Raw genomic sequence first — 57,671 nt, 5'->3', positions numbered from 1 at the left:
AACTCGATCCGCATGGTCGAGGTCGCCCTGGACGCCGGAGCCCCCGCCGCCCACCTGGTCGACTTCGCCTCCGAGATCGACGAGGCCTGGCTGGAAGGCGTCACCACGGTCGGCCTGACCTCCGGGGCCTCGGTGCCCGACGTCCTCGTCGACGGCGTGCTGGAGTGGCTCGCCGCGCGGGGTTACGCGGACGTGGAGACGGTCAAGACGGCCGAGGAGTCGATCACCTTCTCGCTGCCCAAGGAGCTCCGCCGCGACCTGCGCGCCGAGGCCGCCGCCCTCGCCCAGCAGTAGCGCTCCGCACGGGTTCAACAGGGCGTTCCCGCACATCCCGCCCGCTCGGGACGTGCGGGACGCCCGCTGCCCTTACCGTGGTGCCCATGGAGATCTTCGGCGTGGACATCGGCGGTTCAGGGATCAAGGGCGCTCCCGTGGACCTGGATCGTGGGGACTTGGCGCAGGAGCGCCACAAGGTGCTGACACCGCATCCCGCGGTACCCGACGGCGTGGCCGACTGCGTGGCCGAGGTCGTCGGCCATTTCAACTGGTCCGGACCGGTCGGCATCACCTTTCCCGGCGTGGTCACCGACGGCGTCACCCGTACCGCCGCCAATGTCGACAAGGGCTGGGTCGACCTGGACGCCCGCGCGCTCCTCTCCGAGCGGCTCGGCTGTCCCGTGACGATCCTCAACGACGCGGACGCGGCGGGCGTCGCCGAGATGACCTTCGGCGCGGGCAAGGGCCGCAAGGGCACCGTCATCACGCTCACCTTCGGCACCGGCATCGGCTCCGCCGTCTTCACCGACGGCCGGCTCGTGCCCAACACCGAGCTGGGCCACCTGGAGCTGAACGGCCACGACGCGGAGAAGCACGCGTCGACCAAGGCCAAGGAAGACAACGACCTGAACTGGGAACACTGGGCGCACCGGGTACAGAAGTACCTCGCCCACGTGGAGATGCTGTTCTCGCCCGAGCTGTTCATCATCGGCGGCGGAGTGAGCCGCAAGGCGGAGAAGTTCCTGCCGCTCATCAAGCACGTACGGGCGGAGATGGTCCCGGCCCAGCTGCAGAACAACGCCGGCATCGTCGGCGCGGCCATGGTGGCCCGCGCGGCGGGGAAGTAGCGGCCCGACCTCGCCGTGGCGGAGGGCCCCGGGCCGTCACGGGCCCGGGCCGTCCGCCGCGAGCAGGGCCTCGCTCCTACGCCTTCTATCCGTGGGGAGCGCGGCGGGTCCCAGGTCTTCCTACGCCTGAGGAGTGCGGCGGGCCTGACCCTGTCCGACGGCGCCACCCCGCACCCCCGGGGCGGGACGCGCCGTCTCCGGACGGGAGCGCCTGCCCGGACGAGGCCGGCCCTCCGGCTGCCCGTCGGCGCCCACGTTCCGGTCCCCGGCCTGTGGTCCGGCCTGCTGTCCGGCTCCGCCCGGCCGCAGCGCCCGGGCGGCGAGCAGCAGCTGCCGCTGCCGCATCTGCCGGACCTTGCGCACGGTCGCGATCACCCCGGCCACCAGCGTGCCCCCGTACAGCCAGCCGGCGTGCACCGCCAGCGCGGTGACGACCGCCATCAGGTGCCCGCCCAGCCCGCCGTCGCCCCCGGCGACCGGCAGCACACCGACGGCGAACGCGATCGGCACGCTGATCGGAGCGGTCACCAGGTCGGCGGGCCGCACCCAGAGCGCCGTCAACGCGCTGACCGGCACGAACAGCACCCCGTAGACGAGCGCGGACGCGTCGAACAGCAACCACACCAGGCAGGCCAGCACGAACATCGCGGCGGCTGCGAAGAGTCCCGCGCCGATACCGGTCAGCCGGGGGTTCGGGAATCTGCGCAGCGCCGACACCACGGGAGGCACGTTCCGCCGGGCGCCGGGCGTGCCGACCACGCGGTAGACGGCCGAACTCTCGGCGAGAGGGGCGCCGCCGCCCTGAGGGGCCGGGGCCGCCGAGGGCTCCTGGGGCTGCCTGCGCTGCGGGGGACGAGTCCTGTGCTGCTCCACCTGGACAACGTAGGTCGCGGAACAGGGTGAATCAGGCGTTGGACACGCGCTTTGGCCGAGCTTGGGGCTGCGTTCGACGTCACACGGCCGAATGAGGACCCTGTTCGGCGCCCGAGTCCGGGGGGAGGGGCGCCGCCGCTTGGCTCCGGACCCGTGACGGCACGGTCGGCCCCGCCCGTAAACTGGAGAATCGGTCCACTGCCGGGCCCGCCCGGCACGCCCCGCCCCTCCGCCCCGTCCTCACTCCAGGAAGTCGCCAACGTGTCGCTCACGATCGGAATCGTCGGTCTGCCGAATGTCGGCAAGTCGACCCTGTTCAACGCCCTGACCAAGAACGACGTACTGGCGGCCAACTACCCGTTCGCCACCATCGAGCCGAACGTCGGCGTCGTCGGCGTGCCCGACCCCCGGCTGAACACGCTCGCGGGGATCTTCAACTCGCAGAAGATCCTCCCCGCCACGGTCGACTTCGTGGACATCGCCGGGATCGTGCGCGGCGCGAGCGAGGGCGAGGGCCTGGGCAACAAGTTCCTCGCGAACATCCGTGAGTCCGACGCGATCTGCCAGGTCATCCGCGCCTTCAAGGACGAGAACGTCGTCCACGTCGACGGCAAGGTCTCGCCCAAGGACGACATCGAGACGATCAACACCGAGCTGATCCTCGCCGACCTCCAGTCCGTCGAGAAGGCCGTCCCGCGCCTCACCAAGGAGTCCCGCCTCCAGAAGGAGAAGGTCGCCGTCCTGGCCGCGGTCGAGGAGGCCCAGAAGATCCTGGAGTCCGGCCAGACCCTCTTCGCCGCCGGCATCACCGCCGCCACCGAGAAGGGCCGCCTCCTCCACGAGCTGCACCTCCTCACCACCAAGCCGTTCCTCTACGTCTTCAACGTCGACGAGGACGAGCTGGTCGACGAGGACTTCAAGAACGAGCAGCGCGCCCTGGTCGCCCCGGCCGAGGCCATCTTCCTCAACGCCAAGATCGAGTCCGAGCTCATCGAGCTGGACGACGAGGAGGCCCTGGAACTCCTCCAGTCCATGGGCCAGGAGGAGCCCGGCCTCGCCACCCTCGGCCGCGTCGGCTTCGACACCCTGGGCCTCCAGACCTACCTCACGGCAGGCCCCAAGGAGACCCGCGCCTGGACGATCAAGAAGGGCGCCACCGCCCCCGAAGCGGCCGGTGTGATCCACACCGACTTCCAGAAGGGCTTCATCAAGGCGGAGATCATCTCCTTCGCCGACCTCGTCGAGACCGGCTCCGTCGCCGAAGCCCGCGCGAAGGGCAAGGCCCGCATGGAGGGCAAGGAGTACGTCATGCAGGACGGGGACGTGGTGGAGTTCCGGTTCAATGTGTGAGCGGATGGAATAACACCACGTCGCTGATGTGGCAAACATGCAGATCAGAAGGGGCTGGGCTCTTGAGGGCCCAGCCCCTTCGTCCGTACCGTGCTGGTGTGGTGCGGGATTTCCTGACGATCGGTCATCTCCGCTGGGCTGCGAGGACGGAACCGCTGCGACAACCTGATCGCTTGCGTCAGCTCCTGCGTTCCGGCTTCGCCGGCAGCGGATAGCTAGGCTGCCCGCGGCTGCTGAGCCGCCAGCGATCAGGGATGCGGGTAGCTGAGTGAGCAGGCCCTCGATGGGGATCAGGTGTCGCAAACGTGAGAGCGGCGCCCGACGTGGACGACCCACACGACGAGCTCTCCCTCGTCGATCGTGTAGACGACCCGGTAGTCGCCGACCCGCAGTCGACGGCGTTCTGGCTGTGACACGAGCGCGGTGGTGTTGAAGCCGATCGGACCACCACTACTGACCGTGGGCACCCGAACCCGGCCGTGCACCCGGGAGCGCCCTGGGCGCACGGCCTACCTCCGGTCCGGAGGCGGCCCCGTCAGAACTCCAGCACGATCCGCCCCCGTACGCCCCCGGCCGACAGGGCGCGGTGGGCGTCGGCCGCGCGGTGGGCGGGGAGGGTGTACGCGACGCGCGGGGTCAGGACCTTCTCGTCGGCGAGCTGCCGCAGGTGTTCGAGGGCCTCGTGGTTCAGCGCGTGCTGGAAGACGAGGACCGGGTGGAAGGTGATGCCGCGTTCGGGCTCGCCCTGGTAGCGGCGGACCGTCACGATCCGGCCCCCGTCCCGTACGGCGGGGAGGGCGGCCCGGTCGAAGTGCGCACCGTCCACGAGCCCGTCGGCCCCTTCGGGCAGGTGGCGGCGTACCTCCTCGGGGAAGCCCTCGCCGCGGGGGAGGACGAGGTCGGCGCCCAGGCCGCGGACGAGTTCCTCGTCCTTCGGCGCCGCGTCGGCGACGACCCGCAGGCCCCTGGCCTTGGCCAGTTCGATGGTGTAGCCGCCCAGCGCTCCGGCCGCCCCGGTCACCACGACGGTTCCGCCGTCGGGCAGGTCGAGCGATTCCAGCGCCGCCCAGGCGGTCAGCGCGTTCATCGGGAGGGCCGACGCCTCGGCGTCGCTCGCTCCCATGGGCACCCGTACGACGGACTCGGCAGGGACGACGATCCGCTCGGCGTAGGCGCCGTGCAGGCCCGCCGGCACCACGATGGCCATCACGCGGTCTCCGACGCGCAGGTCGGTCCGTACGCCCTCGCCGATCTGGTCGACCACCCCGGCGGCGTCCATGCCGGGCACGAGGGGCGGGCCCGGTTCGCGGCGGCCCGCGCCGCTGATCAGCAGAGTGTCCGTCGGGTTGACCGCGGCGGCGCTCACCCGTACCCGAATCTGGCCCGGACCCGCTTCGGGGTCCGGGAGTTCCATGACCTCCAGCACCTCGGGTCCGCCGTATCGCTGTGCTCCCACACTCTTCATGAGGCGGTGCAACACGGGTCTGAGTCGCGCTATTCCGCCGGGCTCCTCCGGTACCTCTTCGGTCAACTCGCCTACGAGGAAGCGGATTCGCGGTCGTCCGGGCCGAGGGCCGCGGTGACCGCCGCGGTGAGAGGGCGTCCGGCGAGGACGTGGCGGACGGCGTCGAGGGGGATCGGACGCTCGTAGTAGTCCTCGAAGTGCGACTGGACGGCCTCGGGGGAACGGTCGGTGAGGAGGTGGAAGAGGTAGGCGGAGCCGTCCGGGTCGTCGACGCCCGGCGGGAAGTCGATGTCCGAGCCGGTCCGCCACTCCGTGTCGCCGGTCGTCCGCCACAGGCAGGTGGTGACCCGGGGGACGTCGACGCCCTCTTCGAAGAAGGCGGGTTCGTCCAGGAGGGGGCTCAGCGCGGCGGGCACCTCGTCGATGACGCCGGGCCAGACCTCCTCGTCGTCCGTGGCGTACGGGCTCATCCTCGACTCGTGGTCGAAGCCGCGTATGAGCACGCCGGCCGGGGTGAAGAGGACGGAGAAGTCGTCCCCCGAGCCGTTGTCCATCAGGGCCGCCTCCTCCCCGGGGGCCCAGTCGGCGTCGAAGGTGTAGCAGCAGTACTCCGGGTCGTCGCCGATCGTGGCGTCCAGCACCGCCAACGCGCGCAGGTGGGAGCGGAGTTCGTCGGGGCCGGGAAGGCGGGCGGCGGTCTCGTGCAGGGTGCTCATGGCGCCATACAAGCAGCACCCACTGACATCGCGGTGCGAGTCCCGCCCCCGCCCTGGCCCGGAGAGCGCCCCGCCCCCGAACTCCGGTCCGGTCGGCGGGTTGCCCCTACCGCACCCCCAGCTCCGCGATCCCCGCCGGTTTCGCCGGGTCCGCCGAGACCACCGTCACCCGCACCTCGCGGGCGGCCCGGCCCGGGACGTACGGGTGCCAGGAACGGCCGTCCGCCGAGGTCTCCACGGTGTGCGAGGCGGGCGGTACGTCGCTCCAGACCGGGGTCACCGCGGTGATCCGCAGCGTGCGGTCCAGCCGGACCGTGAGGGTGCCGGTGGCCCCGTCGGGGGACCAGGCGGTGGCGGGGGAGCCGTCGACGGCGGCCTCGGCGTAGAGCCCGGGGGACTCCGAGTCGGCGGTGGCCGGGCGGCAGCGGGCGGCGTCGTCGGTGGGGGCCAGGTCGGGGCGGCGGGTGGGCAGGACCAGGGTGGAGGCCAGGCGTTTCGGCCCCGCCGGGGTGTGCACGGTGAACGGGTCGCCCGACACCAGACGGACCGTGGTGGTGCGGGGCCCGAGGGCGATGTCGTAGGTGCGTCCCCGGTGGCGCAGCCCCTTCAGCGTGACGCCCGAGCCCAGTTGCGGGGGCAGCACGGGGTCGAGCCGGATGCCGTCCTCGCGGAGCCGCAGCCCGGTCAGGCCGTGGGTGAAGACCTGGAGGAAGCCGCCCTTGCCGGTGAGGAAGTCCTCGGCTGGGAACCCGGACAGCGGGTCCGAGGCGCCCGCCTTCGCGCCGCGCGCCTCGGAGAAGAGACCGAACGGGCCGCGCATGAAGGGGCGTACGGAGCGCTGGAGGTACGTGTACGTGGCGCACCCGGGCTCCCCGATGGCGGCGGCGTCGATGGCGTGCACCGAGTCCGTCATGGCGGGGCCGTCCGGATCGGTGCGGGCGGCGTAGAAGTCGAGGGTCGCGGCGGCGGCGCCCGGCTCCATCGGCCACTCCAGCGGGTACATCAGCAGTACCGTGTCGGCCTGCTTGATCGTCGAGCCGTTGTACCCCGCGTACTGGAGGTAGATCCCGCGCGCGGCGTCGTACGGGATGCGCAGCCCGTCCGCGACCCGCTGCCAGGCTGCGGGCGCGGGGTGGCCGAGGAGCGCCGCGGCGCGTGCGGCGTCGCGCAGCGCGGTCGCGGCGACCGCGTTGGTGAAGACCCCGTCGGTGACGCCGTTGCTGTACTCGTCGGGACCGGCGACGTTCACGACCGACCAGCTGCCGTCCGCGTTCGGCGTGGCCCGCGACGCCCAGAAGTCGGCGATCCCGCTCAGCAGCGGCCAGCCGCGCTCGGCCAGCCAGGTGCGGTCGCCGGTGGCCAGCCAGTACTGCCACACCGCCAGCGCGACATCGCCCTGGAGGTGGTTCTGGGTGAGGCAGTGCGGCGGGTCCCAGCTCTGGCACTCGGAGTCCAGGCGGCCCCGGCTCGCGCTGGTCCACGGGTAGAACAGGCCGTCGTACCCCAGCTTCGCGGCGTTGGCGCGGGCCGCGTCCCGGGTGCGGTAGCGGTACTCCACCACGGTGCGGGCGAGTTCGGGACGGGTGGCGAGCAGCCCCGGGTACATCCACGTCTCGGCGTCCCAGAAGATCATGCCCGCGTAGTTGTCGCTGGTCGCGCCGGCCGGGGCGATGCTGTCCGAGGCGCCGGTACGGGTCGCGGCGAGCAGTCCGTACTGGGCCGCCCGCAGCCACCGCTGGAGGTCCGGACGGCCCGGCACCAGCACGTCGGAGGACCATTCGCGGTGCCAGATCGCCGCGCTGTCGGCCAGCACCCGCGCCCAGCCGCGCCCGGCCGCCCGACCCGATGCCGCGCGGGCCGAGGCGAGCGGGGTGCGCGAGGTGAGGGCGGTGTCGACGCCGACGTACTTCTCGACGGTGTACGACCGCCCCGCGCGCACCCGCAGTTCCCGGACGAGCCCCGGGGCTCCGCCCTGGTCCCGGGCCGGGCGCAGGCTCTGGACGACCGCGCCGTCCACGTCCGTGCCGTGCGTGCGGAAGGTCCCGTCGTCCGCGACCGTCATCCGCCGCGCACCCCGCGCGTCGAGCCGCCCGGTGACCGTCGCCGTGCCGGTCCACCGGGGCGTCAGCGTGAGCCGTACGGCACCGGCGTGGACGTCCGAGCGGTCCGTGAGGACCTCGTACACCAGGTCGGTGGCCCTGCCGGCCGCGGTGGTCCACCGCAGTGAGGTGCGGACCAGCCCGCAGGCGAGGAAGAGGGTCTGGCGGTAGTGCGAGATCCGGCCGGAGGGGGTGTCCGGGCCGAAGGTCTCCGGGCCGACGCGGACGTCGAGCGGGGTCCAGGCCGGCAGCGCGGCGAGGACTTCCCGCCCCTCGGTGGTGCCGGGCTCGGCCCCGTACAGGCCGGTGACGAACGCCCCGTCGTAGCGCGGGGTGTAGAGCGGCCAGCCGGTCTTCTCCGGGCGCTCGGCGTAGCCGGTTCCGGCCGGGGGGACGCGGTGGCCGAGGTAGCCGTTGCCGACGTACGGGTCGTACCCCTCGGCCTCGCCGTACCGGGTGGAGGTCAGCTCCCACGCTGTGTCGGACGCGGGTGGGGCGGCGGCCGGGGACGCCTCCGCCGTGCAGGAGGGCGGGGCGGGGGAGGGCCCGGAGTCGTGGGCGGCCACCTGGCCCGGCGTCACGATCACGGTCAGGAGAGCGGTGGCCAGGCAGCCGGCGAGGGAGGTGCGCGCAGGGGTCACCGTACGAAAATAGGGACGCGAGCGGCGGGCGCCCGGCGCGGCACGGCCGGTCACGCGCAGGGCAGGCGGACGGCCGACGGGGCTGCCGCCGGATGGCGCAGCGGCGCCCGGGACCCCGCTGGTCGCGGAAGGCGCGCGCGGATTCTTCCGTCGGGCGCGGCACCTGAGGGGTGGGCGGTCGGCGCGCCCTCAGGCGGCCATCCCCGTCTTGAGCCCCGCCCCGCACACCGGGACCACGATGCTGCCGTCCGTCCACCCGCCGACCGCCGCCCAGCAGGCCACGGCCGTGGTCTCCGCGTAGAGCCCGCGGCGGGCCAGGTCCCGCTGGGCCCGGCGGATCTGCTCCTCCGTCACCGTGCGGAAGGTGCCGCCGGACTCGCGTACGGCGAGCAGGATCTGCGCCGCGCGCGGCGGGTCCGCGATGGCGATGCCCTCGGCGAGCGTCGGCGCGGGGGCCGCGGGCTGCCGCGGGGAGGCCGCCCCGGCGTGGAAGGCGGCGGCGAGCGGGGAGACCGCCTCGGCCTGGACGGCGATCAGGGCGGGGCGCCGGTCGATGAGCCCCTGCGCGAGGAGTTCGGCGGTGGCGAGGGCGGCGCCGAGCAGCAGGGTGCCGTTGCCGACCGGGACGGCCAGGGCGTCGGGGAGCCGGCCGCCGAGGTCCTCCCAGAGTTCGTACACGTAGGTCTTGGTGCCGTGCAGGAAGTACGGGTTGAAGACGTGCGAGGCGTAGAAGGTGCCCGGCTCGTCGGCGGCGGCGCGGGCCGCCAGCGCGGTGGCCGTACGGTCGCCGGGGACGATCTCCAGCCGGGCGCCGTGGGCCCGGATCTGCTCGGTCTTCTTGGCCGAGGTGCCCTCGGGGACGTACACCGTGCACGGCAGCCCGGCGCGGGCGCAGTAGGCGGCGACGGAGGTGCCCGCGTTGCCGCTGCTGTCGGCGACGACCCGGGCCGGGCCGAGGCGCCGTGCGAGCTCCGCCAGCATCACCGCGCCGCGGTCCTTGAAGGAGAGCGTCGGCATGAGGTGGTCGAGCTTCGCCGAGACGGTGGGGGTGAGCTCGACCACCGGGGTACGCCCCTCCCCGAGCGAGAGCGCGGGACCGGCGAGCGGCAGCGCCTCCCGGTAGCGCCACAGGGAGTTGACGCGCCCGGCGAGGGCGTCCCGGTCGAGCGGCGCCGCCGGGGTGAAGTCGAGGTCCCACGGGCCGCGGCACTCCGGGCAGCACCAGGGCGCGGTGGCGGCGTCGGCCGTGGTCCCGTCCCGCGGGCAGCGGTACGGCGGCAGGGGGTCGGTCACCGGGGAGGTCATGGGACCAGCCTGCCAGGCGCCGGGGCGGCGCGGGCGGCGGGATCAGGTGCGGCCCGCGCACTCCCCGCACACGGCGGGCGCGGTCCCGGGTGCCCGTCCGTGCGGACCGGTTGCCCGGGAGGCACGTGTCACTTCCTTCGGCCTCCGGCGCTTGCGGAGGGCACGAAGTGGGCAGAGAACGGCCGGAAGAGCTGTGGTGATGCCGTTCGGACCATGCGTGGAGCACCCCCGAATCATCACTTTGAGTGAAACTCTGGCCATTGCTTGTCTTGCGCCACTCACGGTTGCGACTCTGTTGCGGTCTGTCAACTTGTTGGGAGTGGCCAGTGACTTTCGGTGAGCAGCCCGCCTATCTGCGCGTGGCGAGCGATCTGCGGGAGAAGATCGTCAAGGGAGCGCTGCCGCCCCATACCCGCCTTCCGTCCCAGGCGCGCATCCGTGAGGAGTACGGCGTCTCGGACACCGTCGCGCTGGAGGCGCGGAAGGTCCTCATGGCCGAGGGGCTGGTGGAGGGGCGCTCCGGCTCCGGCACGTACGTCCGGGCGCGTCCGGTGCCGCGCAGGATCGCCCGGTCCGGCTACCGGCCCGGGGTGGGGTCCAGCCCGTTCCGCCAGGAGCAGAGCGCGGAGGGCGTGCGCGGCACCTGGGAGTCCAGGAGCGAGCAGGAGGAGGCCGGTCCGGAGATCGCCGCGCGCCTCGGCATCGAGCCGGGCGAGCGCGTCATGCGCACCCGGTACGTCTTCCGGGACGCGGGTGAGCCGATGATGCTCTCGACCTCCTGGGAACCGCTCTCGGTCACCGGGCGGACCCCGGTGATGCTCCCCGAGGAGGGGCCGCTGGGCGGCTGCGGGGTGGTCGACCGGATGGCGGCGATCGACATCGTGGTGGACAACGTGACCGAAGAGGTCGGCGCCCGGCCGGGACTGGCGGACGAACTCGGCGACCTCGGCGGGGTGCCGGGCCACGTCGTCATGGTCATCGCGCGCACCTACTTCGCGGGCGGGCAGGCGGTCGAGACCGCCGACGTGGTCGTTCCCGCCGACCGCTACCGCGTCGCCTACCACCTGCCGGTCAAATAGGACGGCCCCTGGCCCCCGGTCGGCCCGGCCCACCGGTCCTCCGGCCTCCCGGCCTCCCGGCCCACCGGGTCTCCTGGCCTCCCGGCCCACCGGGTCTCCTGGCCTCCCGGCCCACCCGCCCACCCGCCCCCCGGCCCATCCGGCGGGCCGGGCGGGCGGGTGCCGACCGGTGGGCGGTGCGGCGTGTCCGGGGCCGGTGACACAGACTTAACCCCCCGTCACCTGCCGTAACTCCCGGGCAATGCCCGGCGCCCGCGGCCCGTCATGTTCGGCTCCTACCTTCCGGTCCGTCGCCGCATCAACGGACCGAGGACGGGACCCTCATGACGGACATCGCACCACCCACCACGGTGGAGACCCCGCACCCTTCGCCGCAGCCTTCCGGGCCCGAGGGCGCGTCCGGCTCCGGCGGACCGGCCCGCAGCTACGCGGCGCTCGCCGCCGACGAGAGCCGCGAGGACTACTCGCTGCGCTACGCCCCGCACGCGTTCCGCCGCTGGTCGCCCGGGACGGTCGCGGGCACCGCGCTCGGCGGCATCGCCTATCTCGCGGACTTCGCGATCGGCGCCTCGATCGTCTTCACCTACGGTTTCACCAGCGGTTTCGCGTCGATCCTGACCGCCGCCACGATCATCTTCCTCACCGGCATCCCCATCGCCCGGGCCTGTGCGACGTACGGCCTGGACATGGACCTGGTGACCCGGGGCGCCGGTTTCGGCTACTTCGGCTCGACGCTGACCTCGCTCATCTACGCGTCGTTCACCTTCATCTTCTTCGCGCTCGAAGGCTCGATCATGGCGCAGGCCATGCACCAGGCGATCGGGCTGCCGGTCCAGATCGGCTATCTGCTCACCACGCTGATCGTGATCCCGATCGTGTTCCGGGGCATGGGCGCGCTCGCCAAGGTGCAGGCGTGGACCCAGCCCGTGTGGATCGTCGGCATGGTCCTGCCGTTCCTGGTGCTCGCCTTCGAGGCCCCGGACGCCTGGGGCTCGTTCAGCTCCTTCGGCGGTACGGAGGGCGCCGGTTCCGGCTTCTCCTGGCTCGGGTTCGGGCTCGGCACCGGGGTGGCGCTCTCGCTGATCGCGCAGATCGGCGAGCAGGCGGACTACCTCCGCTTCATGCCCGCGAAGACCGAGGCCAACAAGCGCCGCTGGAACCTCGCGGTGCTCGCCGCCGGGCCCGGCTGGGTGATCATCGGCGCCGCGAAGCAGCTCGGCGGCGCGTTCCTCGCCTTCGTCGCGCTGGAGGCGGTCGGCAAGACGCACGCGCTGGAGCCGATCGCCCCGCAGATCGAGGCGCTCAAGCCCTGGCTCGGCGGGTTCGCGCTGCCGGCCGCGGCCGTCTTCGTCATCGTCTCGCAGGTCAAGATCAACGTGACGAACGCCTACAGCGGCTCGCTCTCCTGGTCGAACTTCTTCTCCCGGATCACCCACCGGCACCCCGGGCGGGTCTGGTACATCTTCCTCAACCTCGCCATCGCGCTGACGCTGATGGAGATGGACATGTTCGCGGCCCTCAACAAGCTGCTGGGCTTCTACTCCAACGTCGGCATCGCCTGGATCGCCGCCGTCGCCGCCGACCTCGTCATCAACAAGCGGATCGGGCTCAGCCCGCCGTACATCGAGTTCAAGCGCGCCTACCTCCACGCGGTGAACCCGGCGGGCTTCGGCGCCATGGTGATCGCCTCGACCGTCTCGATCCTGGCATTTTTCGGCCTCTTCGGGGAGTACGCGGAAGCCTTCTCCACCTTCATCGCGGCGGGGCTCGCCGTGACGCTCTGCCCGCTGATCGCCTGGGCGACGAAGGGCAAGTACTACCTGGCCCGGCCCAATCCGGTGAACGGCCCCGACGTGGCGGTCGAGGACATCACCGCCACCCACACCTGCGCGGTCTGCGCGACGGCCTACGAACTGCCGGACATCGCCGACTGCCCCGCCCACGCGGGCCCCGTCTGCTCGCTCTGCTGCTCGCTGGACGCCACCTGCGGCGACGTCTGCCGGAAGGCGCCCGCGGCCGGACCGGTGCTGATGCCCCTGCCCACGGTGCGGACGGCCGGTGCCGCGGAGGCGGGGAGGGGGTGACCGGGGCCGGGGCGACCGGCGCCCGGGCGGCGCGGTAGGGTCCCGTTCTCCGCTTCGGGGGCGCATCCGGACGGATGCGCCCCGTGTATGGCCGGTTCCGTATCCCTTTGTGCGATTCCGCATTCGCTGAGTGAAGGTCAGGCGTACGCTCCGGCATATGCGCACAGCGATTTCCTGGGGATCGTCCTATGAGATGTGCAGACCGGTGGGGAGAGGGGCAGCATGCTCGGGAGGAGCACGATGAGTGACAGCGCAGCTGTCCTCCCGTGGCTGGTGATACGGCAGGACGTCAACGGCAGTACGTACCGGGTCGGCCGATACGCCACACAAGAAGAGGCTCAGAAGGTCGCGGACAGGTTCGACACCCGGGAGCACCAGCAGCTCTACTGGGTCGAACGCGCGGGTGGGCCCGCCCGCCCCTGACCGAAGACCCGCGCCACCGGCGGCCGGGCACCCTCCCTGACCAGGGGGTGCCCGGCCGTCGTCGTACGCCCCGCCGGTGCCCGGGCCCCCGGCGCGCGGACCTCCCGCTCCCGCGCCGGTGTGCGCCCCCTCGGGCCGCCCCGGGCGGAGGCCCGGGCGGCCCTCGGCTCGGAACGCGCCGCCACGCGAAGGTAGGGTCCGGCTGACCGGCCTGACCGCCAGGCCGGGGAACGAAGGCGGAGCGATGCCGGCCCTGATCGACACGGTGGCGTGGGTACGAGTGGAGAGCGGCAGGATTCTCTGCGCGCGGTCGAAGGGGAAGGACATCTTCTACATCCCCGGCGGCAAGCGGGAGGCGGGGGAGAGCGACCTCCAGACCCTGCTGCGGGAGGTGGAGGAGGAGCTGGCGGTGGCCCTCGACCCCGCGACCGTCGTGCACGCGGGGGTCTACGAAGCACAGGCGCACGGGCACGCGGACGGCGTGGTGGTGCGGATGAGCTGCTACTACGGCGACTACCGGGGCACCCCGGTGGCGAGCAACGAGATCGACGAGGTGGCCTGGTTCACCTACGCGGACCGGCCGCTCGTCGCCCCGGTCGACCAGGTGCTCTTCGACGACCTCCACGCGGCCGGCGTGCTGGCCTGAGACGGCCCTCGGGGACCCGTGCACCCATATGACCCATGGGGTGCGGTCTGTCGTGATACATGACGAATTCCGGGTATGTCCCACAGTGGCCCTTCGCAGGGTGAATCCGCTGTCGGCTCCGGGAAGTGATCGGCGTGATCGATACCGAAGGCGGCAGCGCCGAGTGGTCCTTCCCGGCGGAGCCGGGCTCCGTGCGGGGCGCGCGGAACGCGGTCCGCGAGACGCTGCGCGCCTGGGACCTCGGCCTGCCGGTCATCGACGTCACGGTGCTGCTCGTCAGCGAGCTGGTGACCAACTCGCTCCGCCACGCCACCGGGCCCATCGGCGTGCGCCTGGTAAGGCCCGGCGGCGCCCCCGTCGAAGTGGCCGGCGCCTCGGCCGACGGCCACGGGCTGCTGGTGGAGGTCTCCGATCCGCTTCCGGATCTTCCCACCCGCCGCCGGGCCGGCCCCGACGACGAAGGGGGCCGCGGGCTCCAGCTGGTGGCCTGCTCGGCGCGCCGCTGGGGGACGCGCAAAGGAAAGAGTGGCAAGACGGTGTGGTTCGAGCTGCCTCTGTCTGGTTAGGAGTGGAGGGGGACGCACAGCGATCACCTGAGGTCGGGGCCGCCGACGAGAAGGACTGAGACCTTGCTGTGATCGTGAACGCCGTGTCGGGAGTGGCCGTAGTGCTGAATACTGCGCACAGGACCGGTCCGGTGTGTGAGCTGGAGGGGACGGTCGCGTGAGCGAGATACCTGGGACAGCGGGCGACATCGTGTGGCAGAGCAGCCCGCCTGGCTCGATATATGAGTACATCAGGGTTGCCTCCTTCTCGATCGGCCCGGACGGCCTGATCGAGCAGTGGAGCGGGAGGGCCGCCGATCTCTTCGGCATGGGCCCGCACGAGGTGATCGGGTGCGATCCCGTGGAGGCGTTCATGCCTCCCGAGCTGCGCCGGGGCGGCCACCGGCGGATCCGCGAGATCCTGGACGGCAAGGAGTGGACGGGCCTCGTCCCCTTCCGGATACCGGGGGAGCAGGCCGTCCGCGGGCTCGCCGAGGTCTACGTCATGCCCAGCGTGACCGCCGCCGGGGAGCGGGCCGCCCTCTGCATCGTGGTGGACGTGCGGGCGCTGCGCGGCATCGAGACGGACCTCGCCGCCTCACAGGCAATTTTCGGCCAATCCCCCTTCGGGTTCGTCCTGTTCGGCAAGGACCTCTCGGTGGTCCGTGCGAACGAACGATTCGCCGACGTCTTCGGCGGCATGGCCGCCGACCACCGGGGGCGCAGGGCCGAGGACTACCTGACCCGCCCCGAGGCGGACCGGCTGACGGAGACCCTGCGAAGAGTGCTGGCGACCGGCGAGTCCGTCACCGACCTCCGGCTCATCGGCACGGTCCCCGGCGACACGGACCGCCGCCACTGGTCGATGAACCTCTACCGGGTGCACAGCGGATCGGGACGGCCCACCGGGGTCGCCGGACTCGCCACCGACGTCACCAGCCGCCACGTCGCCGCACGCGAGGCGGCCAGCGCCCGGCGCAACCTCCGGCTGCTGAACGAGGCCAGCGCCCGCATCGGCAACTCCCTCGACCTGGAGACCACCGCCCGCGAGCTGCTGGACGTCGCCGTCCCCGGCTTCTGCGACCTCGCCACCGTCGACCTCTTCCCCGCCGTGCTCACCGGCGCCGAGGCCCCGCCCGCCGGTGGCCCCGCGCCGGAGCCCCGGGCCGCCTCACCGGAACTGCGCCGGGTCGCCCAGGCCAGCGCGGTCTCCGACCCCCACCCCCACGCACCCGGCCCGCCGGGCGTTCCGGTGCCCGCCGCGCGGTCCGGCGAGCACCCCGGGGCCGACGGGGGAGCCGCGCCGGAGGCGGGGGAGCCCGCCCTCGGAGCCGTACACCGCTACCCGCACGCCTCGGCCTGCGCCTCCGCCCTGCGCACCGGCCGCGTCCACGAGGCGCCCGGCGACGGCCTCGGGTTCGTCCGGTCCACGCTCGCGGTGCCGATGGTCGCCCACGACACCGTGGTCGGGCTCGTCCGCTTCTCCCGTACGAAGGGCAGCGAACCCTTCGGCGAACGCGACCGGGACCTGGCCGGTGAACTCGCCGCCCGCGCCGCCGTCTGCATCGACAACGCCCGCCTCTACCGGCGCGAACACGAACGCGCCCTGATCCTCCAGCGCAGCCTGCTCCCACCCGGCGCCCCCGAGGCGGCGGGCCTGGACATCGCCTGCCGCTACCTCCCCGGCAACGCGACGACCGAGGTCGGCGGCGACTGGTTCGACGTCATCGAACTGCCCGGCCACCGCACCGCGCTCGTCGTCGGCGACGTGATGGGGCGCGGGCTGCGCGCCGCCGTCGCCATGGGCGAACTCCGCACCGCCGTACGGACGCTCGCCCTGCTGGACCTGGAACCCGCCGAGGTGCTCTCCGCGTTGGACGAGGTCGCCCGCGGCCTCGGCACCCCGGGCGGCGGCGACCGGGCCGAGGGCGGCGGTACCCAGTGGCCCTCGCGCGCCCTGCAGAAGTCGCGCGAGGCGGACCTGTCCGAGGTGTACCTCGCGACCTGCGTGTACGCGGTCTACGACCCGGTCACCCGGCGCTGCACCTTCGCCAACGCGGGCCACCTGCCGCCCGCCGTCGTCGAGCCCGGCCAGGAGGCCCGGCTCCTCGACGTACCGCCGGGGATGCCGCTCGGCGTCGGCGGCGAACCCTTCGAGGAGGTGGAGGTCGAACTCGCCGAGGGCGCCCTGCTCACCCTCTACACCGACGGCCTCGTGGAGTCGCGCGACCATCCGCTCGACGAAGGCCTCGACGTGCTCCGTACCGCCCTGACCGGGCCGCGGATGCGGCTGGAGGCCGCCTGCGACCACGTACTGGCCGCCCTGGACACCCGGCACGGCGAGGACGACATCGCCCTGCTGATGGCCCGCATCCAGGGGCTGCCGGAGGAAGCGGTCGGCGACTGGACCCTGCCCCGGGAGCCGCGCTCGGTCGGCCGGGCCCGCGAACTCGCCCGCCGGCGGCTGAACGAGTGGAACCTCGACGACCTCGTGGACACCACCGAACTCCTGGTCAGCGAGCTCGTCACCAACGCGTTGCGCTACGGCGAGGGAGAGATCCGGCTCCGGCTGCTGCGCGACCGCACCCTGGTGTGCGAGGTGTGGGACGCGGGGCTGATCCAGCCGCGCCGCCGCCGCGCCCGTGACACCGACGAGGGCGGCCGGGGGCTGCAACTCGTCGGGCTGCTCAGCGCGGCCTGGGGCTCGCGGCGCACCCCGCGCGGCAAGACCGTCTGGTTCGAACTCGCGCTGCCGGACGGGCAGTCGGCCGCCGACCTCACGGTCGAACAACTGCTCAGCATGTACTGAGCACGTACTGACACGATCCACGCGGGGGACGAAAGGGGCGGGCCGGCACGAGGCCGCCCCGCCCCTTTCGTCGCTCCTCGTTCAGGACGGGGACTTCAGCGCGGCGAGGCGCGCCTCGACCTCCGCGCTGTCGCCCAGGGCGTCCAGCTGCTCGAACTGCGCGTCGAGCGAGGAAGCGGCCAGCTCCTGCTTGCCCACCGCCCTCGCCTCCTCGCGCCGGACCTTCTCCTCGAAGCGGTTCAGCTCGCTCGTCGGGTCGAGCACGTCGATCGACTTCACCGCGTCCATCATCCGGTTCTGGGCCTGGGCGGACTTGGCGCGGGCCACCAGCTCGTCCCGCTTCGCCTTCAACTCGCCCAGCTTGGCCTTCATCTGGTCGAGCCCCGCCTTGAGCTTGTCCACCACCTCGGTCTGCGAGGCGATCGTCGGCTCGGCCGTCCGCGCCTCCTTCTCCGACTGGAGCTGGCGGCCCAGCGCGACCTTGGCGAGGTTGTCGAACTTGTCCGCCTCCGCCGCCGAGCCCGCGGTCCGCAGCTCGTCCGCCTTGCGGCTGGCCGCGAGCGCCTTGCCGCCCCACTCCTTCGCCGCCGCCACGTCCTCCGCGTGGTCCTGCTCCATCAGCCGCAGGTTGCCGATGGTGGCGGCGACCGCCTGCTCGGCCTCCGCGATGTTGTTGGTGTAGTCGCGGATCAGCTGGTCCAGCATCTTCTGCGGGTCCTCGGCCTGATCGATGAGCGCGTTGATGTTCGCCTTCGCGAGCTGGGTGACACGGCCGAGAATCGTCTGCTTCGACATGGGAGCTCCTCTCCTGGAACGGGACGGCGGGTGGGGACGGAAGCCGGGGACGGCGTGCGGGGGAGGCGGAACACGGAGGGACCTGTGCGGCCGTACGGGGACGGCGCCCGGTCAGAAGCGGCCACCACCGCCTCTGCGGCCCCGCGTGCCTCCGCCGCCGAAGCTGCCGGGCCCCGCGCCGCCGAAGCCGCCCCCACCGAACCCACCGCCCCCGCCGAAGCCGCCGCCGAACCCGCGGCCACCGCCCCGCCCGCCGCCGCCGAGGAGTCCGCCGAGGAGGATGCCGCCCAGTACGGCCCCGCCCATCCCGCCGCCCCCGCCGCGCGTCCCGCCCGGACCGGAACGGCTGTCGAAGGCGCGTACGTCCTGCTCGGCGAGGGCCTGGGCCTGCCCGGCCAGCGCGTCGGCCCGCTGCGCCTCGGCCAGCGCGCGCTGCGGATCGCCGCCCGCGGCGAGCTGCCCGGCCTGCTCCGCGTGGCGCTGGGCCTCCGCGAGCCGGGTGCGGGCCTGGCTGCCGACCGCGCCCCGGTGCGTGGTGATGTAGTCGGCGGCGGCCGAGATCGCCGAGCGGGCGGTGAGCATCGCCTGGTCCAGCAGCGGCCGGGCCCGGGTGTTGCCCTGGTCCCGCTCGCGCGCCCCGGCCAGCGACTCGTCGAGCGCCGCGTCCGCCTCCTCCAGGCGGCGCAGCGCGTCGATGGGGTCGTACGGTCCGCCCGCCACCTCGCCGCGCACGTCCTCCAGCACCGCTTCCGCCCGGCCGATCCGCCCCTGGAGGTCGGCCGTCGACACGCCCTGCGCGGTGCCGCGCAGCAGCCCGTGCGCGTCCGCGAGGTCCGCCTCCATCTCGGTGAGCGCGGCGGGGATGCGGGAGGCGGCCTCGGCGAGTTCGGCGGCCCGCCGCTCCACGGCGTCCACCAGGGTCGCTGCCTGGCGCACCGCGCTCTCCGCCGCCCGTACGAACACGGCGGCCCGGGAGTTGTCGCCGCCGTCCACGGCCTGGCGGGCCTGGTTGAGGGAGGAGGTGGCGAAGACCAGGCGTTCCTTGGCCTGTTCGACGTCGTCCGCGACGGGGGCGGCGGCCGAGGGCGCGTACCGGGTACGCATCGCGTCCAGCGTCGAACCCGCCGTCGCCGCCCGGCCCGCGAGGTCGCGGAAGGTCGCCTCCACCTCGGACAGTGCCTGCGGGGCGTTCTGCTCCAGGTCCCGCAGCCGGTCGAAGTCGGCGGACACCGCGTCGAGTTGCTCGTCGGCGGCGGTGCAGCGGCTGATGATCTCCGCCAGCATCCGGCGCTGGGTCGGCTCGTCCTCCGGGATGGCGTCGTCGAGCTGCTGGCGCAGCCGGAAGGACGCGGTCAGCTCGCTCTTGGCACGTGTCACCGCCGCCGCGAACGGTGCCGCCGCCTCATCGCCGAACTGGGCCGAGGCGAAGCCCAGTTCCTCCTCGCTGGTGCGCACCGCGTCGTCCGTCTCCACCAGCAGCTCCCTGGCGCGGGCGTCCAGCTCGGGCAGCGGAGTGGGCGGTTCGCCGGCCGCCGCACCGGGTGCCGCGGTGCCCCAGCCGGTGGCGGCCGGAGTCGTACGGGTCTTCGCCCGCCGCTTGCGCCGTGCGAAGGCGTACGCCGCGACCGCGACGACCGCGGCCAGCAGGACCACCGGGAGCAGGAAGTCACCGGCGTCGGTGCCGCCCGAACCGCTCGACCCGGGATCGGAAGGGCCGGGGGAGAGGGACGGCGAGGGCACCGGCTGCCCCGCGAGCACGGCGGAGTAACCGTTCGCCGCGCCGATCGCCGCACCCGCCCAGTCGTTCACCCGCAGTGCCGGGACGACGGCGGTGCTCGCCACGTCCCTCAGCTGGGCGTCGGTGAGCCGGGACGCCTCGTCCACGGAGTACGCGTACTGCCGGTCGTGGGTGGCGACGGCCAGCAGCACGTCGTCCTGTCCCAGCCCGTTGCGGGTGGCGGTCTCGTCGGCCCAGCTCTGCGAGGAGCGGCCGGAGAAGTCGCGTACGTACACGACGAACAGCTGCACCCGCCGCTCGTCGAAGAGGGAGTCGAGGGCCGCCTCCACCTCGCCGGTACGGTCCCCGAGCGCCCCGGTCCGGTCGGTGATCTGCCCGTCCCGGGAGAGCGTGACGGGGTTGTCGGCCCGCGCCGGAGCGGCGGTCCCGGCGGCCAGCCAGCAGGCCGCGAACAGCACGCCGAGCAGGGCCCGGCACGGGCGGGAGCTGCGGACACGGGTCGCGGGTGGCGTCACATCCAGGAGGCTATGGCCACCTTTGCGCCCTCGCGACCCGAGCATCCGGCGGGGGCGCGGGGTCGAGGAAGGGGCCGGTCCGAGGCGGGGGCCGGTCCGAGGCGGGGGCCGGTCCGATCGGGGGACGGGACGTGACGCGATCGCGCCGTGGCACGGGGCGAAACGCTTTCGGACATGCCGACGGCGCGGCCGGAGTGTGGGCTTCGGCCGCGCCGGGGCGTGGTTCGGTGGAGGCCGGCGGCGGGTCAGGACCGCCGTCCGCACCGGGTGGGGAGCCGGTCAGGGACTCCCCCGTTCAGGGCCGCGACGGCGGTTCTTCCGGGCCGCCGCGGCAGGTATCAGCCCGCGAGGCGCGGGAGTTCGCGGGTGCGGCCGAGCGAGCCCAGCCACTTCGCGGAGTCGCGGGCGGTGCGCTCGAACGTCTCCAGGTTCACCGCGATCAGGCCGAAGGTCGGCTTGAACGAGCCCCACTCGTAGTTGTCGAGCGCGCTCCACGCCAGGTAGCCCTGGATGTTGAGGCCGTCCTCCATGGCGGCGGCGACCTCGTTCAGCGCACCGGCGTAGTAGTCGGCGCGGCGGGTGTCGTCGTCGGTGGCGATGCCGTTCTCGGTCACGATCAGCGCGACCTCGGGGCCGACCAGCTCGGCGGTGTGGCGCAGCGCGTGGCCGACCGCGGTGGGGTAGTACTCCCACTGCGTGAGGGTGCGCTCGACGTCGGCGGGCGCCGGGATCGGGCCGTCGGCGCCGATCTTCGTACGGGTGTAGGACTGCACGCCGATCCAGTCGTCGCCGCGGGACGCCTCGATGAAGACGTCCTCGCGCGGCTGGCGGTAGGCGGCGGTGACCTCTTCGGCGCCCGGCTCGGCCTGGTAGACCTGGTTGGCGACGGACCAGCCGACCTTGATGGCCGGGTCGATCGCGCGGACCTCCTTCACGGCCGCGTGGTGCGCGGCGATGACGGCGACGGTGGTCTCGTCGTCGGGGAAGGGCAGACCCGCCGGCGGGAAGCCGATCTCGCCGCGCTTGGCGAGGCCCGCCATCACGGCGATCATGTTCGGCTCGTTGATGGTGCAGACGTGGCTGACGTCCGAGGCGATGACCGGGGCGCAGGCGGAGACGTACCGGGCGAACAGCTCGACGGCGCCCTCGGCCGTCCAGCCGCCGCGCGCCTCGAACCACTGCGGCACGGTGAAGTGGTGCAGGGTGATCATCGGGCGCAGGCCGCGGGCGACGGCGCCTTCCACCATGCGGCGGTAGTGCGCCAGTTCGGCGCGGGAGAAGTGGCCCTCGGCCGGCTCGATGCGCGCCCACTCGATGGAGAACCGGTAGTCGGTGAAGCCGAGGGAGGCCAGCAGGTCCATGTCCTCGTCCCAGCGGTGGTAGCTGTCGCACGCGTCGAGGCTGGGCTCCTGGATGTGGGTGCCGGTGGAGTGCTCCTTGACCCACCAGTCGCTGTTGGTGTTGTTGCCCTCGATCTGGTGGGCGGCGGTGGAGGCGCCCCACAGGAAGCCTTCGGGGAACGGGACCGGGGTGTGCGTCATCGCGGAGTGTCCTTCTGGTGCGTGAGGGGGCGGGCTCGCGGCTCTCCGTGCGCGGCCCGTGCGGGTGGTGCGGGTGGTGCTTGTGGTGCTTGTGGTGCTTGTGGTGCTTGTGGTGCGGAGTCGTACGGGTGGTGCGTGGTCGTGCAGGTGTCAGGGGGGTCCGCGCCGGGCGGGGCACGGACCGGGGCGGCCTGCCCGGCGGGCGGGCCCTACTTCATGCCGGCGGTGGCGATGCCCTGGGTGAAGTGGCGCTGCAGGGCGATGAAGAGGATCAGCACCGGCAGGACGACGAGGAAGGCACCGGCCATCAGCACGCCGTTCGATCCGCCGGCCTTGTTCGGGTCGGTGGCGAAGGTCGCGAGCGCGACCGGCAGCGTGTACTTGTCCGGGTCGTTGGTCGCGATCAGCGGCCAGACGAAGTTGTTCCACGACCCGAGGAAGGTGAAGATCGACAGGGTCGCGAGGGCGGGCTTCACCAGCGGCATCACGATGCGCCAGAAGATGTACCACTCTCCGGCGCCGTCCATCCGGGCCGCTTCCAGCAGCTCGTCCGGGATCGCCTGCATGAACTGCCGCATCAGGAAGACCCCGAAGGCTCCCGCCGCGAACGGCAGCACCAGACCGGCGTACGAGTCGATCAGGCCGAGCTTGCTCATCAGGACGAAGAGCGGCAGCAGCATCAGGTTGCCCGGCACCATCAGCGCGCCCAGCACCAGACCGAAGATCTTGTTCTGGCCGGCGAACTTCAGCTTGGCCAGCGCGTAGCCGAGCATCGAGCAGAACACCAGATTGCAGACGGTGACCAGCACCGCCACGATCACGGAGTTCATGAAGTACAGCGGCAGGTTCAGCTTGTCGAGCAGCTCGCGGAAGTTGTCCAGCGTCCAGGTGGACGGGACCCAGACCGGCGGGCTGGCCGAGAGGTCGGCCGTGGTCTTGAAGGAGGAGAGCGCCATCCAGAGGAACGGCGCGGACATGACCAGCAGTCCGGCCGAGAGCAGCACGTAGACGAGGACGCGGCCGGGACGGAAGCCCGAGCGCGGCTTCCCCGCCTGCGACGCGGAGCCCCTGGACGCGGAGCCCTTCGACGGGCGCTGCTCCTTCGACGGCGCCGTCCGCAGCGTGCCGGGTGCGTTGGTGGCGCTCATTTGGTGTTGTCCTTCAGCAGTCGGAGCTGGAGCACCGTGATGGCCATGATCACCACGAACAGGACGTACGCCATGGCACTGGCGTAACCCATGTGGAAGAAGTTGAAGCCTTCGCGGTACATGTTCAGCGAGACGGTGAGGGTCGAGTCGGAGGGCCCGCCCTGGGTCATCACGAACGGCTCCTCGAAGACGTTGAGGTAGCCGATGGTGGTGATGACCGTGGCGTAGAGCATCGTCGGCCGCAGCAGCGGGACGGTGATGTTCCTGAACTCCGCCCAGACGCCCGCGCCGTCGAGGCGCGCGGCCTCCCGGACCTCGGTCGGGATGGCCTGGAGGCCGGCGATGAAGAGCACCATGACCGTACCGACGTTCCGCCAGACCGCCATGGCGATCATCGACGGCATGGCGAGCGCCTCGGACCCGAGGAAGTCCGGCCCGGTCAGGCCGACTTCGGAGAACAGGCCCGAGATCAGGCCGTCGCTCGGGTCGAGCACGAACCGCCACACCACGGCGACCGCGACGATGGTGGTGACCACCGGGGCGTAGAAGCCCACCCGGAAGAACGTCCGGGCGCGGTCGATGCCGTTGTTCAGCAGCACGGCGACGACCAGGCCGATCACGATGGTCAGCGGCACGCCGACGACCACGAAGTACCCGGTGTTGAGGAGCGACCGCAGGAACTTGTCGTCACCGAAGAGGTTGACGTAGTTCTCGAAGCCGATGAACTTCGCGTCCAGCGGGTGCGTCACGTTGCGCAGCCCGAAGTCGGTGAAGCTCATCACCAGGGTGGCGAGGATCGGGAAGGCCATGAAGACGAGGAACAGGACGAGGAACGGGGTGGAGAAGAGCCATCCCGCCGCGTTCTGCCTCCCCAGCGGCTTCCTGCGGACCTGACGGCCCTGCGATGCGCCGGGCCCGGCGGCGGGCGACTTCGCGGTCGCCCGCCCCTGCGGTCCCTTGGCCGTCTGCGCGGCCTTTCCGGTCACGGTGCTCATGGCTCCTACTTCACGAGGCTTTCGATCTGGGACTGCGCGGTCTTCAGCGCGTCCTCGGCCGAAGCCTTGCCCTGGGTCACCTTGGCGATGGCCTGGTCGACCTTGTCGGTGATCTCCGTCAGGTTCGAGAGCGTCGGGGACGCCTTGGCGGTGTCCATCTGCTTCTTGAAGACCTGGAGGTCGGCGTCGTCGGCGAGGGTGCCGGAGGTCCACGCGTTCGTGTTCGCGGGCAGGTCCTTGGTGCGCTGGTACCAGTCGGCCTGGCCCTCGGTGCCGGTGAGGTACTTGATGAACTCGGTGGCCGCGGCCTTGTGCTCGCTGTCCTTGGAGATCACCAGGGAGGAGCCGCCCGCCATCGAGGTGGAGGACGCGTCGGCCGGCACGTTCGCCACGGCCCACTTGCCCTTCAGCTGCGGCTGGCCCTCGTCGAGGAGGGTCACGTGCCACGGACCGCCGAAGAACATCGGGACGCGGCCGTTGCCGAAGTCCTTCACCACGTCGTAGCCGGGCTGCACCGACTTGTTGGAGAGGCCCTTGTCGAAGTAGGAGCCGTACTCCTTCAGCGCCTTGACGGCGGCCGGGCTGTCGATGACGACCTTGCCCTTGTCGTCGATGATGTCGCCGCCGGCCGAGTACAGGAACGGGTAGAAGTTCTGCACCGTGTCCAGGCCGCTGGGCTGGATGGAGAGGCCCCACTTGGTGCCCGCGTCCTTCTGGTACGCGGTGGCGAGGGCCTGCATCTCCTTCCAGGTGGTCGGAGCCTTGGTGATGCCCGCCTTCGCCGCCAGGTCGGTGCGGTAGTAGAGGACACGGGTGTCGACGTACCACGGCACGCCGTAGGCGGTGCCGTCCACCTCGCCCTGGCTCCAGCCCGACGGGAAGAAGTCCTTCTGGTCGAAGGTCTTGGTGTCGACCGGCTCCAGCACACCGAGGTCGGAGAACTCGCCCAGGTAACTGCCGCCCATCTGGGCCACGTCCGGCATGGTGCCGGCGGCGGCGGCGGAGACCAGCTTCTGGTGGGCGACGTCCCAGCCGACCGGAGTGACCTTCACCGTGACGTTGGGGTGGGCCTTCTCGTAGACCTTGGCGACGTCGGCGAGCTTCTCGCCCTCGGCACCCATGGCCCAGACGGTCAGCGTCTGCTTCTGGTCGGCGGCGACGGAGTCGCCACCCGAGCCGCCGCAGGCGGTCATGCCGAAGGCGAGAGCCGCGGCTATCCCGGCGGAGACGGTGATTCTGGCGGTGCGGGGCATGGAGGGCTCCTCCTTGAGCAATCCTGATGTATGCGCTGCCTGTAAGCGCATACATCACTGTGCGGCACACGTTCAGAAATCCGCAAGAGGGTTCTGCGTCACATTCCGGCAAAGTCCCGGACATGTGGAAGGTTCCTTTGGAACGGTAAGGGTCAGGTATGTGAAAGATGAACTGGTGTGACCGATTCGTCAGGCTTGGCGGAGGGCGGGGTCGGGCCCGGATCCACGCGGCACGACGCGGGCCCCGAAGGGTCGCTACGGTCGTGCGCATGTCCTCACTCGCCCACGCGTACCCCTTCGACCCGCGCCACGGCCACACCCGCGAGAGCCTGCTGGACGTGCCCGCCCCCGCCGCCCCCGAGGGCTTCGAGGCGTTCTGGCGCGGCCGGTACGAGGAAGCCCTCGCGGTCGACACCGCGCCGGAGCTCGGCCCGGTGGAGGAGGTGCGGGACGGCGTACGCGTCCACGGGGTGACGTACACCTCGGTCGGCGGGGTGCGGCTGGGCGGCTGGGTCGCCCTTCCGGACGGCACGTCGCCGCCCGGAGGCGGTGGCGCGGCCCGGTACGGCTTCGTCGTCGGACACGGCTACGGCGGGCGCGACCGGCCCGGCCCGGACCTGCCGCTCCCGCTGCCCGGGGCCGCGGCGATCCTGCCCTGCGTACGCGGGATGGGCACCCGGGGACGCGTCCCGGGCATCCCGGACACCGCGGGCGCCCACGTCCTCTCCGGCATCGGCTCCCGCGACACGTACGTCATCGGCGGGTGCGTGGCCGACCTCTGGTGCGCCGCCTCCGCGCTGCTCGCGCTCGCCCCCGAGCTGGCGCTGCCGGGAGCGCCGCGCCTCGGCTACCTCGGCGAGAGCTTCGGCGGCGGGCTCGGCGCCCTCGCGCTGCCCTGGGACGCGCGGTTCGGTGCCGCCCAGCTCACCGTGCCGACCTTCGGCAACCACCCGCTGCGCCTCACGCTCCCGTGCACCGGCAGCGGCGAGGCGGTCCGCGCCCACCACCGGGAACACCCCGAAGTCACCGAGGTGCTGGCGTACTTCGACGCGGCGACCGCCGCCACCCGGCTGACCCTGCCGACGCTGGTCGCCGCGGCCCTGTTCGACCCCGCCGTACCGCCGCCCGGCCAGTTCGCCGTGTACAACGCGCTGGCCGGGACGCGGGAGCTGCGCGTGCTGACCGCGGGGCACTTCACGTACCGGGGCATCGCGGACGAGATCCGGGAGCTGCGCGCCCACCGGCAACGGTTCTTCGGCGCGCATCTCGGGGGGGTGACGCGCGGCGCGGCCGGGGAGCGCGGCGCGGCCGGGGAGCGCGCCGCCGGCGGGAAGCGCGGCACCGGCGGGAAGCGTGCGGGTCATCCCTCAGGCGGTTCCCCGGCGGAGAGACCGCGGGTGTGGCCCGCCCCGGCTCCCGCTACCCGCAGCCGCAGCTCTCGCGGCGGGCCAGGGCCACCGGCAGCTCCACCGAGACCGGTTCGCGGTCGCGGTCGCCGAGGCGCCGCACCAGCAGCTCCGCCGCCTCCTCGCCGAGCCGCCGGATGGGCTGGCGGACCGTGGTCAGGGTGGGGCGTACGAGACGGCTCAGCGGGATGCCGTCGAAGCCGGTCACCGCGATGTCCTCCGGCACCCGCACCCCCCGGCGCTCCAGCGCCTGGAGGGCCCCCACGGCCATCTGGTCGTTGGCGAAGAGCATCGCCTCGGGCCGGACGGTCCCGGCCTCGTCCGCGCGGTCGAGCAGCGCCTCGGCGGCGCGGGCGCCCTCGGCCTGGGTCATCATGGCGACGCGCAGCTCCGGCTGGTCCGGTACGGGCAGCCCGGTCTCCCGGCACGCCTCCCGGAAGCCGTCGAACCGGGCCTCCGCGTCGGGGGAGTCCGCCTCGCCGCCGACGAAGACCAGGCGGCGCAGCCCGTGGTGGTCGATGAGGTGCCGGGCGAGTTCGCGTTCGCCGTCCCGGTTGGCGACCTCCACGTGGTCGAGGTGGTCTATCTCGCGGGGGCCGGCGAGCATCACGACCGGGAGGCGGCGCGAGATGACGTCGAGGTCCTCGGTCGGCACGGTCCGCGCGAGGACCGCGAAGCCGTCGACCCGTCCCGCGACCTTCGCCACCAGACTCTCGGGTCCGCCGTCGAGCGAGGCGGCGATCAGCAGGGCGTACCCGTGCCGGCGAGCGGCCCGTTCCATGCCCCGGATGATCTGGTCGGAGTAGAGCATCACGGCGTTGTCGTCGTCGCCGTCCTTGAGCGCCGCCGCCGTCTCGGCGTCCGGGTCGGCGTAGTCGGGGAAGCAGAGGCCCAGCACGCCGGTGGTGCGGCTGGCCAGGCCCCGGGCGTTCCCGCTGGGTACGTAGCCCAGCTCCCGGGCCGCCGCCAGGACCCGCTCCCGGGTCTGGGGCCGGACCGAGTCCGGGGTGCGGTACACACGGGAGACCGTGGCGATGGAGACGCCGGATCGCTCCGCGACGTCGTACACCGTGGGGGCACTCACTCGACCGGGACCGTCCGCTTCTTCGTTCGCGGCCACATGCCCGAAGCGTGCGCCGGCTGCCTGCCTCTGATGCCGCCACCGCGCGCGACCGGTGCCCGCACGGTCGGAAGGTGCGGGAGCGGAAAACGCGTGATGAAAGCGCATTCACCCTAGATCGCGGGGATGCGGAGGCACAAGGTGACGTTCCGGACATCACCTGAAGCGGGGAATCGGACCGACCGGTGGCGCCGGTGGCCCCGGTGGCGTCTAGGGCGTGTGTCGAAAGTCCCGCCTGTCCGGCGACGCCCGGCACGCACGCTCGCCGCGTTGTCGGGATCGCCCCGGTACATCCAGTATCGGGGCGACCCTCCGCCTTGCGATCGCACGCACCGGACGCCGCCGGACCCGCCCTCCGGGCGGACGGCGCCACTTTCGACACACGCCCTAGGGCTCCGCGGGTCCGAGAAGATAGACAGGCAAACTTGCAAGATGGTCTACCCATCTTCTACGGTGGAGAAATGCCCGATACGACCGAAACCTCAGCCGCGCAGCCGGTCACGCCCCCAGCGGACGATCCCGCTCCGGACGTGGTGGCCGTGCGGCTCGCGGCGGTGGTGAGCCGGCTGCTCCGCAAGCTGCGCACCGAGTCCGCCGAGAGCCTGCTCACCCCGTCGCAGCGGTCCGTGCTGGCCCGGCTGGAGAGCGACGGGCCCGCCACCACGGCGGCCCTCGCGCGGGCCGAGTACGTACGCCCGCAGTCCATGCGGCTGACGCTCGCCGCGCTGGAGAGCCAGGAACTGGTCGACCGGGCCCCCGACCCCGAGGACGGGCGCAAGTCGCTCGTCTCCGTCAACGAGGCGGGCCGGGCCACCCTCGCCGGTGTCCGGGCCGCCAAGCACGACTGGCTGGCCGAGGCGCTCGGCGCGGAGATGGACGAGTCCGAGCGGCAGACCGTCGCCACGGCCGTCACCCTCCTCAACCGGCTGGTGGAGCAGTGAGCGCCGGGCGCGGCACGCGGGCCGCGACCTCGCCGCTCATACCCCCGGCGGCGACCGGAACCGCCGGTCCCGCCACCCCGGCCAAGAGCGCGGGCAGCGCGTCCCCGGCCCCCGGGCGGCCCGGCTTCGGCGGCCGTCTCACGGCGCCCCTGCTGATCGGCTCGCTGGTCAACCCGCTCAACACCACCATGATCTCGACCGCCCTGGTCGCGATCGGGCACAGCTACCACGTGGGCGCGGCCGGTACCGCCTGGCTGATCTCCGTCCTCTACCTCACCAGCGCCGTCGCGCAGCCGGTGCTCGGCAAGCTCGCCGACTCCATCGGCCCGCGCCGGGTCTTCGTCGCCGGGCTGGTTGTGGTCCTGGTCTCCGGGCTGGTCGGCGCCTTCGCCCTCTCCTTCACCTGGCTGCTCGTCTCCCGGCTGCTGCTGGGCATCGGCAGCGCCGCCGCCTACCCGGCCTCGATGTCGATCCTCCGCCACGAGGGCATCAGGGTCGGCCGTACCCCGCCCCGCCCGGTCCTCGCCCGGCTCTCGTTCGCCGCGGTCGGCAGCACCGCCGTCGGCCCGACGCTCGGCGGCGTGCTGGTCATGCTCGTCGGCTGGCGGGGCATCTTCGCGGTCAACGTGCCGGTCGCGCTGATCGCGCTCGTCACCGCGCTCCGGTGGATCCCGGCCGACCGGCCCCGGGCGCTCGCCGCGGACGGCAGCCGTCCGAAGACGGACATCGACCCGCTCGGCATCGGGCTCTTCTCCACCGCCCTCACGCTGCTCGCCTTTTTCCTGCTCGACCTGGCCCACCCGAACTGGTGGCTGCTGCTGCCCTTCGTGGTGGTCGGCGCCGTGCTGATCCGGTGGCAGCTGCGGAACCCCAAGCCCTTCATCGACCTGCGGGTGCTCGTCTCCAACGGCGCGCTCACCCGCACCTACCTGCGGCACGGCCTCGGCTACCTGCTCGTCTACTGCGTGATGTACGGACTGACGCAGTGGCTCGAAGAGGTCCGCGGGTTCTCCTCCGGCGAGACCGGACTGCTGATGCTCCCGATGTCCGTCGCCGCCCTGGCGTGCTCGCTCCTCGGGGCCCGGACGAAGGGTATCCGGGGGCCGCTCACGCTGGCCTGCCTGCTGCTCACCGTCGGCTCGGTGGTCCTGGTCTTCCTCTCCGGGGACTCCCCGCTCGTCCTGCTCCTGCTCGCGGGCGCCTGCTTCGGCATCCCGCAGGGGCTGATCGGTACGAGCAACCAGGCGGCGGTCGCGCAGTTCTCCCCGGCCGAGTCCATCGGCTCGGCGGCCGGGCTCCAGCGCACCGCGCAGTACATCGGCGCGATCACCGCTTCCAGCATGATCGCCCTCGCCTACGGCCAGGCCGCCACGGACGCCGGTCTGCACCTGATGGCGTGGATCGCCGCCGGACTCGGGGTATTGCTGATCGGCCTGACCCTCACCGACCGGGCGCTGCGCACCCCGCAGACCCACTGAAGACCACACCCCTGAACGACCGCACCTCCCGTAGGACCGCACTGCCCCGGCCCCGTACCAACGGGCCGGACCACACAGCAAGGAGTACGTCCCATGACCGCCACCACCCTCGACGCGAAGACCGCGCTCGTCGTCATCGACCTGCAGAAGGGCATCCTGGACCTCCCGATCATCCACCCGGGTGACGAGATCGTCGCCAAGGCCGCCGAGCTCTCCGAGGCCTTCCGTGCCAAGGACCTGCCGGTCGTGCTGGTACGCGTCACCGGCGGCGCCCCGGGCCGCACCGAGGCCGGCCACGGCGGCGGCACGCCGCCGGCCGACTGGGCCGACCTGGTCCCCGGCCTCGGCCGCCAGGACAGCGACATCGTCGTCACCAAGCAGCAGTGGGGCGCCTTCTACGGCACCGACCTGGACCTCCAGCTCCGCCGCCGCGGCATCACCCAGATCGTGCTGCTCGGTGTCGCCACCAGCATCGGTGTCGAGTCCACGGCCCGCTTCGCCAGCGAGTACGGCTACAACGTCACCGTCGTGACCGACGCCATCAGCGACATGGACGCCGACTCGCACGCCAACTCGGTCGAGAAGATCTTCCCGCGCCTCGGTGAGACCGCCACCACCGCGGAGATCATCAAGCTCCTCGGCTGATCCCTCCCCGACCCCGGCCCGACGCGCCTCCTCGCGCGTACGGCCGGTATGGCCCCTTCCGTGCCCCGGACCCGGCGAAACCGCCGGACCCGGGGCACGGGTGCGTCCGGAGCCCGGTCCGCACGCCGCGTCGGACCGCCGTGCGCCGGGCGACTGCCGCACGCACGCCCAGGGCCCCGGACGGCGCACACCGCTGCCTCCGCGCGGGTGAGCTTTCCCGTCCGGCCGACGTGTCGGTGACGCCCCACGCGCGCAGGCGCTTTCAGTGGGGAGGTGCCAGCGGTGTGATCAACCGCTAATGCCATCAGATCGTCAGGTAACTGTCATCCGGTCCATTCCGGTACGGGGTGGTCCTTTCCGGCCCCGGAGGTATCAGCCATGTCCCACGTCGGCGTCCCGCGCGGGACCGCCCGCAAGCGCCGCACCCTCGCGCTGTTCACCGCGGGTGTACTCACCATCCCGGCCCTGGCCGGCTGCGGCTCCGGAGACGAGAAGGCAGCCGCCGGCGTCCCCCAGGACATCGCCCCGGCCGCCCGCGGCGCGATCTCGCAGGGCTCGACCCTGAACTGGGCCGTCGACGCGGTGCCCGCCACCCTCAACACCTTCCAGGCGGACGCGGACGGCTCCACCACCCGGATCACCGGCGCGCTCCTGCCGAACCTCTTCCCGCTCGACGCGGCGGGACAGCCCAGGCTCAACCCGGACTACCTGGAATCCGCGAAGGTCATCGACCGGGAACCGAAGCAGGTCGTCCTCTACAAGCTCAACCAGCGCGCGGTGTGGAGCGACGGCCGCGAGATCGGCGCCCCGGACTTCGTCGCCCAGTGGCGCGCGCTGAGCGGCAAGGACTCCGCGTACTGGACCGCGCGCAACGCCGGGTACGAGCGGATCGAGAAGATCGAACGCGGCCACGACGACCTCCAGGTCCGGGTCACCTTCTCGAAGCCGTACGGCGACTGGCGCTCGCTCTTCTCGCCGCTGTACCCGAAGGAGGTCATGGGCTCCCCGGACTCCTTCAACGACGGCGCGCGTACCACCCTGAAGAACACCGCCGGACCGTTCAGGCTCCGCTCCGTGGACAAGGACACCAAGACCGTCACCCTCGTCCGCGACCCCCGCTGGTGGGGCGACGTGGCGAAGCTGGAGAAGATCGTCTTCCGCGCGGTCGCCCCCAAGGACCGGGGCGACGCGCTCGCCGCGGGCACGGTCGACGTGGCCGACATCGACGGGCACGACGCCCAGCGCATCCGCCTCGCCACCCACGACGACGGCCGCAACGGCCGCCCGCTCGCCCAGGGCCCCCAGGCCGACCTCACCCCCGCCGCCGCCCTGCGCTCCTGGGCGCTCGCGCACGGCTCGGACGAGGAGGCGGCCGAGATCGCGCAGGCCGCCCGGGAGAAGACCCAGGAGGCGATCGAGGCGTACGAGGCCGAGCAGGCGGGCCTGCGCTCCTACGTCGTACGCAAATCCCTGGAGCCCGCCTACACGCAGCTGGCGCTCAACGGGGAGTCCGGCCCGCTGGCCGACGAACGGGTGCGCCGGGCGGTGGCCCGCGCGATCGACCGCCAGGAGATCGCCGACTCCGTCCTGAAGCCGCTGGGACTGCCCTCCGAGCCGCTCGGCAGCCACCTCGCCATGCTCGGCCAGCCCGGGTACACGGACAGCAGCGGCGCCATCGGCGACCAGGACACCGCGGAGGCCCTGGCCCTGCTCGCGGACGCGGGCTGGACCCCGGGCGGCGGCACCCGGAAGCCCAAGGGCACCGACGCCGGCAGTGAGGCCGGGACGAAGGCGAAGGCCTCCGCCTCGGCGGACGCGGAGGACGAGGCGGACGCGGACGCCTCGGAGGAGTCCTCGGACGGCGCGGCGGGCGCGGAGGCGACGGAAGCCGCGAAGACCGACGCGGAGACCACGGACGCGGCGTCGACCGGTACCGGCAGCACCGGCACCGGCAGCACCGACAAGGCCGCCACCGGGGCGACCACCGCCACCGGGACGACCGCCGACAAGGCCGCCACCGACAAGGCCGCCACCGACAAGGCCGCCGCCGACGAGAAGGCCGACACCGGGAACGCCGGGCGCTATGTCGTCGGGGACGACAACAAGCCGGGCGACGACGACTCCGCCGCCCAGGCCTCCCTCCGGGACCGCAAGGCCGGGGGAGCCCCCGGCCTGTACGCCCCCGTGGGCACCGCCGCACCCGCCCGGCACGCGCCCGTACGCAGCAGGATCGGCAAGGACGGCAAGACGCTGAGCCTCCGGTTCGTGCTCCCCTCGGGCGCCGAGTCGGCGGCCCTGCGCAAGGTCGGCGAGCGGATCGCGGCGATGCTGGACTCGGTCGGCATCTCCACGGTGATCACCAAGGTCTCCGACGCGAGCTACTTCAAGGACCACATCGCCGCCGGTGAGTACGACCTGGCCCTGTACTCGTGGCCGGCCAGCGCCTACCCCGCCACGGACGGCCGCCCCATCTTCGCCAAGCCCGTACCGGCCTCGGACGGATCGCTGGTCGTCGAGCAGAACTACACCCGGGTCGGCACCGACTACATCGACCAGCTCTTCGACCGCGCCGTCGCGACCCTGGACGAGAAGGCCTCGCGCGACCTGATGAAGCAGGCGGACGCACGGATCTGGGCCGCCGCCGGTTCGATTCCGCTCTACCAGCGCCCGCAGCTGGTCGCGGTCGACAAGAAGCTCGTGAACGTCGGCGCCTTCGGCTTCGGGACGCCGCGCTACCAGGACATCGGATTCAAGGGCAAGAAGGCCGCGGGCGCCCCGGCCCGTCTGACCGAGTAGTGCCGCGCCCGGGGCCTCCTCCGGGCCCCCACCCCGCCCGTACCGCCCCCGTGCCCGCCGGACCGCTCCGGCGGGCACGGTCGTGTCCGGGCCTGCTGTCCGGGCCTGCTGTCCGGGCACGGGCGGGAGGCCGGACAGGGGGGCCGGACCGGGGGTGCGGGGCGGTTCCGGCGGCCTCTCACGGGACCTCGGGGCCGGTCCTGGACCGGTCCCCACCGCTGAATATCCGTTGAATCCTGGGGGAAGAGCGGTCTCGCGGATCGGGCCGGGAAGCCCCGCGCGCGGCTGGCCCGTACCATGGGACAAGCCGTGGCGTGTCAGCCCGGCGGGGCGTACGAGGACCTGAGACCGACTGCGACGCCTGATCCCACGATCCGAGAGAAGCGCATTCCACCCATGCCCACGCGCCACGACATCCGTAACGTAGCCATCGTCGCCCACGTCGACCACGGCAAGACCACGCTGGTCGACGCCATGCTCAAGCAGGCCGGTGCCTTCGCCGCGCACGCCGCCGAGAGCCTCGACGACCGCATGATGGACTCGAACGACCTGGAGCGTGAGAAGGGCATCACGATCCTCGCCAAGAACACGGCGGTGAAGTACCACCCCAAGGCCGGCGGGGAACCGATCACGATCAACATCATCGACACCCCCGGCCACGCCGACTTCGGTGGTGAGGTCGAGCGCGGCCTGTCGATGGTGGACGCGGTCGTCCTGCTCGTCGACGCCTCCGAGGGCCCGCTGCCGCAGACCCGCTTCGTGCTCCGCAAGGCGCTCGCGGCGAAGATGCCGGTCATCCTCTGCATCAACAAGACGGACCGTCCCGACTCCCGCATCGCCGAGGTCGTCGACGAGACGTACGACCTGTTCCTGGACCTGGACGCGGACGAGAACCAGATCGAGTTCCCGATCGTCTACGCCTGCGCCCGTGACGGCGTCGCCTCGCTGACCAAGCCGGAGGACGGCACCGTCCCCCAGGACAGCGAGAACCTGGAGCCGTTCTTCAACACCATCCTGGAGCACGTCCCGGCTCCGGAGTACGACGAGGCCGCGCCGCTCCAGGCCCACGTCACCAACCTGGACGCCGACAACTTCCTCGGCCGTATCGCGCTCTGCCGCGTCGAGCAGGGCGAGCTGCGCAAGGGCCAGACCGTCACCTGGATCAAGCGCGACGGCAGCCAGCAGAACGTCCGCATCACCGAGCTCCTCATGACCGAGGCGCTCACCCGCAAGCCGGCCGAGGTCGCGGGCCCCGGTGACATCTGCGCCATCGCCGGTATCGCCGACATCATGATCGGCGAGACGCTGGCCGACCCCGAGAACCCGATCGCGCTGCCGCTGATCACGGTCGACGAGCCGGCCATCTCGATGACCATCGGCACCAACACCTCGCCGCTCGTCGGCAAGGGCGGCAAGGGCCACAAGGTCACCGCCCGCCAGGTGAAGGACCGTCTGGACCGCGAGCTGATCGGTAACGTCTCGCTCCGCGTCCTCGACACCGAGCGCCCGGACGCCTGGGAGGTCCAGGGCCGCGGTGAGCTCGCGCTGGCCATCCTGGTCGAGCAGATGCGCCGCGAGGGCTTCGAGCTGACCGTCGGCAAGCCCGAGGTGGTCACCAAGCAGATCGACGGCAAGACGCACGAGCCCATCGAGCGCATGACCATCGACTCGCCCGACGAGCACCTGGGCGCCATCACCCAGCTCATGGCGACCCGCAAGGGCCGCATGGAGACCATGACGAACCACGGCTCCGGCTGGGTCCGCATGGAGTGGATCGTTCCGTCCCGCGGCCTCATCGGCTTCCGTACGGAGTTCCTCACCCAGACCCGCGGCACCGGCATCGCGCACTCCATCTTCGAGGGCCACGAGCCGTGGTTCGGCGAGCTGCGCACCCGTCACAACGGTTCGCTCGTCGCCGACCGCGCCGGTTCGGTCACGCCGTTCGCGATGGTCAACCTGCAGGAGCGCGGTGTCATCTTCACGGAGGCCGGCACCGAGGTGTACGAGGGCATGATCATCGGCGAGAACTCCCGCGCCGACGACATGGACGTCAACATCACCAAGGAGAAGAAGCTCACCAACATGCGTGCGGCGTCCGCCGACACCACGGAGAACGTGGTTCCGGCCCGCAAGCTCTCCCTGGAGCAGTCCCTGGAGTTCTGCCGCGAGGACGAGTGCATCGAGGTGACCCCGGAGACCGTGCGTATCCGCAAGGTCGTCCTGGACGCCAAGGAGCGCGGTCGCACCGCGTCGCGCGCCAAGCGCTGACCACCGGTCACGCAACGAGCGTCGATCACTTTCGGCCACTGGCCGGAGATCGTCGGGCGCGGGACTGAACCCGTTCCAGAGCATTGACACGAGGCCCGGCCTCCCGCAGACACTGTGGGAGGCCGGGCCTTCGTCAATTGATTTTCGTCACTTCTGTGTCCGGTTATCGGGCGTTGCTCTCCGGAACATGTGTTAACAGTCCGTTTCGGGGGTGTCTGTCTGGACTCAGTTTGTCCGGATTTCGGTCATAGGGGGCGGAGTGATGTTGTCAAACCGAGACCCTTTAAGTGTGGTTTACAGCCTCGCGGTGCCCAATAGTTGGCTGCATTGAGCTCGGGTCAATGGGTCACGCACTGTGGGGAGTGCGCCGACTCACGAGCACACTTGGGGCACCATGCCCGTCACCCTTAGAGGGGAGGGGATGGGCGAGAGGTGCCCCTCTTGTAGTCATAAGTGGACTCATGAGGAGGAAACCCATGCGCGGTGCCAAGAGCGCCAAGTGGGTCGCGGGAGCGGCCATCATCGCCCTGGCCGCAACGGCCTGTGGCGGCGGCAACGACGACGCCAAGGACAGCGGGAGCGCCAAGGGCGCGGTCGACCCGAACGGGATCTTCTCCATCGAGGTCGGCGAGCCGCAGAACCCGCTGCAGCCGGCCAACACGATGGAGTCGAACGGCAGCATCGTCACGGACGCGATCTTCTCGCAGCTCGTGGACTACGACCCCTCCGGCAAGCTCGAGATGGTCAACGCCGAGTCCGTGGACACCACCGACTCGAAGCTGTGGACCGTCAAGCTGAAGGCCGGCTGGAAGTTCCACGACGGCACCCCCGTCACGGCGGAGTCCTACGTCAAGGCCTGGAACTGGGCCGCGAACATCACCAACGCGCAGACCAACGCGTCGTGGTTCAGCGACATCAAGGGCTACGCGGACGTGCACCCCGACGGTGAGGGCGCCAAGCCGAAGGCCGACGCCATGTCCGGCCTGAAGGTCGTGGACGACAACACGTTCACCATCGAGCTCAACTCCGCGCTGCCGTACTTCTCGTACAAGCTCGGCTACACGGTCTTCTCGCCGCTGCCCGAGTCCTTCTACGCGGACCCGAAGGCCGCCGGCGAGAAGCCGATCGGCAACGGCGCGTACAAGTTCGTCAGCTGGGACCACAAGAAGCAGATCAAGGTCGTCCGCAACGACGACTACCAGGGTCCGGACAAGGCGAAGAACGGTGGTGTGATCTTCAAGAACTACACCACCCTCGAGACCGCCTACGAGGACCTGAAGTCCGGCAACGTCGACGTGCTGCGCCAGCTCGCGCCGAAGGACCTCCCGGTCTACAAGACCGACCTCGGCGACCGCGCCGTGGACAAGGCGTACTCCGCCATCCAGACGCTGGGCGTCGCCTTCTACTCGCCGACGTTCAAGAACGTCGACCCGAAGGTCATCCAGGGCCTCTCGATGGCGATCGACCGCGACACCATCACCAAGACGGTCCTGCAGGGCACGCGTGAGCCGGCGACCGGCTGGGTCGCCAAGGGCGTCCTCGGCTACCAGGACAACGTCGCGGGTGACGTCACGACCTACAACCCGACCAAGGCCAAGGCCCTCATCAAGGAGGGTGGCGGTGTTCCGGGCAACAAGGTCTTCATCCAGTTCAACGCCGACGGCGGTCACAAGGAGTGGGTCGAGGCCGTCTGCAACAGCATCAAGCAGGCGACCGGCGTCGAGTGCGTCGGCGACTCCAAGACGGACTTCCAGGCCGACCTGAACGCGCGTGACGCGAAGGAGGTCAAGTCCTTCTACCGCAGTGGCTGGGTGCTCGACTACCCCGTCAACGCCAACTTCATCAGCGACCTGTTCAAGACCGGCGCCGCCGGTAACCAGGGCGGCTTCTCCAACAAGGAGCTCGACGCGCAGATCAAGGCCGCGGACTCCGCCGCCTCGCTCGACGAGTCGGTCAAGGCCTACCAGCAGATCGAGAAGGAACTGGTCGACTACATGCCGACCATCCCGCTCTGGTACTACAAGGTCAACGCCGGTTACTCGGAGAAGGTCCAGAACGTCGAGTACGCGCAGGACGGCGACCCGATCCTGACCGGTGTCGAGGTCAAGAAGTAACACCGACGTAGTCAGCGGGCCGGTACCGGACCGAACTGACATCGGACCTGTACCAAAGCCTGCACGCAGTGGCCGGGGGGCCCTTCCGCACCTCGGACCGACCCATCGGGGAGGTCCGTCGCACGGGAGGGCCCGTCGGCTGCCGCTGCCGATTTACATGGAGGCACGATGGGGCGCTATGTCGTACGACGACTGCTCCAGATGATCCCGGTCTTCATCGGGACAACCCTGCTGATCTTCCTGATGGTCTACACGCTGCCCGGCGACCCCGTGCGCGGGCTCTTCGGGGACAAGGGCGCCGACCCGGCGACCGTCGCGGCGATGAGACACCAACTCGGGCTGGATCAGCCGATCCTGGTGCAGTACTGGGATTACATGAAGGGGATTCTCTTCCACTTCGACTTCGGCGACCAGATAGCGAGTGGACGGCCCGTCACCGACGTTCTCGGCGACGCGTTCCCGGTCACCCTGCGACTCGCCGGCATCGCCTTCGTCATCGAGATCGTCATCGGCGTCGGACTCGGCATGATCGCCGGTCTGCGCGCCGGCAAGCTGACGGACAACATCGTCCTCATCTTCACGCTGCTGATCATCTCGATGCCCGTCTTCGTGATCGGCTTCCTCGTCAAGTCGGTGTTCGCGTTCCAGCTGGGCTGGATCTCGCCCAACGTCTCCAACGACGCCACCTGGGGCGAGCTCTTCACCCCGGGCATCGTGCTCGGTTCGCTCTCGCTCGCCTACGTCGCCCGGCTCACCCGGACGACCATGGCGGAGAACCTGCGCGCCGACTACATGCGTACCGCGGTCGCCAAGGGCCTGCCCAAGCGCCGCATCGTGGGCGTGCACCTGATGCGCAACTCGCTCATCCCGGTCGTCACCTTCCTCGGCACGGACCTCGGCGCCCTGATGGGTGGCGCGGTCGTCACCGAAGGCCTGTTCAACGTGAAGGGGATCGGCGGCACCATCTTCGAGTCGATCGTCCGCCGCGAGGGCACCACCCTCGTCGGACTGGTCACCATCCTGGTGCTCGTCTACCTCGTCATGAGCCTCATCGTCGACCTGCTGTACGCGGTCCTGGACCCGAGGATCCGGTATGCCTGACATGACCAAGACCGCGACCACCCCCGAGGACCCCACGTCCGCGGCCGAGCCCGTCGAGGCCGTCAAGACCGAGAAGGCGCGCAGCCTCTGGGGCGACGCCTGGATCGACCTGCGCCGCAACTGGTACTTCCTGATCTCGGCCGTCCTCATCCTGCTGCTGCTCGTCATCACGGCGTTCCCGAGCTGGTTCACCAGCGCGTCGCCCACCGCGGGCGACCTCGTGCACCACTTCCTCAGCAAGCCCGAACTGGGCAAGGTCGGTTCGGACGGCTGGCTGGGCTACGACGGCCAGGGCCGCAGTGTCTACGCGCGTGTCATCTACGGCACCCGTGCCTCGGTGATCGTGGGCCTCGGCGTGACGCTGCTGGTGACCGTGTTCGGCGGACTGATCGGCATGCTCGCCGGTTACTTCGGCGGCTGGATCGACGCGGTCCTCTCCGGGTTCACCAACGTCTTCCTGGGCGTGCCCTTCCTGCTCGGTTCGATGGTCGTCCTCCAGGCGTTCACCGAGCGCTCCATCCTGGTGGTCGTCATGGCGCTGGCCTTCCTCGGCTGGACCCAGATCGCCCGTGTGATGCGCGGTGCGGTGATCACCGTCAAGCAGGCCGACTTCGTCCAGGCGGCCAGGGCGCTGGGCGCGGGGACCAACCGGATCCTGTTCCGGCACATCCTGCCGAACGTGATGGCCCCGGTGATCGTCGTCGCGACCATCTCGCTCGGTGTCTACATCTCCGCCGAGGCGACCCTGTCCTACCTGGGCCTCGGCCTCGCTTCCCCCACGGTCTCGTGGGGCATGGACATCTCCGACGGCGCGAGCCAGATCCGGGTGGCGCAGCACATCCTGCTGTACCCGTCGATCATGCTCAGCCTCACCGTCCTGGCGTTCATCATGCTCGGCGAAGCCGTCCGTAACGCCCTCGACCCGAAGACGCGATAAGGAGGGCGCACGTGACCAGCATCGATCAACTCGCAGAAATCCCGGCCGCGCGCTCGGGGGACGACCACGTCGGCCCCCTGCTCGAAGTACGTGACCTGCACGTGGAGTTCCACACCCGGGACGGTGTGGCCAAGGCCGTCAACGGTGTCAACTACTCGGTGAACGCCGGGGAGACGCTCGCCGTGCTCGGTGAGTCGGGCTCGGGCAAGTCCGTGACCGCGCAGGCGATCATGGGCATCCTCGACATGCCGCCGGGCAAGATCCCGCAGGGCGAGATCCTCTTCCGCGGCAAGGACATGCTCAAGATGTCCAAGGAGGAGCGCCGGCAGATCCGCGGCCGGAAGATCGCGATGATCTTCCAGGACGCGCTGTCCTCCCTCAACCCCGTGCTGAGCGTGGGCTACCAGCTCGGCGAGATGTTCCGGGTGCACCAGGGACTCTCGAAGAAGGAGGCGCGGGCCAAGGCCATCGAGCTGATGGACCAGGTCAAGATCCCGGCCGCCGCCGCGCGTGTCTCGGACTACCCGCACCAGTTCTCCGGCGGTATGCGCCAGCGCATCATGATCGCCATGGCGCTGGCCCTGGAGCCCGACCTGATCATCGCCGACGAGCCGACCACGGCTCTCGACGTGACGGTCCAGGCGCAGGTCATGGACCTGCTCGCGGAGCTCCAGCGCGAGTACAACATGGGCCTGATCCTGATCACCCACGACCTCGGTGTGGTGGCGGACGTCGCCGACAAGATCGCCGTGATGTACGCGGGCCGGATCGTCGAGACGGCGCCGGTGCACGAGATCTACAAGGCTCCCGCGCACCCGTACACCAAGGGTCTCCTCCAGTCGATCCCGCGGCTGGACCAGAAGGGCCAGGAGCTCTTCGCGATCAAGGGCCTGCCGCCGAACCTGCTCAAGGTCCCCTCGGGCTGCGCGTTCAACCCGCGCTGCACGATGGCGCAGGACATCTGCCGTACCGAGATCCCGGTCCTGCACCGGGTGACCGACCGGGACGGCGCCGAGCAGGCCGGCCGCGGCAGCGCCTGCCACTTCTGGAAGGAGACGATCCATGGCTGACATCGAGAAGAAGTCCGTGGACGCGGTTCCGAGCGTCACCGCTGTGGAGACGGTCGACGCGGCCACGGAGGCCGAGGCGGTCGCCGCCATCGACGCCCCCGTGGCGCAGGGCGAGCCGATCCTCCAGGTCCGCAACCTGGTCAAGCACTTCCCGCTGACCCAGGGCATCCTGTTCAAGAAGCAGGTCGGCGCGGTCAAGGCCGTGGACGGCGTCTCGTTCGACCTGTACGCGGGCGAGACCCTCGGCATCGTGGGCGAGTCCGGCTGTGGCAAGTCCACGGTCGCCAAGCTCCTGATGACGCTGGAGCGGGCGACGGCCGGCGAGGTCTTCTACAAGGGCCAGGACATCACCAAGCTGTCCGGCCGGGCGCTGAAGGCGGTCCGCCGGAACATCCAGATGGTGTTCCAGGACCCGTACACCTCGCTGAACCCGCGCATGACGGTCGGCGACATCATCGGCGAGACCTTCGAGATCCACCCCGAGGTGGCCCCGAAGGGCGACCGGCGCCGCAGGGTGCAGGAGCTGCTGGACGTCGTCGGCCTGAACCCGGAGTACATCAACCGGTACCCGCACCAGTTCTCCGGCGGCCAGCGCCAGCGCATCGGCATCGCCCGCGGCCTCGCGCTCAACCCGGAGATCATCATCTGCGACGAGCCGGTCTCCGCGCTCGACGTCTCGGTGCAGGCGCAGGTCATCAACCTGATGGGGAAGCTGCAGGACGAGTTCAACCTCTCCTACCTCTTCATCGCGCACGACCTGTCCATCGTCCGGCACATCTCGGACCGGGTCGGGGTCATGTACCTCGGCAAGGTGGCGGAGATCGGCACGGACGAGCAGATCTACGACCACCCGACGCACCCCTACACCCAGGCGCTGCTGTCGGCGGTCCCGGTCCCCGACCCGGAGGCCCGCGAGGGCCGCGAGCGGATCATCCTCTCCGGTGACGTCCCGTCGCCGGCGAACCCGCCGTCCGGTTGCAGCTTCCGCACCCGGTGCTGGAAGGCGCAGGACAAGTGCGCCGCGGAGACCCCGCTGCTCGCGATCCCCGAGCGCTTCAAGTCCGTGGACAGCCCGGCGGCGCACGCTTCGGCGTGCCACTTCGCCGAGGAGAAGGACGTCGTCCACGCGGCCTGATCCCGAACACCCCGCACGGGCCCGTGCGCGCGGAACGCTCCGGCGTTCCCCGCGCACGGGCCCGTCGGCGTACCGGGCGGCGGACGCGCGTGACGACGAGGGGCCCCGTACGGGCGACGTGAACATGCGGCCGGGGTGTGCATGGGTTCCGATGGGCTGAGCTACCCATAGGACTCATAGGAGGCACTCCATGCGCGGAGCCACACACGTCAAGTGGGCCGCATGCGCGGTGGCCGTCGCACTGGCCGCGACGGCCTGCGGCGGGGGCGACGACAGCGGCAGCGGTGGCGGTGGCGGTGGCGCCGACGGGATCGTGAGTTCCTCGTGGGGCGACCCGCAGAACCCGCTGGAGCCCGCGAACACCAACGAGGTGCAGGGCGGCAAGGTCCTCGACATGCTCTTCCGGGGGCTCAAGCGGTACGACCCGAAGACCGGCGAGGCCAAGAACATGCTCGCCGACAAGATCGAGTCCAGCGACGCGACGAACTACACCATCACGGTCAAGGACGGCTGGACCTTCTCCAACGGCGAGAAGGTCACCGCGAAGTCCTTCGTCGACGCCTGGAACTACGGCGCCGCGCTGAAGAACAACCAGAAGAACGCCTATTTCTTCCAGTACATCGACGGCTACGACAAGGTCCACCCTGAGAGCGGCTCCGCCTCGGCCACCACGCTCTCCGGCCTCAAGACCACCGGCGACCTGACCTTCACGGTGAAGCTGTCGCAGAAGTTCTCCCTCTGGCCCGACACCCTCGGTTACGCGGCCTTTTCGCCGCTGCCCCAGAGCTTCTTCGACGACCACGACGGCTGGCTCTCCAAGCCCATCGGCAACGGTCCGTACACCATCGACAGTTACGCCAAGGGCTCGTCGATGAACCTGCGCCGCTGGGACGACTACCCCGGCGACGACAAGGCGGAGAACGGCGGCATCGACCTCAAGGTCTACACCGACAACAACACCGCCTACACCGACCTGACCGCGGGCAACCTCGACCTCGTCGACGACATCCCCGCCTCCCAGCTCACCAACGTCCAGTCCGACCTCGGCGACCGCTACATCAACACCCCGGCCGGCATCATCCAGACCCTCGCGTTCCCCTTCTACGACAAGGAGTGGGACACCGAGAACGGCCGCAAGGTCCGCCAGGGGCTGTCGATGGCGATCAACCGCCAGCAGATCACCGACCAGATCTTCCACCAGACCCGCACCCCCGCCTCCGACTGGACCTCCCCGGTCCTCGGCGAGGAGGGCGGCTTCAAGAAGGGCCTGTGCGGCAAGGAGTGCGAGTACGACGCCGACGAGGCCAAGAAGATGATCAACGACGCGGGCGGCATCCCCGGCGGCCAGCTCAAGATCTCGTACAACGCCGACACCGGCTCCCACAAGGAGTGGGTCGACGCGGTCTGCAACAGCATCAACAAGGCGCTGGACAACAACCGCGCCTGCGTGGGCGGCCCCGTCGGCACCTTCGCCGACTTCCGCAACCAGGTCTCCCAGCAGAAGCTGCACGGCGCCTGGCGCGCGGGCTGGCAGATGGACTACCCGCTCATCCAGAACTTCCTCCAGCCGCTCTACTACACCAACGCCTCGTCCAACGACGGCAAGTGGAGCAACCAGGAGTTCGACGACCTCGTCGACAAGGCCAACTCCGAGACCGACAAGGCCACCGCGGTGAAGACCTTCCAGGACTCCGAGCAGGTTCTCGTCGAGCAGATGCCGGTCATCCCGCTCTGGTACCAGAACGGCAGCGCCGGCTACTCCGACCGCGTCTCGAACGTCGCGCTGAACGTCTTCAGCGTCCCCGTCTACAACGAGATCAAGGTCAAGTGACCCGCTGAAGCCGGGTGGCCGGAGCGGATCCCACCGCCCCGGCCACCCGGCTCAGGCCGTGCTCGACCGCCTCGGCCCACGCTTCCGCCCCGACCCCCCGGAGCCCCACATGGGACGTTATGTGATCCGGCGGCTGCTGCAGATGATCCCGGTCTTCTTCGGCACCACGCTGTTGATCTTCCTCATGGTGAACGTGATGGGCGACCCCATCGCGGGTCTCTGCGGCGACCGCCAGTGCGACCCCGCCACCGCCGCCCAGTTGCGCGCCGAGTTCGGCCTCGACAAGCCCGTCTGGCAGCAGTACCTGACGTACATGGGCAACGTCTTCACCGGCGACTTCGGCACCGCGTTCAACGGGCAGAAGGTCACCGAGCTGATGGCCACCGCGTTCCCCATCACCATCCGGCTCACCCTCGTCGCCATCTTCTTCGAGATCGTCATCGGCATCAGCCTCGGCGTCCTCACCGGCCTGAAGCGGGGCCGGCCCATCGACACCACCGTGCTGATCCTGACCCTGGTCGTCATCTCCGTCCCGACCTTCGTCACCGGCCTGCTGCTCCAGCTGCTGCTCGGCGTGAAGTGGGGCATCATCAGCCCCTCGGTCTCCTCGGCCGCCCCCCTCGACGAACTGATCGTCCCCGGGCTCGTCCTCGCCTCGGTCTCGCTCGCCTACGTCGCCCGGCTCACCCGCTCCTCCATCGCCGAGAACACCCGCGCCGACTACGTACGCACCGCCACCGCGAAGGGCCTGCCCCGGCGCCGGGTGATCGTCCGCCACCTGCTGCGCAACTCGCTGATCCCGGTCATCACCTTCATCGGTACGGACGTGGGGGCCCTGATGGGCGGCGCCATCGTCACCGAGCGGATCTTCAACATCCACGGCGTCGGCTACCAGCTCTACCAGGGCATCCTGCGCCAGAACACCCAGACCGTCGTCGGGTTCGTCACCGTCCTGGTCCTCGTCTTCCTGGCGGCCAACCTGATCGTCGACCTCCTGTACGCCGTACTCGACCCGAGGATCCGCTATGCCTGAGCCGGAGCCGTATTCGCAGGACGGGGCGATCTCACCGGCGGGAGCCGGCGGACCCATGGACCTCGCCCTGGAGGAGGGCGAGACCCTGGAGAAGCCGCCCGGCCACGACGGCGGGGGCCCCTCCGAGAAGCCCCGCAGCCTCTGGTCCGACGCCTGGCGCGACCTGCGGCGCAACCCGGTCTTCATCGTCTCCGGCCTGATCATCCTCTTCCTGGTGGTCATCTCGATCTGGCCGTCGCTCATCGCGAGCGGCGACCCGCTCCAGGCCGACCTCGCCGACGCCCAGAAGGGCCGCGAACCCGGCCACCCCTTCGGCTTCGACGGGCAGGGCCGCGACGTCTACACCCGCGTCGTCTACGGCGCCCGCACCTCGGTCACCATCGGCGTCTGCGCCACCCTCGGCGTCGGCATCCTGGGCAGCATCCTCGGCGGGCTCGCCGGGTTCTTCGGCGGCGGCTGGGACGCCGTGCTCTCCCGGATCACCGACGTCTTCTTCGGCATCCCGGTGGTCCTCGGCGGCCTGGTCTTCCTCTCCGTCGTCACCAGCTCCACCGTCTGGCCCGTCGTCGGCTTCATCGTCCTGCTCGGCTGGCCGCAGATCGCCCGCATCGCCCGCGGCTCCGTCATCACCGCGAAGCAGAACGACTACGTCCAGGCCGCCCGCGCGCTGGGCGCCTCCAACCCGCGGATGCTGCTCCGCCACGTCGCCCCGAACGCCATCGCCCCCGTCATCGTCGTGGCGACCATCGCGCTCGGCACGTACATCTCCCTGGAGGCGACCCTCTCCTACCTCGGCGTCGGCCTGAAGGAGCCCGCCGTCTCCTGGGGCATCGACATCTCCGCCGCGTCCAACTACATCCGCAACGCCCCGCACATGCTGCTCTGGCCCGCGGGAGCGCTGGCGGTCACCGTGCTGTCGTTCATCATGCTCGGCGACGCGGTGCGCGACGCCCTCGACCCCAAGCTGCGCTGAGGAGTCCGCTGCCATGCTGCTGGAAGTGCGCGATCTGCACGTGGAGTTCCACACCCGGGACGGCGTCGCCAAGGCCGTCAACGGCGTCAACTACTCGGTGGACGAGGGCGAGACGCTCGCCGTGCTCGGCGAGTCCGGCTCGGGCAAGTCGGTCACCGCGCAGGCGATCATGGGGATCCTCGACATGCCGCCCGGGAAGATCAGCGGCGGCGAGGTGCTGTTCAAGGGCCGCGACCTGCTGAAGCTCAAGAAGGACGAGCGGCGCAGGATCAGGGGCCAGGAGATGGCCATGATCTTCCAGGACGCGCTCTCCTCCCTCAACCCCGTGCTGACCGTGGGCGACCAGCTCGGCGAGATGTTCCGGGTGCACCGGGGCCTGTCCCGCAAGGAGTCCCGGCGGAAGTCGATCGAGCTGATGGACCGGGTCCGCATCCCGGCGGCGAAGGAGCGGATCGGGAACTACCCGCACCAGTTCTCCGGCGGCATGCGTCAGCGCATCATGATCGCCATGGCGATGGCGCTGGAGCCCGCGCTGATCATCGCCGACGAGCCGACCACGGCTCTCGACGTGACGGTCCAGGCGCAGGTCATGGAGTTGCTGGCGGAGCTCCAGCAGGAGTACCGCATGGGCCTGATCCTGATCACCCACGACCTCGGTGTGGTGGCGGACGTCGCCGACAAGATCGCCGTGATGTACGCGGGCCGGATCGTCGAGACGGCCCCCGTCCACGAGATCTACCAGGCCCCCGCGCACCCGTACACCAAGGGCCTCCTCCAGTCGATCCCGCGCCTGGACCAGAAGGGCCAGGAGCTGTACGCCATCAAGGGGCTGCCCCCGAACCTGCTGCGCATCCCGCCCGGCTGCGCCTTCAACCCGCGCTGCCCGATGGCCCAGGCCGTGTGCCGCACCGACGAGCCGCCCCTGTACGACGTGGCCGAACACCGCGCGAGCGCCTGCCACTTCTGGAAGGAGACGCTCGATGCACGCTGACCACCCCGGGGGCCGCAAGGAAGCACGCGAGGAGGGCGAGATCGCCGCCACCCTGCTCTCCGAGGCGCGGCACAAGTCCGCGTGGGCCGAGGGAGAACCGATCCTCCAGGTCCGCGACCTCGCGAAGCACTACCCGCTGACCCAGGGCATCGTCTTCAAGAAGCAGGTCGGCGCGGTCAAGGCCGTCGACGGGGTCAGCTTCGACCTCTCGGCCGGCGAGACGCTCGGCATCGTGGGGGAGTCCGGCTGCGGCAAGTCCACCGTCGCCAAGATGCTGGTCCACCTCGAACGCCCCACCGCCGGGACGATCCGCTACAAGGGCGAGGACGTCACCCAGCTGTCGGGCCGGGCGCTGAAGGCGGTCCGCCGGAACATCCAGATGGTGTTCCAGGACCCGTACACCTCGCTCAACCCGCGCATGACGGTCGGCGACATCATCGGGGAGCCGTACGAGATCCACCCCGAGGTCGCGCCGAAGGGCAGCCGGCGGCAGCGGGTGCAGGACCTGCTGGACGTGGTGGGGCTCAACCCCGAGTACATCAACCGCTATCCGCACCAGTTCTCCGGCGGTCAGCGCCAGCGCATCGGCATCGCCCGCGGCCTCGCGCTCAACCCCGAGATCATCGTGGCCGACGAACCGGTCTCCGCCCTCGACGTCTCCGTCCAGGCACAGGTCGTCAACCTGCTGGACCGGCTCCAGGCCGAGTTCAGCCTCAGCTTCGTCTTCATCGCCCACGACCTCTCGATCGTCCGGCACATCTCTGACCGGGTCGGGGTGATGTACCTCGGGCGGATCGTCGAGATCGGCACCGAGGAGGAGATCTACGACCACCCGACGCACCCCTACACCCAGGCGCTGCTCTCCGCCGTCCCGGTGCCCGACCCGGAGGCCCGTGAGCACCGGGAGCGGATCATCCTGCACGGGGACGTGCCCTCGCCCGCCAACCCGCCCTCCGGCTGCCGCTTCCGCACGAGGTGCTGGAAGGCGCAGGAGCGGTGCGTGGTGGAGGAGCCGCTGCTCGCCGTCCCGGAGGCGTTCGAGGGGGTCCAGGGCCCGCCGCACCACGCCTCCGCCTGTCACTTCGCGGAGGAGAAGCACGTGGTCGCGGCGGAGGCCGACCGGGTGCTGCCGCCGGGGCCGGCGGCTCCGGGCACGGGTACGGGTGCGGGTACGGCTCCGGGCACGGGTACGGGTACGGCTCCGGACGCGGACCGGGGGCCGGGCGACGGGGAACATCGTTAACAGCGAGGCAACTTGGCTGTCGTCACACCGATATACGAACGCCGCACCATGGACAGCGTACGGCCGTGCGGGTGCCGTGGACCGGCCGGGAGGACTTCACGTCGTCCCGGCCGGTTACCCGTTTTCCGGCCTCCGTCGGCCCCCTTGTCGGGTGGTCCCGGGCGGTGGAGGATCGCTCGCGTGACACTCACACGGGGCGCCCGCATCACCGGTACGGTCCTCAGCGCCGTGCTCGCGCTGATCACCGCAGGCTGGATCGTCCGGGACCTACGGGTCATGCACGGTCCTGGCCCGCTCTGGGACATGTGGTCGGGGGTGCCCGAGCGCTTCCCCGGCGGAGTGCCCGCCACGACCGGCGGCACGCTGGTCCTCCTCCTCGTCCAGGCGGTCACCGCCCTCGTCGTGCCCCGGTCGCGGGTCGCCGCCGCCGCGCTGGTCGCCACCGGCGTGACCACGCTGCTGCTCCGGCTCCCCGGCGTCTGGATCATCGGCGCCGACTGGATGGGCGGCTACTCCGACGAGCTCCGCCTGCGCGCGATGATCTGCACCGGCATCGCCCTCGCGGTCTCGGTCGCCATGATCGTGACCGCCGCGGCCGGCCGGCGGCCCGCCCAGGACGCGGGGCTCCCCGCGCCGACCCGGCCCACCACGGGCTCGGCGGTCGTCGCCTTCCTCGCGCTCGGCACCTCCGGGGCGGTGCTGATCGGCTGGGAGATCCGGCAGTTCTTCGTCTTCCCGGACGTGGCCTATCCCGACTGGTATCTCGGCGGGCGGGTAATTGGCTCCACCCTCGTCGACACACCGGGCGGCTGGTCCACCGTGACCGTGGCGCTGCTCGCCCTCTTCGCGGGGATCTCGGGGCTCGCCCGCGCCGTGCACGCGCGGCCGTTCGGCATGATCGCCGCGGCTTTCCTGCTGCTCTCCGGCGGCCTGGGCATCGCCCGCGGCGTCCGGCTGCACCTGTTCGGGGCGTTCGGCGACGCGGGGCTCGAAGAGCAACTGACCATCGCCACCTGGGTGTTCCTCGCCCTCGCCGGGATCGTCGCGCTTCTGGCGACCGCCCGCCCGGGGCAGCCCGCCACCGAGGGCGGACCGGGACAGGGCTGGGGGCCGGGCGCCCCGGGGTACGGCTACCCGCCCCTCGAGCCGCCCGGCCGGGCCCCCGGCTACGGCTACCCGTACCCGTCGTCGGCCCCGGGCTCTCCGTACGGGGGCGGGGCGGGGTACGGCTACCCGCCCGCCGGGCAGGACCCCGCGCAGGGGGCGGCGGAGGGTTCCGGTGGTCCGGGGTACGGCCCCCCGCCGGGCGGCGGCTTCGGGCCGCCGCCGTCCTCCCCGCCGCCGCCCGCGTCCCCGCCGCCCGGCTGGTGAGTCCGTGCGGCCTGTCGCCGGTCAGTTGCTCGTCGGCAGGCCCAGGGACCGCTTCAGGAACTCCACCTGGAGCAGGAGCAGGTTCTCCGCGACCTGTTCCTGCGGGGTCATGTGCGTGACCCCGCTCAGCGGCAGCACCTCGTGCGGGCGTCCCGCCGCCAGCAGTGCGGAGGAGAGCCGCAGGGCGTGCGCGACCACCACGTTGTCGTCGGCCAGACCGTGCACGATCATCATCGGCCGTACGGTGTCCGCCGGTTCGGACAGCCCGTCGTCGGTCACCAGCGAGTTGCGCGCGTACACCCCGGGCTGCTCGGCGGGGTCGCCGAGGTACCGCTCGGTGTAGTGGGTGTCGTAGAGCCGCCAGTCGGTCACCGGGGCGCCCACGACGGCCGCGTGGAAGACGTCGGGGCGCCGCAGCACCGCGAGGCCCGAGAGGTAGCCGCCGTACGACCAGCCGCGCATCGCCACCTTCGACAGGTCCAGCGGGAAGCGCCCGGCCAGCGCGTGCAGGGCCTCGATCTGGTCGTCCAGGGTGAGCGCGAAATCGTCCCGTACGGCCTTCTCCCAGGCGGGGGAGCGGCCCGGGGCGCCCCGGCCGTCGGCCACGACCACCGCGAAGCCCTGGTCGGCGAACCACTGGGAGGTGAGGTGGGCGTTGTGCGCGGCGACCACGCGGCGGCCGTGCGGGCCGCCGTACGGGTCCATCAGCACCGGAAGCGGACCGTCCGACTCCTGATGGCCGGTGGGCAGCAGCACGGCGCACGGGATGCGCCGCGCGCCCCCCTCGGTGAGGACCGGACGGGCCCGCAGCACGGGTTCCTGGGCGTGGTTGGCCACCTCCGCGACCTGCTTGCCGTCCCGCAGCACGCGTGCGGTCGCGCCGGGGCGGTCCGGCGAGGTCGAGAGCAGCACCGTGAGGGAGCCGGAGCGGACCGCCGAGTGGACGCCGACCCCTTCCGACATCCGTTCGACGCCCAGTTCGTTCACCCGGTACACATGGCTCTCGCCGGTCTCCGGCGCGGCGGCCTCCTCGCCCGCGACCGCCTGCACCAGGATGTCGGACTCCCCGACGTCCAGGACCGCCTGGAGGTGCAGCCGCGCCCCGGTCAGCGCCCGGTCGCCGACCTGGAGGACCCGCGCCCCGCCCTCGTCCGCGATCCGCACGAGCCGCCCGTCCGGCGTCCACGCGGGCACCCCACCGAAAAGATCGAGCCAGATCGGGTCCCCCTCGGCGTGCACGGTCCGGGTCGTCCCGGTCTCCGGGGCCACCGTCAGATACAGCTGGCCACGCTGGTCCCGGGCCTGCACCAGGAGCAGCGGATCACCCGCCGACGACCAGTGGACCCGAGCCAGATACGGGTAGCGCGCCCGGTCCCACTCCACCTCGGTGCGCCCGCCCGCCAGGTCCATGAGGAAGAGCCGTACCCCGGCGTTCGGGGTGCCCGCCGCGGGGTAGGCGACCTCGGCCGGCTTGCGCTCGGGGTGCGCCGGATCGGCGATCCACCAGCGGTGGACCGGGCTGTCGTCCACCCGGGCCACCAGCAGCCGGTCCGACTCCGGCGACCACCAGAAGCCGCGGTGCCGGTCCATCTCCTCGGCCGCGACGAACTCCGCGAGCCCGTAGGCGAGGTGCTCCTCCTCCGGTTCGGCCACCGCCCGGTCGCCGGTCCCGTCGGCGCCGACCACCCGCAGCGCGCCGTGCACGACGTAGGCGACGTGCCGCCCGTCGGGGGAGGGGCGGGGGTCGATCACCGGTCCGGGGACCGGCAGCGCCCGTGCCGTACCGGCGCGCAATTCGGCCACGTACACCGTGCCGGAGAGCGCGAAGGCGGCCAACTCCGCCTCGGCGTCCAGCGCGTACCCGACGATGCCCGCGCCGCCCTCACGGGTGCGTTCGCGCCGCGCCCGCTCCTGCGGCGACAGCTCCTCCGTCGAACCGCCCAGCAGGGCCCCGGGGTCGGCGGCGACGCGTTCTTGGCCGGTGGAAGGGTCCAGCACCCAGAGCCGGTTGACCGAATCCGTGCCCGAGGAGGAGCGCAGGAAGATCACCCGCGTCCCGTCAGGTGAGACGGAGAAGGCCCGGGGCGCTCCGCGGGTGAATCGCTGCGTCCGTGCGTGCTGGCGGGGAAAAGACAGCTTCTGCGAGGTCATGGCCCGAAACCTAGCCGGAGGGCCGCCGTCCGTGCGCCCCCTTGTGCTGCTGTGACCCGGACAATGCCTTGGCACGGATAGTTATGATCCGTAGCGCTCGGTGGGTAGGAACCTGCTGGGCTCCTTGTCGCTGCCCGACTGCTGTCCGTTCAGACCCGATGTGTTTGATCTGTCCGATGTTCCGTCGCGACCGTACTGATGGAGGTGAACCGCCGTGGCACTCTCGATTTCGGCGGTAGTGCTGCTGGCGATCGTCGTCTTCCTGCTGATCCGGAAATCCGGACTCAAGGGCGGACACGCGGCGATCTGCATGCTGCTCGGGTTCTATCTGGCGAGTTCTTCCATCGCCCCGACGATCGCGGACCTCACGTCGAACGTCGCGGGCATGATCGGCAGCATCAAGTTCTGACGGCGGTCCGTCTCCGCACGGTTCCGCCCGGAGGCAGGCCGTGTCCGAGGGCTCCAGGACGTGTCCTGGGGCCCTCGGACCGTGCCGTCGGGCTCCCCGGTCGTGTGAACCGAGGACGCCGACGCCCGGAGGGTGCGCCGGGCTCGTAGGGTGGTCCTCATGAAGGACCTTCCCGCCCGCCGTCTGCTGCTGGTGCACGCGCACCCCGACGACGAGTCGATCAACAACGGCGCCACCATGGCCAAGTACGCCTCCGAGGGCGCCCACGTCACGCTGGTGACCTGCACCCTGGGCGAGGAGGGCGAGGTCATCCCGGAGCCGCTGGCGCATCTCGCGGCCGACCGGGACGACACGCTGGGCCCGTACCGCGTGGGTGAACTCGCCGCCGCCATGAAGGAGCTGGGGGTCACCGACCACCGCTTCCTCGGCGCCCCGGGCCGGTACCGCGACTCCGGGATGATGGGCACCGAGCAGAACCACCGCCCCGGCGCGTTCTGGGACACCGCCGTGGACGACGCGGCGGCTGCGCTGGTGGACGTCGTCCGTGAGGTCCGCCCGCAGGTCCTGGTGACGTACGACCCCGACGGCGGATACGGCCACCCCGACCACATCCAGGCGCACCGGGTGGCGATGCGCGCGGCCGAACTCGCCGCCGACCCCGGGTACACCACCGGCTCCGGCGCCCCGGACGCGCCGCACGCCATCGCGAAGATCTACTGGAACCGGATGCCCCGCCCGGTCGCCGAGGAGGCGTTCGCCCGGCTCCGGGCCGAGGCGCCCGCGGTGTTCGGCGAGATCGCCGACATCGACGAGGTACCCGGCGTGACCGAGGAGTCCGTGATCACCACGGAGATCGACGGCGGCCCGGAGCACGGGGCGGCGAAGGCGGCGGCCATGCGGGCCCACGCCACCCAGGTCACCGTGCACGACCCCTGGTTCACCCTCTCCAACGACAAGGGCCAGCCCCTCTTCACCACCGAGTACTACCAACTCGTCCACGGTGTAAGGGGTGGCGACGGTCCGCGTGAGCGCGACCTCTTCGCGGGGCTGCCCGAGGCCGCCGACGGCACGGGGGAGCGGGCATGAGCGGCAAGAAGGACCGGGCCCGCGCCGAGGCCCGCGCCCCGCGCACCAACGCCCCGCCCCGGGTGTCCGAGCCCACCGGGATCGCCGCGCCGCTCAACCCCCGCCGGATCGGGGCGTACCTCGGCCTCGCGGTCCTCGGCGCGCTGGTCTCGCTGGCCGGTTCGCTGGTCCAGGGGGCCTGGTTCCCCGGTGGTCTGCTGCTGGCGCTGGCCGGTGCGGCGGGGGTCTTCTACGGCGGCCGGGTCCTCACCCGGACCCAGTTGGGCGCCTTCGCGCCCGCCGTCGGCTGGCTGATCGCGGTGGTGGTGGCGCTCAATGGACGCCCCGAGGGGGACTACCTCTTCGGTGGCGGCGACGAGATCGATCTGGCGCTTTTCGTCCTCGGAGGGATGGTCATCGCTGTGATCTGCGCCACCCTCTCCAAGGGGCCGGTTTCGGCCAACGACCAGGAGCGTTCAGGCCGGTGACACGCCTTGAGCGGCAGCTCGTGGGCGTCCACGGGTGTGAGGCGCCGGTGGAGGTTTCCACCGGGCGTGAAACGCCCGTGCGCGGCGGCCAGTATGGTGGTGCGCGCGCCGAGCCGTCCCCTGGCCTGCGGCATGGGGGAAGTACGGGCGGCGGAGCCAATCGGGAGAACCTGCTTTGAGTCGTGAAACTGACAGTTCGTCCTCCGGGCCCCAGGGGCGCGGTGGTGCCGCCTACCCCTCGGGCACGCCGCCGTACGGATCACGCCAGTACCCGTCGTTGCACCCGACGCAGGACGGCGTGGACCCCGCACCGGAGTCCGCCCAGGAATCCCCCCGGTCGCCACGGCCCGACGAGCCCAGGACCGAGACGACCCTGACGACGCGCATCCGGATCAACATCCCCGGTTCGCGGCCGATCCCGCCCGTCGTGATGCGTACGCCGATGGCGGAGGGCGACAACGCCTCCGACCCCGAGCGCACCGCCGTCACACCGCTTCCCGGCGCGGGCGCCCCCGCCCCCGGGCAGCCGGCCGGCGAGTCCGCGTCCGGCGCGGAGGCGCGCGAGGGCGGTGACCCCGAGGGGACGCCGGCCGAGCCGCCCGCCAAGGAGAAGCCCACCAGCGACTGGTTCGCCCCGCGCAAGACCCCGGCCGCCAACTCCGTGCTGGGCGCCCCGGGCACTTCCGCCGGTGGTGCTCCCGCCGGTCCTGCCGGGGGAACCGTGCCGGGCCCGGCCGGAGCGGAGCCGCAGTCCGGCCCGCGTGAGTCCGGTCCGCGCGACGGGTCGCCGTACTTCGACGGCCCGCAGGGCGGCTTCCCGGCCGCTCCTCCGGCCGGCCGCAGCGCGCTGGACAGCATCGACGCGGACCTGGCCGACTCCGGCCGGTCCACGCCGCACCCCGGGGTACGCCCGCCCGGCCCGGCCGGCTCCACGACCGGACCGGCGACCGGCACCGCCGGCTTCCCGCCGCCCGTCCCCGGACGGTCCGGCCCCGGGACCCCCAGCCACGGGACTCCCGGTCTCGGAACTCCCGGCCCCGGGACCCCCAGCCACGGGACCCCCGGGCTCGGAATCCCCGGCCCCGGGAACCCCGCGGGCCAGGGCCGTCCCGGCCTCACGGTCCCCGGTGGCCCGGGCGCCCCGGGCGGTCCGGGTCCGCAGGGTGGTCCGGGCGGACCCGGTGGTCCGGTCTCCGTGCCCCGGCTCTCCGACGACACCGCGATCCTGACCCCGCAGGCCCCCGCGCCCGTCCCGGGCGGCGGACACGTCTCCGGTGACACCCTCACCGGCGGCATCCCCGTCGTGCCCGGTGGCCCCCGGCCGTTCCCGTCCCGCGACGAGGTGGTGGACGGGCCGAAGGCCGCACCGCAGGGGCCCTCGGGTCCCAGCACTCCGCGTCCCGCCCCGCAGGCTGCCGCGCCCGCCCGCAAGGGCCGGTCCAAGACGGTCCTGCTCGGCGTCGCGGTCGTCGTCCTGGCGGGCGTCGCGTACGGCGCGGGTCTGCTGATGAACCACTCCGAGGTCCCCAAGGGCACCACGGTCCTCGGCCTGGACATCGGCGGCGGCACGAAGACCGAGGCGGTGAGCAAGCTCGACGCCGAGTTCGGCAAGCGCGCCCAGGCGCCGCTGAAGCTCTCGGTCGACGGCAAGCAGACGGAACTCTCCCCGGAGAAGGCCGGCCTGGGGCTGGACAGCGAGGAGACCGTGCGCGGCGCGGCGGGCAGCGACTACAACCCCGTCTCCGTGATCACGTCGCTCTTCGGCGGGGCACGCCCGGCCGACCCGGTGATCCCGGTCGACGAGGAGAAGCTGGGCGCGGCGCTCAACGCCCTGTCCGGCCAGTCCGGTTCCGCGACGGACGGCACCATCAGGTTCGAGCCGAACAAGGCCGAGCCGGTGGCGGGCAAGCCGGGCAAGGGGATCGACGTCAACCAGTCGATCGTCGCCGTACGGGACGCCTACCGCGCCCAGGTCCAGACGGGCACCTCCGCCGTCGTGGAGCTGCCGGTCGTCACCCAGCAGCCCACCATCACCCAGGCCGAACTCGACCGGGCGATGAAGGAGTTCGCGGAGCCCGCCATGTCCGGCCTGATCACCATCCAGGCCGGCGGCAAGGAGATCCAGTTCGGCCCGGCGCGCTCCCTGCCGCAGATCCTGTCGATGAAGGCGATCGACGGCAAGCTCGTGCCGTACTACGACAAGCAGGCCATCGAGACCCTGTGCGACGGCGTCTTCGACGGCGTCATGGCGGTCAAGGCCGACGGCCAGCAGCACCAGGTCGGACCCGACGACGTGGCCAAGGCCATGCAGACGGCGCTGCTCGGCAAGACCCCCGCGGAGCGCACGGTCACGATCGACCTCACCGGCCAGGGCTGACCGGCTCCTGCCCGGAGCGTCTTCCTCCGGCGAGGCCGTACCGCACACCGCCCCGTCCCGGGTCTTCCGGGCGGGGCGGTGGCGCGCGTGCGGTTCTCGCGGGCGGGGGCGTGCGTAGGCGGGGCGGCGTGCGTACGGGCAGGGGTCCGCCCGGGCCGCCCTGTCACCCGCCCGGTATGACATCTGTCATCCCCGATCACAGCCCCCCGTCCCTGCCGCGCCCGCCTCCCGTCGGCGAGGCTGTACGCATGACAACGACAGCCTCCGGAGCGACCGCCGCAGCCACGGCCGTGGTCAGCTTCGACCAGGTCAGCAAGGCGTACGGCGACGTGCGCGCGGTCGACGGGCTCCACCTCGACCTGCACCCCGGAGAGACCGTGGCGCTGCTCGGCCCCAACGGTGCCGGGAAGTCCTCCACGCTCGACCTGCTGCTCGGTCTGCGCAAGGCGGACAGCGGTACGGTCCGGATCTTCGGCACCACCCCGCAGGAGGCCATCGCCGCCGGGCGGGTCGGCGCGATGCTGCAGAGCGGCGGGCTGATGGAGGACGTCACCGTCGAGGAGATCGTCCGTCTCGCGTGCAGCCTCCACCCGCGTGCCTACCCGGTCGGCGAGGTGCTGTCCCGCGCGGGGATCGCGTCGATCTCCGGCCGCATGGTCAACAAGCTCTCGGGCGGCCAGGAGCAGCGGGTGCGGTTCGCGCTCGCCACCGCCGGGGCCAACGATCTGATCGTGCTGGACGAGCCGACCACCGGTATGGACGTCACGGCCCGCCAGGCGTTCTGGGCGACCATGCGCGAGCAGGCGGACCAGGGCCGTACCGTCCTGTTCGCCACCCACTACCTCGAAGAGGCCGACGCCATCGCCGACCGCGTCCTCGTCCTCCACAAGGGCCGGCTGCTCGCCGACGGCACCGCCGCCGAGATCAAGGCCATGGCGGGTGTCCGCCGGATCTCGTTCGAGCTGGAGGGGCCGGTCGACGAGACGGCCCTGCGCGCCCTGCCGTTCCTCTCCGCGCTCGACATCAGCGGCGACCGGGTCCGTATCCAGTCGCGGAACGCCGACGCGACCGTCCACGCGCTCTACGGCCTCGGCCTCTACCCGCGCGCACTCGAAGTAGCCGGACTCGGCCTGGAACAGGCCTTCGTCGCCATCACCGAGGCCGAGGAGGCCCGCACCGCATGACGAACACCACCAGCGCGACGACCGTCGTGGACGGGAAGGCCGCCGCGCGCGCGAAGAGCGGGGCGAACCGGGCGAACCTCTTCTCCGGGGTGCTGATCCGGCTCGAAGTGACCCGCACCCTGCGGAACAAGAAGTTCATGTTCTTCTCGGTCCTCTACCCGTCGGTGATCTACCTGGCGGTCTCCAGCACCCAGAACACCACCGACCTCGTCCCCGGCACCCATCTGACCCTGCAGGCCTTCTTCATGGTCGCCATGGGCTCCTTCGGCGCGCTGACCGCCGTCCTCATGGGCAACAGCGAACGCATCGCCAAGGAACGGGAGAAGGGCTGGGTGCGCCAGCTCCGCCTGACCGCCCTGCCCGGTCACGCCTACGTGCTGGGGAAGATCGCCAGCGCCGC

Annotated in this window: 43 protein-coding genes and 3 pseudogenes (2 of these 46 only partly in view); 32 read left to right on the top strand and 14 right to left on the bottom strand. The window is 71.6% G+C overall.

Going from position 1 to position 57,671, the window contains the following annotated elements; all coding sequences use genetic code 11:
- Both ACFWEE_RS08570 and ppgK read left to right on the top strand, forming a co-directional pair.
- Nucleotides 1–294: the 3' end of a 4-hydroxy-3-methylbut-2-enyl diphosphate reductase gene (locus tag ACFWEE_RS08570; protein WP_386887596.1), read on the top strand. It extends 696 nt beyond the left edge of the window; only the last 294 of its 990 coding nucleotides appear in the window; its start codon lies beyond the left edge, outside the window; the stop codon is at nucleotides 292–294.
- Between the two features lie 86 nt (nucleotides 295–380).
- Nucleotides 381–1,124: a polyphosphate--glucose phosphotransferase gene (ppgK, locus tag ACFWEE_RS08565; protein WP_386887595.1), complete on the top strand. Its 744-nt coding sequence runs from the start codon at nucleotides 381–383 to the stop codon at nucleotides 1,122–1,124.
- Nucleotides 1,125–1,456: 332 nt separating this feature from the next.
- Here ppgK and ACFWEE_RS08560 read toward each other — a convergent pair.
- Nucleotides 1,457–1,883 (bottom strand): annotated as a pseudogene (locus ACFWEE_RS08560) (DUF6542 domain-containing protein); the annotation flags it as partial.
- Between the two features lie 375 nt (nucleotides 1,884–2,258).
- On the opposite strand from ACFWEE_RS08560, the gene ychF reads away from it, so the two are divergent.
- On the top strand, nucleotides 2,259–3,347 hold the full coding sequence (gene ychF / locus ACFWEE_RS08555) for a redox-regulated ATPase YchF (protein WP_386887593.1): 1,089 nt from the start codon (nucleotides 2,259–2,261) through the stop codon (nucleotides 3,345–3,347).
- 290 nt (nucleotides 3,348–3,637) lie between these two features.
- Here ychF and ACFWEE_RS08550 read toward each other — a convergent pair.
- From ACFWEE_RS08550 to ACFWEE_RS08530, 5 genes and pseudogenes are all read right to left on the bottom strand, one after another.
- Nucleotides 3,638–3,790 (bottom strand): annotated as a pseudogene (locus ACFWEE_RS08550) (type II toxin-antitoxin system RelE/ParE family toxin); the annotation flags it as partial.
- 92 nt (nucleotides 3,791–3,882) lie between these two features.
- Nucleotides 3,883–4,812 carry a zinc-binding alcohol dehydrogenase family protein gene (locus ACFWEE_RS08545; protein WP_386887591.1) on the bottom strand — a complete coding sequence of 310 codons (930 nt, stop codon included), beginning with the start codon at nucleotides 4,810–4,812 and terminating at the stop codon, nucleotides 3,883–3,885.
- A 71-nt stretch (nucleotides 4,813–4,883) separates the two neighbouring features.
- A complete protein-coding gene (locus ACFWEE_RS08540; RefSeq protein ID WP_386887589.1) occupies nucleotides 4,884–5,528 on the bottom strand; it encodes a hypothetical protein in 645 nt (214 codons plus the stop codon).
- Nucleotides 5,529–5,634: 106 nt separating this feature from the next.
- A complete protein-coding gene (locus ACFWEE_RS08535) occupies nucleotides 5,635–8,268 on the bottom strand; it encodes a discoidin domain-containing protein (protein ID WP_386887588.1) in 2,634 nt (877 codons plus the stop codon).
- Between the two features lie 189 nt (nucleotides 8,269–8,457).
- Nucleotides 8,458–9,573: a pyridoxal-phosphate dependent enzyme gene (locus ACFWEE_RS08530; protein WP_386887587.1), complete on the bottom strand. Its 1,116-nt coding sequence runs from the start codon at nucleotides 9,571–9,573 to the stop codon at nucleotides 8,458–8,460.
- A 326-nt stretch (nucleotides 9,574–9,899) separates the two neighbouring features.
- Here ACFWEE_RS08530 and ACFWEE_RS08525 point away from each other — a divergent pair, with 326 nt between their 5' ends.
- From ACFWEE_RS08525 to ACFWEE_RS08500, 6 genes are all read left to right on the top strand, one after another.
- The gene (locus ACFWEE_RS08525; RefSeq protein ID WP_386887586.1) at nucleotides 9,900–10,652 is read left to right on the top strand and encodes a GntR family transcriptional regulator; all 753 of its coding nucleotides are present in this window, start codon (nucleotides 9,900–9,902) and stop codon (nucleotides 10,650–10,652) included.
- Nucleotides 10,653–10,975: 323 nt separating this feature from the next.
- Nucleotides 10,976–12,736: a purine-cytosine permease family protein gene (locus tag ACFWEE_RS08520; protein ID WP_386887585.1), complete on the top strand. Its 1,761-nt coding sequence runs from the start codon at nucleotides 10,976–10,978 to the stop codon at nucleotides 12,734–12,736.
- Between the two features lie 222 nt (nucleotides 12,737–12,958).
- Nucleotides 12,959–13,159 (top strand): SPOR domain-containing protein, encoded by a 201-nt coding sequence (locus tag ACFWEE_RS08515; protein ID WP_386887583.1) that lies wholly within the window; start codon nucleotides 12,959–12,961, stop codon nucleotides 13,157–13,159.
- Between the two features lie 244 nt (nucleotides 13,160–13,403).
- Nucleotides 13,404–13,805 (top strand): NUDIX domain-containing protein, encoded by a 402-nt coding sequence (locus ACFWEE_RS08510; RefSeq protein WP_386887582.1) that lies wholly within the window; start codon nucleotides 13,404–13,406, stop codon nucleotides 13,803–13,805.
- Between the two features lie 125 nt (nucleotides 13,806–13,930).
- Complete coding sequence (locus ACFWEE_RS08505) at nucleotides 13,931–14,371, top strand: ATP-binding protein (RefSeq protein ID WP_386887580.1); 441 nt, start codon at nucleotides 13,931–13,933, stop codon at nucleotides 14,369–14,371.
- 190 nt (nucleotides 14,372–14,561) lie between these two features.
- Nucleotides 14,562–17,159: a SpoIIE family protein phosphatase gene (locus tag ACFWEE_RS08500; RefSeq protein WP_386887703.1), complete on the top strand. Its 2,598-nt coding sequence runs from the start codon at nucleotides 14,562–14,564 to the stop codon at nucleotides 17,157–17,159.
- Between the two features lie 81 nt (nucleotides 17,160–17,240).
- Here ACFWEE_RS08500 and ACFWEE_RS08495 read toward each other — a convergent pair whose 3' ends face one another.
- The 6 genes from ACFWEE_RS08495 to ACFWEE_RS08470 all read right to left on the bottom strand — a co-directional run bounded on the left by ACFWEE_RS08495 (nucleotide 17,241) and on the right by ACFWEE_RS08470 (nucleotide 25,144).
- On the bottom strand, nucleotides 17,241–17,954 hold the full coding sequence (locus ACFWEE_RS08495) for a PspA/IM30 family protein (RefSeq protein ID WP_386887579.1): 714 nt from the start codon (nucleotides 17,952–17,954) through the stop codon (nucleotides 17,241–17,243).
- Between the two features lie 111 nt (nucleotides 17,955–18,065).
- On the bottom strand, nucleotides 18,066–20,207 hold the full coding sequence (locus tag ACFWEE_RS08490) for a TPM domain-containing protein (protein WP_386887577.1): 2,142 nt from the start codon (nucleotides 20,205–20,207) through the stop codon (nucleotides 18,066–18,068).
- Nucleotides 20,208–20,545: 338 nt separating this feature from the next.
- The gene (locus ACFWEE_RS08485; protein ID WP_386887575.1) at nucleotides 20,546–21,748 is read right to left on the bottom strand and encodes a glycoside hydrolase family 1 protein; all 1,203 of its coding nucleotides are present in this window, start codon (nucleotides 21,746–21,748) and stop codon (nucleotides 20,546–20,548) included.
- Between the two features lie 209 nt (nucleotides 21,749–21,957).
- Nucleotides 21,958–22,896, bottom strand: coding sequence for a carbohydrate ABC transporter permease (locus ACFWEE_RS08480; protein WP_386887574.1), 939 nt, complete (start codon nucleotides 22,894–22,896; stop codon nucleotides 21,958–21,960).
- Nucleotides 22,893–23,891 carry a carbohydrate ABC transporter permease gene (locus ACFWEE_RS08475; RefSeq protein WP_386887572.1) on the bottom strand — a complete coding sequence of 333 codons (999 nt, stop codon included), beginning with the start codon at nucleotides 23,889–23,891 and terminating at the stop codon, nucleotides 22,893–22,895. The genes ACFWEE_RS08480 and ACFWEE_RS08475 overlap by 4 nt, the downstream gene beginning before the upstream one ends.
- 5 nt (nucleotides 23,892–23,896) lie before the next feature.
- The gene (locus ACFWEE_RS08470; protein WP_386887570.1) at nucleotides 23,897–25,144 is read right to left on the bottom strand and encodes a sugar ABC transporter substrate-binding protein; all 1,248 of its coding nucleotides are present in this window, start codon (nucleotides 25,142–25,144) and stop codon (nucleotides 23,897–23,899) included.
- Between the two features lie 269 nt (nucleotides 25,145–25,413).
- Between ACFWEE_RS08470 and ACFWEE_RS08465 the strand changes: the two are divergent.
- Nucleotides 25,414–26,412 (top strand): annotated as a pseudogene (locus tag ACFWEE_RS08465) (acetylxylan esterase); the annotation flags it as partial.
- Nucleotides 26,413–26,563: 151 nt separating this feature from the next.
- Here ACFWEE_RS08465 and ACFWEE_RS08460 read toward each other — a convergent pair.
- The gene (locus tag ACFWEE_RS08460) at nucleotides 26,564–27,634 is read right to left on the bottom strand and encodes a LacI family DNA-binding transcriptional regulator (protein ID WP_386887568.1); all 1,071 of its coding nucleotides are present in this window, start codon (nucleotides 27,632–27,634) and stop codon (nucleotides 26,564–26,566) included.
- Between the two features lie 497 nt (nucleotides 27,635–28,131).
- Between ACFWEE_RS08460 and ACFWEE_RS08455 the strand changes: the two genes are divergently transcribed.
- From ACFWEE_RS08455 to ACFWEE_RS08380, 16 genes are all read left to right on the top strand, one after another.
- Nucleotides 28,132–28,611, top strand: a complete 480-nt coding sequence (locus ACFWEE_RS08455; protein ID WP_386887567.1) for a MarR family winged helix-turn-helix transcriptional regulator — start codon at nucleotides 28,132–28,134, stop codon at nucleotides 28,609–28,611.
- Nucleotides 28,608–30,089 (top strand): MFS transporter, encoded by a 1,482-nt coding sequence (locus tag ACFWEE_RS08450; protein WP_386887565.1) that lies wholly within the window; start codon nucleotides 28,608–28,610, stop codon nucleotides 30,087–30,089. Before ACFWEE_RS08455 ends, ACFWEE_RS08450 begins: the two co-directional genes overlap by 4 nt.
- A gap of 93 nt (nucleotides 30,090–30,182) precedes the next feature.
- Nucleotides 30,183–30,734 carry an isochorismatase family protein gene (locus tag ACFWEE_RS08445; RefSeq protein WP_386887563.1) on the top strand — a complete coding sequence of 184 codons (552 nt, stop codon included), beginning with the start codon at nucleotides 30,183–30,185 and terminating at the stop codon, nucleotides 30,732–30,734.
- Between the two features lie 378 nt (nucleotides 30,735–31,112).
- Nucleotides 31,113–33,530 (top strand): ABC transporter family substrate-binding protein, encoded by a 2,418-nt coding sequence (locus tag ACFWEE_RS08440; protein ID WP_386887561.1) that lies wholly within the window; start codon nucleotides 31,113–31,115, stop codon nucleotides 33,528–33,530.
- Nucleotides 33,531–33,926: 396 nt separating this feature from the next.
- The gene (gene typA / locus ACFWEE_RS08435) at nucleotides 33,927–35,798 is read left to right on the top strand and encodes a translational GTPase TypA (protein ID WP_386887559.1); all 1,872 of its coding nucleotides are present in this window, start codon (nucleotides 33,927–33,929) and stop codon (nucleotides 35,796–35,798) included.
- 476 nt (nucleotides 35,799–36,274) lie between these two features.
- Nucleotides 36,275–37,912, top strand: coding sequence for an ABC transporter substrate-binding protein (locus ACFWEE_RS08430; RefSeq protein ID WP_386887558.1), 1,638 nt, complete (start codon nucleotides 36,275–36,277; stop codon nucleotides 37,910–37,912).
- Nucleotides 37,913–38,080: 168 nt separating this feature from the next.
- Nucleotides 38,081–39,013, top strand: a complete 933-nt coding sequence (locus tag ACFWEE_RS08425; protein WP_386887556.1) for an ABC transporter permease — start codon at nucleotides 38,081–38,083, stop codon at nucleotides 39,011–39,013.
- A complete protein-coding gene (locus tag ACFWEE_RS08420) occupies nucleotides 39,006–39,950 on the top strand; it encodes an ABC transporter permease subunit (RefSeq protein WP_386887555.1) in 945 nt (314 codons plus the stop codon). Before ACFWEE_RS08425 ends, ACFWEE_RS08420 begins: the two co-directional genes overlap by 8 nt.
- Nucleotides 39,951–39,961: 11 nt before the next feature.
- Nucleotides 39,962–41,020 carry an ABC transporter ATP-binding protein gene (locus tag ACFWEE_RS08415; protein WP_386887554.1) on the top strand — a complete coding sequence of 353 codons (1,059 nt, stop codon included), beginning with the start codon at nucleotides 39,962–39,964 and terminating at the stop codon, nucleotides 41,018–41,020.
- Nucleotides 41,013–42,155, top strand: coding sequence for an ABC transporter ATP-binding protein (locus ACFWEE_RS08410; RefSeq protein ID WP_386887552.1), 1,143 nt, complete (start codon nucleotides 41,013–41,015; stop codon nucleotides 42,153–42,155). Before ACFWEE_RS08415 ends, ACFWEE_RS08410 begins: the two co-directional genes overlap by 8 nt.
- A 190-nt stretch (nucleotides 42,156–42,345) precedes the next feature.
- Complete coding sequence (locus ACFWEE_RS08405) at nucleotides 42,346–43,986, top strand: ABC transporter substrate-binding protein (protein ID WP_386887550.1); 1,641 nt, start codon at nucleotides 42,346–42,348, stop codon at nucleotides 43,984–43,986.
- A 109-nt stretch (nucleotides 43,987–44,095) separates the two neighbouring features.
- On the top strand, nucleotides 44,096–45,019 hold the full coding sequence (locus ACFWEE_RS08400) for an ABC transporter permease (RefSeq protein WP_386887548.1): 924 nt from the start codon (nucleotides 44,096–44,098) through the stop codon (nucleotides 45,017–45,019).
- Nucleotides 45,012–45,992, top strand: a complete 981-nt coding sequence (locus ACFWEE_RS08395; RefSeq protein WP_386887546.1) for an ABC transporter permease — start codon at nucleotides 45,012–45,014, stop codon at nucleotides 45,990–45,992. The genes ACFWEE_RS08400 and ACFWEE_RS08395 overlap by 8 nt, the downstream gene beginning before the upstream one ends.
- A 13-nt stretch (nucleotides 45,993–46,005) precedes the next feature.
- Entirely contained in the window at nucleotides 46,006–46,983 is a 978-nt protein-coding gene (locus ACFWEE_RS08390) for an ABC transporter ATP-binding protein (protein ID WP_386887544.1), read from the top strand.
- The gene (locus tag ACFWEE_RS08385) at nucleotides 46,973–48,226 is read left to right on the top strand and encodes an ABC transporter ATP-binding protein (RefSeq protein ID WP_386887542.1); all 1,254 of its coding nucleotides are present in this window, start codon (nucleotides 46,973–46,975) and stop codon (nucleotides 48,224–48,226) included. The genes ACFWEE_RS08390 and ACFWEE_RS08385 overlap by 11 nt, the downstream gene beginning before the upstream one ends.
- Nucleotides 48,227–48,406: 180 nt before the next feature.
- Nucleotides 48,407–49,597 carry a hypothetical protein gene (locus ACFWEE_RS08380; RefSeq protein ID WP_386887540.1) on the top strand — a complete coding sequence of 397 codons (1,191 nt, stop codon included), beginning with the start codon at nucleotides 48,407–48,409 and terminating at the stop codon, nucleotides 49,595–49,597.
- Nucleotides 49,598–49,618: 21 nt separating this feature from the next.
- On the opposite strand, the gene ACFWEE_RS08375 is transcribed toward ACFWEE_RS08380, so the two are convergent.
- Nucleotides 49,619–51,748 (bottom strand): prolyl oligopeptidase family serine peptidase, encoded by a 2,130-nt coding sequence (locus ACFWEE_RS08375; RefSeq protein ID WP_386887538.1) that lies wholly within the window; start codon nucleotides 51,746–51,748, stop codon nucleotides 49,619–49,621.
- A gap of 214 nt (nucleotides 51,749–51,962) precedes the next feature.
- Between ACFWEE_RS08375 and ACFWEE_RS08370 the strand changes: the two genes are divergently transcribed.
- The 6 genes from ACFWEE_RS08370 to ACFWEE_RS08345 form a co-directional block, all read left to right on the top strand.
- A complete protein-coding gene (locus tag ACFWEE_RS08370) occupies nucleotides 51,963–52,157 on the top strand; it encodes a hypothetical protein (protein WP_266708674.1) in 195 nt (64 codons plus the stop codon).
- 159 nt (nucleotides 52,158–52,316) lie between these two features.
- The gene (mshB, locus tag ACFWEE_RS08365; RefSeq protein ID WP_386887536.1) at nucleotides 52,317–53,243 is read left to right on the top strand and encodes an N-acetyl-1-D-myo-inositol-2-amino-2-deoxy-alpha-D-glucopyranoside deacetylase; all 927 of its coding nucleotides are present in this window, start codon (nucleotides 52,317–52,319) and stop codon (nucleotides 53,241–53,243) included.
- Nucleotides 53,240–53,710 carry a DUF6113 family protein gene (locus tag ACFWEE_RS08360; protein WP_386887535.1) on the top strand — a complete coding sequence of 157 codons (471 nt, stop codon included), beginning with the start codon at nucleotides 53,240–53,242 and terminating at the stop codon, nucleotides 53,708–53,710. Before mshB ends, ACFWEE_RS08360 begins: the two co-directional genes overlap by 4 nt.
- Before the next feature lie 175 nt (nucleotides 53,711–53,885).
- Nucleotides 53,886–56,087: a hypothetical protein gene (locus ACFWEE_RS08355; RefSeq protein ID WP_386887533.1), complete on the top strand. Its 2,202-nt coding sequence runs from the start codon at nucleotides 53,886–53,888 to the stop codon at nucleotides 56,085–56,087.
- 248 nt (nucleotides 56,088–56,335) lie between these two features.
- Nucleotides 56,336–57,271 (top strand): ABC transporter ATP-binding protein, encoded by a 936-nt coding sequence (locus ACFWEE_RS08350; RefSeq protein WP_386887532.1) that lies wholly within the window; start codon nucleotides 56,336–56,338, stop codon nucleotides 57,269–57,271.
- A protein-coding gene (locus tag ACFWEE_RS08345; RefSeq protein WP_386887530.1) for an ABC transporter permease crosses the window boundary here: on the top strand, nucleotides 57,268–57,671 show its 5' portion. The gene runs 424 nt beyond the window's last position; the window shows 404 of its 828 coding nt (coding positions 1–404); its start codon is at nucleotides 57,268–57,270; its stop codon lies off the right edge, out of view. Before ACFWEE_RS08350 ends, ACFWEE_RS08345 begins: the two co-directional genes overlap by 4 nt.

The organism is Streptomyces sp. NPDC060184 (assembly GCF_042728795.1).
Lineage (GTDB): Bacteria > Actinomycetota > Actinomycetes > Streptomycetales > Streptomycetaceae > Streptomyces.
The sequence above is the reverse complement of the archived record's forward strand: the minus strand, read 5'-3'. Positions and strand labels throughout refer to the sequence as shown.

Excerpts from the sequence above, each read along its gene's own strand:
- ACFWEE_RS08410 (WP_386887552.1), top strand. The coding sequence starts at position 41,013 with ATGGCTGACATCGAGAAGAAGTCCGTGGACGCGGTTCCGAGCGTCACC.
- ACFWEE_RS08485 (WP_386887575.1), bottom strand. The coding sequence starts at position 21,748 with ATGACGCACACCCCGGTCCCGTTCCCCGAAGGCTTCCTGTGGGGCGCC.
- ACFWEE_RS08545 (WP_386887591.1), bottom strand. The coding sequence starts at position 4,812 with ATGAAGAGTGTGGGAGCACAGCGATACGGCGGACCCGAGGTGCTGGAG.
- ACFWEE_RS08520 (WP_386887585.1), top strand. The coding sequence starts at position 10,976 with ATGACGGACATCGCACCACCCACCACGGTGGAGACCCCGCACCCTTCG.
- ppgK (WP_386887595.1), top strand. The coding sequence starts at position 381 with ATGGAGATCTTCGGCGTGGACATCGGCGGTTCAGGGATCAAGGGCGCT.
- ACFWEE_RS08515 (WP_386887583.1), top strand. The coding sequence starts at position 12,959 with ATGCTCGGGAGGAGCACGATGAGTGACAGCGCAGCTGTCCTCCCGTGG.
- ACFWEE_RS08540 (WP_386887589.1), bottom strand. The coding sequence starts at position 5,528 with ATGAGCACCCTGCACGAGACCGCCGCCCGCCTTCCCGGCCCCGACGAA.
- ACFWEE_RS08400 (WP_386887548.1), top strand. The coding sequence starts at position 44,096 with ATGGGACGTTATGTGATCCGGCGGCTGCTGCAGATGATCCCGGTCTTC.
- ACFWEE_RS08405 (WP_386887550.1), top strand. The coding sequence starts at position 42,346 with ATGCGCGGAGCCACACACGTCAAGTGGGCCGCATGCGCGGTGGCCGTC.
- ACFWEE_RS08470 (WP_386887570.1), bottom strand. The coding sequence starts at position 25,144 with ATGCCCCGCACCGCCAGAATCACCGTCTCCGCCGGGATAGCCGCGGCT.
- ACFWEE_RS08430 (WP_386887558.1), top strand. The coding sequence starts at position 36,275 with ATGCGCGGTGCCAAGAGCGCCAAGTGGGTCGCGGGAGCGGCCATCATC.
- ACFWEE_RS08440 (WP_386887561.1), top strand. The coding sequence starts at position 31,113 with ATGTCCCACGTCGGCGTCCCGCGCGGGACCGCCCGCAAGCGCCGCACC.
- ACFWEE_RS08475 (WP_386887572.1), bottom strand. The coding sequence starts at position 23,891 with ATGAGCACCGTGACCGGAAAGGCCGCGCAGACGGCCAAGGGACCGCAG.
- ACFWEE_RS08425 (WP_386887556.1), top strand. The coding sequence starts at position 38,081 with ATGGGGCGCTATGTCGTACGACGACTGCTCCAGATGATCCCGGTCTTC.
- ACFWEE_RS08530 (WP_386887587.1), bottom strand. The coding sequence starts at position 9,573 with ATGACCTCCCCGGTGACCGACCCCCTGCCGCCGTACCGCTGCCCGCGG.
- mshB (WP_386887536.1), top strand. The coding sequence starts at position 52,317 with ATGAAGGACCTTCCCGCCCGCCGTCTGCTGCTGGTGCACGCGCACCCC.
- ACFWEE_RS08480 (WP_386887574.1), bottom strand. The coding sequence starts at position 22,896 with ATGAGCGCCACCAACGCACCCGGCACGCTGCGGACGGCGCCGTCGAAG.
- ACFWEE_RS08395 (WP_386887546.1), top strand. The coding sequence starts at position 45,012 with ATGCCTGAGCCGGAGCCGTATTCGCAGGACGGGGCGATCTCACCGGCG.
- ACFWEE_RS08385 (WP_386887542.1), top strand. The coding sequence starts at position 46,973 with ATGCACGCTGACCACCCCGGGGGCCGCAAGGAAGCACGCGAGGAGGGC.
- ACFWEE_RS08360 (WP_386887535.1), top strand. The coding sequence starts at position 53,240 with ATGAGCGGCAAGAAGGACCGGGCCCGCGCCGAGGCCCGCGCCCCGCGC.
- ACFWEE_RS08420 (WP_386887555.1), top strand. The coding sequence starts at position 39,006 with ATGCCTGACATGACCAAGACCGCGACCACCCCCGAGGACCCCACGTCC.
- typA (WP_386887559.1), top strand. The coding sequence starts at position 33,927 with ATGCCCACGCGCCACGACATCCGTAACGTAGCCATCGTCGCCCACGTC.
- ACFWEE_RS08390 (WP_386887544.1), top strand. The coding sequence starts at position 46,006 with ATGCTGCTGGAAGTGCGCGATCTGCACGTGGAGTTCCACACCCGGGAC.
- ACFWEE_RS08445 (WP_386887563.1), top strand. The coding sequence starts at position 30,183 with ATGACCGCCACCACCCTCGACGCGAAGACCGCGCTCGTCGTCATCGAC.
- ACFWEE_RS08455 (WP_386887567.1), top strand. The coding sequence starts at position 28,132 with ATGCCCGATACGACCGAAACCTCAGCCGCGCAGCCGGTCACGCCCCCA.
- ACFWEE_RS08350 (WP_386887532.1), top strand. The coding sequence starts at position 56,336 with ATGACAACGACAGCCTCCGGAGCGACCGCCGCAGCCACGGCCGTGGTC.
- ACFWEE_RS08495 (WP_386887579.1), bottom strand. The coding sequence starts at position 17,954 with ATGTCGAAGCAGACGATTCTCGGCCGTGTCACCCAGCTCGCGAAGGCG.
- ACFWEE_RS08375 (WP_386887538.1), bottom strand. The coding sequence starts at position 51,748 with ATGACCTCGCAGAAGCTGTCTTTTCCCCGCCAGCACGCACGGACGCAG.
- ACFWEE_RS08510 (WP_386887582.1), top strand. The coding sequence starts at position 13,404 with ATGCCGGCCCTGATCGACACGGTGGCGTGGGTACGAGTGGAGAGCGGC.